Source organism: Tengunoibacter tsumagoiensis, assembly GCF_003967535.1.
GTDB classification, from domain to species: domain Bacteria; phylum Chloroflexota; class Ktedonobacteria; order Ktedonobacterales; family Ktedonobacteraceae; genus Tengunoibacter; species Tengunoibacter tsumagoiensis.
The window spans coordinates 5,226,027-5,283,697 of sequence record NZ_BIFR01000001.1 but is presented as its reverse complement, the minus strand read 5'-3'; the positions used below and the strand labels follow the sequence as shown (position 1 = coordinate 5,283,697).

Annotated in this window: 50 protein-coding genes, 5 tRNA genes, 3 rRNA genes and 1 pseudogene (2 of these 59 cut by a window edge); 41 read left to right on the top strand and 18 right to left on the bottom strand. The window is 49.9% G+C overall.

Annotated elements, in window-relative coordinates:
* The 3 genes and pseudogenes from EL628_RS21020 to ftsZ form a co-directional block, all read left to right on the top strand.
* On the top strand, positions 1-704 hold the 3' portion of the coding sequence (locus tag EL628_RS21020; protein WP_126581811.1) for a cell division protein FtsQ/DivIB. The gene continues 460 nt to the left of window position 1, outside the view; 704 of the gene's 1,164 nt are visible here — the last part of the coding sequence; its start codon lies off the left edge, out of view; the stop codon is at positions 702-704.
* Between the two features lie 114 nt (positions 705-818).
* Positions 819-2,057: a cell division protein FtsA gene (gene ftsA, locus EL628_RS21015; RefSeq protein ID WP_126581810.1), complete on the top strand. Its 1,239-nt coding sequence runs from the start codon at positions 819-821 to the stop codon at positions 2,055-2,057.
* Between the two features lie 294 nt (positions 2,058-2,351).
* Positions 2,352-3,344 (top strand): annotated as a pseudogene (ftsZ, locus tag EL628_RS21010) (cell division protein FtsZ); the annotation flags it as partial.
* Positions 3,345-3,983: 639 nt separating this feature from the next.
* On the opposite strand, the gene EL628_RS21005 reads toward ftsZ, so the two are convergent.
* The 4 genes from EL628_RS21005 to EL628_RS20990 form a co-directional block, all read right to left on the bottom strand.
* Positions 3,984-4,775: a BON domain-containing protein gene (locus EL628_RS21005; protein WP_126581808.1), complete on the bottom strand. Its 792-nt coding sequence runs from the start codon at positions 4,773-4,775 to the stop codon at positions 3,984-3,986.
* Positions 4,776-4,887: 112 nt separating this feature from the next.
* A complete protein-coding gene (locus EL628_RS21000) occupies positions 4,888-5,871 on the bottom strand; it encodes a GAF domain-containing protein (protein ID WP_126581807.1) in 984 nt (327 codons plus the stop codon).
* A 303-nt stretch (positions 5,872-6,174) separates the two neighbouring features.
* Positions 6,175-6,837: an SCO family protein gene (locus tag EL628_RS20995; protein ID WP_126581806.1), complete on the bottom strand. Its 663-nt coding sequence runs from the start codon at positions 6,835-6,837 to the stop codon at positions 6,175-6,177.
* Positions 6,838-6,852: 15 nt separating this feature from the next.
* Positions 6,853-7,767 carry a heme o synthase gene (locus EL628_RS20990; protein WP_126581805.1) on the bottom strand — a complete coding sequence of 305 codons (915 nt, stop codon included), beginning with the start codon at positions 7,765-7,767 and terminating at the stop codon, positions 6,853-6,855.
* Between the two features lie 475 nt (positions 7,768-8,242).
* Between EL628_RS20990 and EL628_RS20985 the strand changes: the two genes are divergently transcribed.
* The 26 genes from EL628_RS20985 (at position 8,243) to EL628_RS20860 (ending at position 32,635) form a co-directional block, all read left to right on the top strand.
* Positions 8,243-9,127, top strand: coding sequence for a cytochrome c oxidase assembly protein (locus EL628_RS20985; protein ID WP_126581804.1), 885 nt, complete (start codon positions 8,243-8,245; stop codon positions 9,125-9,127).
* Between the two features lie 185 nt (positions 9,128-9,312).
* The gene (coxB, locus tag EL628_RS20980; protein ID WP_245994262.1) at positions 9,313-10,461 is read left to right on the top strand and encodes a cytochrome c oxidase subunit II; all 1,149 of its coding nucleotides are present in this window, start codon (positions 9,313-9,315) and stop codon (positions 10,459-10,461) included.
* Between the two features lie 49 nt (positions 10,462-10,510).
* Positions 10,511-12,199: a cytochrome c oxidase subunit I gene (ctaD, locus tag EL628_RS20975; RefSeq protein ID WP_126581802.1), complete on the top strand. Its 1,689-nt coding sequence runs from the start codon at positions 10,511-10,513 to the stop codon at positions 12,197-12,199.
* 80 nt (positions 12,200-12,279) lie between these two features.
* Positions 12,280-12,627, top strand: a complete 348-nt coding sequence (gene ctaF / locus EL628_RS20970) for an aa3-type cytochrome oxidase subunit IV (protein ID WP_161975638.1) — start codon at positions 12,280-12,282, stop codon at positions 12,625-12,627.
* A gap of 70 nt (positions 12,628-12,697) precedes the next feature.
* Complete coding sequence (locus tag EL628_RS20965; RefSeq protein WP_126581800.1) at positions 12,698-13,342, top strand: cytochrome c oxidase subunit 3; 645 nt, start codon at positions 12,698-12,700, stop codon at positions 13,340-13,342.
* Between the two features lie 196 nt (positions 13,343-13,538).
* Positions 13,539-13,982 (top strand): hypothetical protein, encoded by a 444-nt coding sequence (locus EL628_RS20960; RefSeq protein ID WP_126581799.1) that lies wholly within the window; start codon positions 13,539-13,541, stop codon positions 13,980-13,982.
* Positions 13,983-14,283: 301 nt separating this feature from the next.
* Positions 14,284-16,245, top strand: coding sequence for an ATP-binding response regulator (locus EL628_RS20955; RefSeq protein ID WP_126581798.1), 1,962 nt, complete (start codon positions 14,284-14,286; stop codon positions 16,243-16,245).
* 137 nt (positions 16,246-16,382) lie between these two features.
* On the top strand, positions 16,383-17,000 hold the full coding sequence (locus tag EL628_RS20950; protein ID WP_126581797.1) for a response regulator: 618 nt from the start codon (positions 16,383-16,385) through the stop codon (positions 16,998-17,000).
* A gap of 33 nt (positions 17,001-17,033) precedes the next feature.
* Positions 17,034-17,615, top strand: a complete 582-nt coding sequence (locus tag EL628_RS20945) for a GNAT family N-acetyltransferase (protein WP_126581796.1) — start codon at positions 17,034-17,036, stop codon at positions 17,613-17,615.
* A gap of 157 nt (positions 17,616-17,772) precedes the next feature.
* Positions 17,773-18,738, top strand: a complete 966-nt coding sequence (locus tag EL628_RS20940; RefSeq protein ID WP_161975637.1) for a phosphotransferase — start codon at positions 17,773-17,775, stop codon at positions 18,736-18,738.
* Between the two features lie 221 nt (positions 18,739-18,959).
* Complete coding sequence (locus EL628_RS20935; RefSeq protein ID WP_126581794.1) at positions 18,960-19,550, top strand: type 1 glutamine amidotransferase domain-containing protein; 591 nt, start codon at positions 18,960-18,962, stop codon at positions 19,548-19,550.
* Between the two features lie 996 nt (positions 19,551-20,546).
* A complete protein-coding gene (locus EL628_RS30240) occupies positions 20,547-21,029 on the top strand; it encodes a hypothetical protein (protein ID WP_174719965.1) in 483 nt (160 codons plus the stop codon).
* 141 nt (positions 21,030-21,170) lie between these two features.
* A complete protein-coding gene (locus tag EL628_RS20925; protein ID WP_126581793.1) occupies positions 21,171-21,827 on the top strand; it encodes a TlpA family protein disulfide reductase in 657 nt (218 codons plus the stop codon).
* A gap of 10 nt (positions 21,828-21,837) precedes the next feature.
* Positions 21,838-22,296 carry a hypothetical protein gene (locus EL628_RS20920; RefSeq protein ID WP_126581792.1) on the top strand — a complete coding sequence of 153 codons (459 nt, stop codon included), beginning with the start codon at positions 21,838-21,840 and terminating at the stop codon, positions 22,294-22,296.
* Positions 22,297-22,309: 13 nt separating this feature from the next.
* Positions 22,310-22,765 (top strand): cytochrome c maturation protein CcmE, encoded by a 456-nt coding sequence (locus EL628_RS20915; protein WP_161975636.1) that lies wholly within the window; start codon positions 22,310-22,312, stop codon positions 22,763-22,765.
* A 9-nt stretch (positions 22,766-22,774) separates the two neighbouring features.
* Positions 22,775-24,796 (top strand): heme lyase CcmF/NrfE family subunit, encoded by a 2,022-nt coding sequence (locus EL628_RS20910; RefSeq protein ID WP_126581790.1) that lies wholly within the window; start codon positions 22,775-22,777, stop codon positions 24,794-24,796.
* Positions 24,793-25,320 carry a cytochrome c-type biogenesis protein gene (locus EL628_RS20905; RefSeq protein WP_126581789.1) on the top strand — a complete coding sequence of 176 codons (528 nt, stop codon included), beginning with the start codon at positions 24,793-24,795 and terminating at the stop codon, positions 25,318-25,320. Before EL628_RS20910 ends, EL628_RS20905 begins: the two co-directional genes overlap by 4 nt.
* 2 nt (positions 25,321-25,322) lie before the next feature.
* Positions 25,323-25,661, top strand: coding sequence for a hypothetical protein (locus EL628_RS20900; protein WP_126581788.1), 339 nt, complete (start codon positions 25,323-25,325; stop codon positions 25,659-25,661).
* A complete protein-coding gene (locus EL628_RS20895) occupies positions 25,648-26,916 on the top strand; it encodes a carboxypeptidase-like regulatory domain-containing protein (protein ID WP_126581787.1) in 1,269 nt (422 codons plus the stop codon). The genes EL628_RS20900 and EL628_RS20895 overlap by 14 nt, the downstream gene beginning before the upstream one ends.
* Complete coding sequence (ccmA, locus tag EL628_RS20890; RefSeq protein ID WP_126581786.1) at positions 26,913-27,677, top strand: heme ABC exporter ATP-binding protein CcmA; 765 nt, start codon at positions 26,913-26,915, stop codon at positions 27,675-27,677. The genes EL628_RS20895 and ccmA overlap by 4 nt, the downstream gene beginning before the upstream one ends.
* The gene (locus EL628_RS20885; protein WP_126581785.1) at positions 27,674-28,354 is read left to right on the top strand and encodes a heme exporter protein CcmB; all 681 of its coding nucleotides are present in this window, start codon (positions 27,674-27,676) and stop codon (positions 28,352-28,354) included. Before ccmA ends, EL628_RS20885 begins: the two co-directional genes overlap by 4 nt.
* Positions 28,355-28,475: 121 nt before the next feature.
* Positions 28,476-29,225, top strand: a complete 750-nt coding sequence (gene ccsA / locus EL628_RS20880; RefSeq protein WP_126581784.1) for a cytochrome c biogenesis protein CcsA — start codon at positions 28,476-28,478, stop codon at positions 29,223-29,225.
* Positions 29,226-29,302: 77 nt separating this feature from the next.
* On the top strand, positions 29,303-29,461 hold the full coding sequence (locus EL628_RS20875) for a CcmD family protein (RefSeq protein ID WP_126581783.1): 159 nt from the start codon (positions 29,303-29,305) through the stop codon (positions 29,459-29,461).
* 2 nt (positions 29,462-29,463) lie between these two features.
* A complete protein-coding gene (locus EL628_RS20870) occupies positions 29,464-29,925 on the top strand; it encodes a DUF3054 domain-containing protein (RefSeq protein WP_126581782.1) in 462 nt (153 codons plus the stop codon).
* Positions 29,926-30,016: 91 nt separating this feature from the next.
* Positions 30,017-31,321 carry a DUF4097 family beta strand repeat-containing protein gene (locus tag EL628_RS20865; RefSeq protein ID WP_126581781.1) on the top strand — a complete coding sequence of 435 codons (1,305 nt, stop codon included), beginning with the start codon at positions 30,017-30,019 and terminating at the stop codon, positions 31,319-31,321.
* Between the two features lie 186 nt (positions 31,322-31,507).
* A complete protein-coding gene (locus tag EL628_RS20860) occupies positions 31,508-32,635 on the top strand; it encodes a DUF4097 family beta strand repeat-containing protein (RefSeq protein WP_126581780.1) in 1,128 nt (375 codons plus the stop codon).
* 616 nt (positions 32,636-33,251) lie between these two features.
* On the opposite strand, the gene EL628_RS20855 is transcribed toward EL628_RS20860, so the two are convergent.
* Positions 33,252-35,294 (bottom strand): S1 family peptidase, encoded by a 2,043-nt coding sequence (locus EL628_RS20855; RefSeq protein WP_126581779.1) that lies wholly within the window; start codon positions 35,292-35,294, stop codon positions 33,252-33,254.
* A gap of 1,135 nt (positions 35,295-36,429) precedes the next feature.
* Here EL628_RS20855 and EL628_RS20850 point away from each other — a divergent pair.
* From EL628_RS20850 to EL628_RS20825, 6 genes are all read left to right on the top strand, one after another.
* Entirely contained in the window at positions 36,430-37,536 is a 1,107-nt protein-coding gene (locus EL628_RS20850; protein ID WP_126581778.1) for a hypothetical protein, read from the top strand.
* Positions 37,533-38,738, top strand: coding sequence for a DUF2851 family protein (locus EL628_RS20845; RefSeq protein WP_161975635.1), 1,206 nt, complete (start codon positions 37,533-37,535; stop codon positions 38,736-38,738). The genes EL628_RS20850 and EL628_RS20845 overlap by 4 nt, the downstream gene beginning before the upstream one ends.
* Positions 38,731-39,498, top strand: coding sequence for a pseudouridine synthase (locus EL628_RS20840; protein ID WP_126581776.1), 768 nt, complete (start codon positions 38,731-38,733; stop codon positions 39,496-39,498). The genes EL628_RS20845 and EL628_RS20840 overlap by 8 nt, the downstream gene beginning before the upstream one ends.
* Before the next feature lie 186 nt (positions 39,499-39,684).
* Entirely contained in the window at positions 39,685-40,140 is a 456-nt protein-coding gene (locus EL628_RS20835) for an SRPBCC family protein (protein WP_126581775.1), read from the top strand.
* Positions 40,141-40,872: 732 nt separating this feature from the next.
* On the top strand, positions 40,873-41,964 hold the full coding sequence (locus EL628_RS20830) for a ParM/StbA family protein (RefSeq protein ID WP_126581774.1): 1,092 nt from the start codon (positions 40,873-40,875) through the stop codon (positions 41,962-41,964).
* Between the two features lie 32 nt (positions 41,965-41,996).
* A complete protein-coding gene (locus EL628_RS20825) occupies positions 41,997-42,452 on the top strand; it encodes a hypothetical protein (protein WP_126581773.1) in 456 nt (151 codons plus the stop codon).
* Positions 42,453-42,894: 442 nt separating this feature from the next.
* On the opposite strand, the gene EL628_RS20820 is transcribed toward EL628_RS20825, so the two are convergent.
* Positions 42,895-43,575, bottom strand: coding sequence for a hypothetical protein (locus EL628_RS20820; RefSeq protein ID WP_126581772.1), 681 nt, complete (start codon positions 43,573-43,575; stop codon positions 42,895-42,897).
* A 360-nt stretch (positions 43,576-43,935) separates the two neighbouring features.
* Here EL628_RS20820 and cmk point away from each other — a divergent pair, with 360 nt between their 5' ends.
* Together cmk and EL628_RS20810 are read left to right on the top strand one after the other, a co-directional pair.
* Positions 43,936-44,622, top strand: a complete 687-nt coding sequence (gene cmk, locus EL628_RS20815) for a (d)CMP kinase (protein ID WP_126581771.1) — start codon at positions 43,936-43,938, stop codon at positions 44,620-44,622.
* Positions 44,619-45,434 (top strand): lysophospholipid acyltransferase family protein, encoded by an 816-nt coding sequence (locus EL628_RS20810; RefSeq protein WP_126581770.1) that lies wholly within the window; start codon positions 44,619-44,621, stop codon positions 45,432-45,434. The genes cmk and EL628_RS20810 overlap by 4 nt, the downstream gene beginning before the upstream one ends.
* Before the next feature lie 68 nt (positions 45,435-45,502).
* Here EL628_RS20810 and EL628_RS20805 read toward each other — a convergent pair whose 3' ends face one another.
* Positions 45,503-45,745: a DUF2630 family protein gene (locus EL628_RS20805; RefSeq protein ID WP_126581769.1), complete on the bottom strand. Its 243-nt coding sequence runs from the start codon at positions 45,743-45,745 to the stop codon at positions 45,503-45,505.
* A 130-nt stretch (positions 45,746-45,875) separates the two neighbouring features.
* Positions 45,876-49,532 (bottom strand): UvrD-helicase domain-containing protein, encoded by a 3,657-nt coding sequence (locus EL628_RS20800; RefSeq protein WP_126581768.1) that lies wholly within the window; start codon positions 49,530-49,532, stop codon positions 45,876-45,878.
* 297 nt (positions 49,533-49,829) lie between these two features.
* On the opposite strand from EL628_RS20800, the gene EL628_RS20795 reads away from it, so the two are divergent.
* The gene (locus EL628_RS20795) at positions 49,830-50,504 is read left to right on the top strand and encodes a hypothetical protein (protein WP_126581767.1); all 675 of its coding nucleotides are present in this window, start codon (positions 49,830-49,832) and stop codon (positions 50,502-50,504) included.
* Between the two features lie 75 nt (positions 50,505-50,579).
* On the opposite strand, the gene EL628_RS20790 is transcribed toward EL628_RS20795, so the two are convergent.
* The 10 genes from EL628_RS20790 to EL628_RS20745 form a co-directional block, all read right to left on the bottom strand.
* Entirely contained in the window at positions 50,580-51,656 is a 1,077-nt protein-coding gene (locus tag EL628_RS20790) for a glycoside hydrolase family 3 protein (RefSeq protein WP_245994190.1), read from the bottom strand.
* A gap of 443 nt (positions 51,657-52,099) precedes the next feature.
* Positions 52,100-52,173, bottom strand: a tRNA-Ile gene (locus EL628_RS20785).
* A 28-nt stretch (positions 52,174-52,201) separates the two neighbouring features.
* Positions 52,202-52,318, bottom strand: a 5S ribosomal RNA gene (gene rrf / locus EL628_RS20780).
* Positions 52,319-52,358: 40 nt separating this feature from the next.
* A tRNA-Ala gene (locus tag EL628_RS20775) sits at positions 52,359-52,431 on the bottom strand.
* Positions 52,432-52,485: 54 nt separating this feature from the next.
* Positions 52,486-52,559: transfer RNA gene (locus EL628_RS20770), tRNA-Ile, on the bottom strand.
* Between the two features lie 34 nt (positions 52,560-52,593).
* Positions 52,594-52,710: ribosomal RNA gene (gene rrf / locus EL628_RS20765) — 5S ribosomal RNA — on the bottom strand.
* 81 nt (positions 52,711-52,791) lie between these two features.
* Positions 52,792-52,864 (bottom strand) — tRNA-Ala (locus tag EL628_RS20760).
* A gap of 90 nt (positions 52,865-52,954) precedes the next feature.
* Positions 52,955-53,028, bottom strand: a tRNA-Ile gene (locus tag EL628_RS20755).
* A 187-nt stretch (positions 53,029-53,215) separates the two neighbouring features.
* A 16S ribosomal RNA gene (locus EL628_RS20750) occupies positions 53,216-54,694 on the bottom strand.
* A 307-nt stretch (positions 54,695-55,001) separates the two neighbouring features.
* Complete coding sequence (locus EL628_RS20745) at positions 55,002-55,436, bottom strand: DUF6249 domain-containing protein (RefSeq protein WP_126581765.1); 435 nt, start codon at positions 55,434-55,436, stop codon at positions 55,002-55,004.
* Positions 55,437-55,565: 129 nt separating this feature from the next.
* Here EL628_RS20745 and EL628_RS20740 point away from each other — a divergent pair, with 129 nt between their 5' ends.
* The 3 genes from EL628_RS20740 to EL628_RS20730 all read left to right on the top strand — a co-directional run.
* Positions 55,566-56,183: an RNA polymerase sigma factor gene (locus EL628_RS20740; RefSeq protein WP_161975634.1), complete on the top strand. Its 618-nt coding sequence runs from the start codon at positions 55,566-55,568 to the stop codon at positions 56,181-56,183.
* A gap of 3 nt (positions 56,184-56,186) precedes the next feature.
* Positions 56,187-56,753: an anti-sigma factor family protein gene (locus EL628_RS20735; protein WP_126581763.1), complete on the top strand. Its 567-nt coding sequence runs from the start codon at positions 56,187-56,189 to the stop codon at positions 56,751-56,753.
* A 114-nt stretch (positions 56,754-56,867) separates the two neighbouring features.
* Positions 56,868-57,671 carry the 5' portion of a UbiA family prenyltransferase gene (locus EL628_RS20730; RefSeq protein WP_126581762.1) on the top strand. Its footprint extends 66 nt past the window's final position, so 804 of the gene's 870 nt are visible here — the first part of the coding sequence; it begins with the start codon at positions 56,868-56,870; the stop codon falls past the right edge of the window.

Genomic DNA, 57,671 nt, shown 5'->3' with positions numbered 1-57,671 from the left:
TTGGGCCAATTCGCATTGAAGGTACCCAAAATGAAGCGCTCATCCGTACTATACAACAGATAGGTCAGCAAGCCAGTATCCACGGACAAAATATCTTTCTGTATGACGTGGCTCCCATGCGGAAGCAGATCGCATCCTCTCCGCTGATAGCTTCTGTGACTGTCAGCAAGCAGTGGCCGAATCAATTAACGGTCAGTGTAACGGAGCGGAGTCCAGTCTTGCTCTGGCAGACCCCACAGGGGACATACAGTATTGATCGGCAGGGAATGGTGATTGCAGCAGTTCAGAGCGCTGGTACCTCTCTGCCCATTGTTGTGCAGACCCCATTAGAGGGCCAGAAGGTGCAGGTGGGAGTGTATTTAGATCAACGATCGATATCATTTGCAATGGAGATCAGCAAGCGAATGCCGCAGGTAGTAAATATCAATGCATTTACCCTAAAATTCGATGGTACAATGTATGCTAGTACCGATGCTCAGGGTGCTGGGCCGGTTGCTGGGAGGATAGGTAGTAGGGGATCATATATCGTTGAAAGTCCCACAGGTTGGAAAGCCATGCTTGGAGGGGCGTATGATGCAAACTCGTTGGACAATCGCCTGGTAGAATTACGCGAGATCCTTGGTCTGGCTCAAAAGCAACAGCTGGCTCTTTCGACGATTGACCTACGTTATGGCTTCCGTCCAATATTTACTGTACAACAATAAGAGCGTAACTATACACAGGAATGGTCACATCTACGACAGCTCTAGTATCTCTAGTCAGTCCTCTGGTCAGTGGAGTGCACCTGGTAAGTGTAACGCCCGATAGGAGCGTATATCGTGCAAGAGCGGGTGATCGTCGGGATAGACGTTGGAACAACAAAAGTCTGTGTCCTGGTCGGCGAGCTAGATCGAGACGGGAAGCTGAACATTGTTGGTGTGGGCACCTGTCCTTCACAGGGTCTGCGCCGCGGGGTGGTAGTCAATATCGAAGAGACCGTAACTTCGATTGGAGCGGCTCTTGATCGTGCGGAACGGCTTTCCGGTAAAAAAATTGTTTCGGCATGTGTAGGGATTGCCGGTAGCCATATTAGCTCGGAGAATAGTAAGGGTTTTGTCGCCATCTCGCCTAATCACCGCGATATTGTGCAAAATGATATTAGCCGCGCTATGGAGGTTGCGCAGGCAATTGCCCTTCCCGCGAATCGTGAAGTGATCCATGCTATCCCGCGTGGCTATGTGGTGGATGGTCAGGAGGGGATTAAAAACCCTATTGGTATGTCTGGTTTTCGCTTTGAGGTTGAAGCCCATATCATCACTGGTTCAGTCTCGTCGGTCCATAATCTCATCAAGTGTGTGAATAAAGCGAACGTGGAGATTGAAGATCTCGTGGTTGAGCCTCTGGCCTCGGGCGAGGCTGTGCTGGAAGATGGTGAGACTGATCTGGGGGTGGCGCTGGTAGATATTGGTGGTGGGACAACGGATGTTGCAGTCTTTGTGGATGGAGCCATCTGGTATACGACGGTCCTTCCCATTGGAGGGAATCTCATTACCAGCGACATCGCTATTGGTCTGCGCCTCCCGGTAGGCGTGGCTGAAGAGCTTAAAATCACCTATGGGCACTGCGATCCCTCGACCATTGACGATGACGATATGATCGACCTGTCGCAATTTATGCCTGATTGCGATGATCTTGTGCCACGAAAACTCCTGGCGGAGATTATTCAGGCTCGGGTAGAGGAGCTCTTTACGATGGTCCATGAGGAGATTCGTAAATCGGGCTATGATGGACTTCTGCCTGCCGGTGTTGTGGTTACTGGCGGCACAGCCGAGCTTCCAGGTATCCTTGAGCAAGCTGGACTGATTCTGGACCTGCCAGCGCGTATCGGTTCGCCGCTTGGCCTGCATGGCCTTGCCGATTCGATTAGCCGTCCTGCGTATGCTACAGCAGTAGGTCTTTTATTATGGGGGCTCAGTCACCCCTCATTTTTAACTGAGGAAGAGGCATATGAAGAGGAGTCAATGACCTCTTCGCTTGTGACTAAGATGGGGCGCTGGCTGCGTGCCTTTATTCCATAAATGGGATCGGATAGGCAGGATGATACGGACAGTACTTGCGGTAAATCATGTTCTACGGTATGCTTAAGATTACATCAGAACACGTCCAGCGGATACGCAACCTCTCGTCCCCCTATAGTAGGGTTTCCTGATCGTTACAATAATACGTAAAAATATATTGAGTGAAACACTTTATCTATGCAGTGTGCGCGTTAACTCATTTGTAGGAAAACTTTCGCAAGGCGGTGTTGTCTGATTGGGCGTTGTTCGTTCTATAGATGAGAGACTCGAAAGGGGGCCACGGAAATGTTACCTATGGGAAATCATCAACTTGAAGGCTTCGCCCAGATCCGCGTTATCGGTGTCGGGGGCGGGGGCAGTAATGCAGTGAATCGTATGATCCAGGCGAATATGACTGGCATCGAATTCATTGCTATCAATACAGACGCCCAGGCCTTGCTGCTGACAGAAGCGCCACAGCGGATTCGCATCGGGGATAAGCTGACCCGTGGCCTGGGAGCGGGCGGCAATCCAAGCGTTGGCATGAAGGCGGCAGAAGAGAATGCAGAAGAGATCTATGAGACCTTAAAAGGTTCAGATATGGTCTTTATTACTGCTGGTATGGGCGGCGGAACCGGGACTGGAGCAAGTCCCGTGGTAGCTCAGATCGCTCGCGAGGTGGGCGCACTGACTGTTGGTGTGGTTACGCGCCCCTTTAGCTTTGAGGGGAAGAAACGCCAGCTGTCGGCTGAAGAGGGAATTAACAACCTGAAGCAGCATGTTGATACGCTCATTACGGTCCCCAATGACCGCCTGCTTCAAGTAGCTGATAAGCGCACACCTCTTTCGGAGGCCTTCCGTCTGGCTGATGATGTGCTGCGCCAGGGAATTCAAGGTATCAGTGATCTCATTACTGTGCCTGGATTGATTAACCTGGACTTTGCAGATGTGAAAACAATTATGTCTGCTGCTGGCTCTGCATTGATGGCGATTGGTGAAGCCAGTGGTGATACGCGAGCTACTGATGCGGCTCAGATTGCTATTGCCAGTCCTCTGCTTGATATTGATATCAGTGGGGCACGTGGTGTGCTCTTTAATATTACAGGTGGCATGGATATGACCCTGTTTGAGGTGAACGAGGCTGCTGACATTATCAGTCAGGCTGCTCATCCAGATGCCAATATTATCTTCGGGGCTGTACAAGACCCCAATTATGATGGTCGCGTCAAGATTACTGTCATCGCCACCGGATTTGATAATGGAAGTGGACGCCCATCTACTGCCCAGTTCGCGTCAGTTCGGCCCGCTCCTACGCCTGGGGATTATGATCGTAGCCGCCTTCATGCAGTTGGTACACCCTATGGCTCAGGAACGAATGGTCAACGCCCCAATGCTTCTGGCCTGACGCCAGCCGGGAATGTCTCCAATCGCCCTACTGGTCCATTGCCTGCGAGCATGCGCCCTAATCAGCCACCCTCTTCGACCGATGCACCAGGGCGACCGCGCGTGCAGCCGCTCTCTCCCAGTGGAGATACTGGCCGTCAGCGTTCTTTGACGCCACCTCCTCCGGGCCGTGATGCGCTGCCTACTATGGGCCGAGACGAGAGTGATGGTGGAGAGATCGATTTTGAGATCGATGAGCCGACCGAGATGGGCGATGCTCTCGATGATCTGCCCGTACCTATGCCTGAGGACCAGCCTCTTCAGCCACGGGGCAATGGCCAGCAGCGACATGTTCGTCGTCTCGATCGTGGTGCTACCGAGATGGCTCGCAACAGCCGCAACACACCATCCGGTGACGCCATTGATATTCCAGCCTTCTTGCGTAAACGTTAATCATTGGTGTACGTATTCATCACCTTAACAGTTTGCGCACATAGGAAGTAAGCACACAAAAAAAGCGAACCCACCGCCAAGGTTGAGTTCGCTTTTTTCACATCTTGAAAATTAAGCGTTGCGTGTCTTTCCCAGGTTACCAGGAATATTTTTATTGAGCCCGATATGGTTGACCACGACTTTGACGCCGGGGATACCAATCAGTTCACGCTCAAGTGCATACTTCATAGTGCTGTTGGGAACATCGCCATAGATGTGTAAAATATAATTTTCCACCAGAAGCGAGATCCCCTGAGCGCCATCAAGCTTACCCTTGGACTTCATATCGTCAACACGCTTATAGGCCGTCTGCAAAATCTCATCTTCGGCAACAATGAAATTTTTCAATTCGACCACGTTAGGAAGATCAGCCAGAGCCTCGGTGATCGCCTCACGCTGTGCTTGCAACTCAAGTTTCCCGTAGAGGGCCAGTACAACCCCCTCAGGACCTTCATTCTCTAGCTCAACTTTGACAGGATGAGTGCTGTAGGCAGTACTGCCAAAGGTCACAGTGCTCTCAACAATGGCACGCGCTCGATCCAGTACCTGTTGAGCAGATAATGTTGGTTCGTAGCGCCGGCGCGGCTGTGCAGGAGCCTCTTCTGACCCCATAGGATCTTCTAAAGCCCAGCCAAGGGTGCCCACCAGAATAAAAGGGGCTGCGATTAATGAAAGCCAGGGACTATCTGGGATGAACAGCAGACCTGCTACCGTGATCAAGATGGCCGCACTCAATAGAAAGGGCCACAGGCTCGGACGGGGCAGGTGAATATGATGTTCTTCCTCTTCAGTCTCCTGATAAGCCTCGGTTGATGGCTCTAACTCATCTTCAACCAGGCTTGTTCTTTGAAGGGAAGTGTCCATGCTCTCCTCCGCGAATGGTATACAATCAGGGTGGACGCCTATTGATTAATTAATAATTGTCCTTCTCCTAAAGCATAGCAAAAGTTGGCTCTGGATGCAACCTGTCTCTGGTTCACTGCTCACGCAAGTTCAGCCTTAGCAGCTCATTCTCCAATTCGTGGAGGGCAATTGCTTCGGCATCTGGCCGAACGAGCGGCTGCCCTTGCTGGGCTGCCAGTATCATCTGGTGGGTGATACGCTCTTGAAGCGTCTGTAAATAAGGCCATTGCTCTTCAAAACGTGGCATAATTCCCAGTTCAATCGCATTGAGATCATAAAATTCCTGAGGCGTGCATGAGAGTACCAGCAGATCAGTATAGGATCGGATCAGTTCCAGGAGTCCTGGTGTAAAGTAATTGGGTTGGGTACTGGCAATATAGAGGCTCCCTGCGGCATGATCAGACATCAAAATGGGATAGACCGCAATACTCCCTTCTTGCGTAATATGATGATGAGGGAAAAGGCGAAGCTTCTCTTGATGAGATTGCACAATGACCGGGTGCCTGGTAGTAATGGCATGTCCTACCTGTGATTCAGCACCTAAGAAGGCTGTGTGCTGTTCAAGAGCCTCCCATGGTCCATTTGAGCGGCTTATGGTCTGGCGGAGGCTACGGACTTTCTGGCCCTTCTCAGGGGGAACACATTTGGCAATGATGATTGCCAGGCCCAGATGTTGTGGATCAAGATGGCTTAAAATCTGCTGGAGGATAATTCGGCTGACCGAGGAAGAGCGTAATTGATGTGGACTGGTTGTATACACATTGAGAACATGAGCGTAGAAAGCCGAAGATATCTCTGGTAGTTTTTCGTCAGAGCTGATTGGACTATTCAAAAAATGTGGAAATTCCTGGACAATGAGCTCGATCATGCGTTTGCGATTGGTAGGTATTGCATCGAGTAATGGACGAAGATTATCTTGCCGCGGATTAGACCTTCCCGTTGCCCAACGGATGAGCGTGACTGGATTAATGCCTAGTAGATCTGCAATGCGTTGGCGTTCTGATGTGTCGCTAATGATCTTTCCTAATAAATCGCGCCAGGTCGATGCTTCTTCCATGCGTTTTCTTCCAAAGTACTAATAAAATATATAAAAAGTCACAAACTTACTCATTATTTTAGGCTATATGCCTCTGTAATGAGTATAAAAGTTACATATTCTATAGGATAACTCATGGAATAGCTTCAGTCAATTGTAGGACGGGAGAAAGAGGCAGTATTTATGAAACCTTAATACACATGTATGTTGGTTGTGCAGTACAAGCACCCTGAGAACACGTAGAGTATGTTTGGGGTGCTTGTACGATCGACGACCATAGTCGCAGTGGAATGATATGCCTGAGGCCATAGAATAAGCGAGAGGCTATTCTTTGAGCAGAATTTTGATGTTAGCGGCCAGCTGGCTGGGGGTAAAAGTGTCGCCGTTCATAAAGACGCGCTCGTGCCCCTGTTTGTCGATAAGATAGAGCGCTGAGGTGTGATTGACAATCTGCTGCTGCGTCTGAGCGTAGACACTATAGCTGGACCAGATGGGCGAGAGCTGTTCTTGCGTGCCCACCAGATAATGCCAGGAATCCTGCATATTATGCTGGCGAGAGAAGTTAAGGGCAGCCTCGGTCGTATCGCGCTTTGGATCAGTGCTAACAGCCAGAATATTGACGTTGCTGGCATCACTTCCCAATGCCTGAAGAGTGCTGTGAAGATGTTCTGCGGTAAGCGGGCAGATATCAGGGCAGTTTGTATACAGGAAGGTCAGGATAACTGGCTTCCCTTTCATATCTGCCAGACTGACCGACTTCCCGTATTGATCGGTTAGTTGAAAGGTTGGAGCTACTTTGCCGCCGAGATCAACGCCTTGCAGGCCATCGCTGGTGACCGAGGTCGTTGTATTATTCGTCGTATCGCCATTCTGTGTTTTGCTCCCGTTAGTGGCCTGTACGAGAGCAACGATGATAATTACCAGAACTGCGAACGTAATAACAGAGAGCCGTGAGGCGAGTCGCCAGCTCATACGTATGCTAGTCATAAATGTGTACCGTTCCTAGAAGTGCAAAACGCGGTCAATGACCATGACAGCGAAGATTGCGGCCAGATAGCAATTAGAGAACCAGAACAGGGTTTTGGCCCAATCTTTGGTCTTCTCTTGCCAGAGGCGAACTGCCATGTACAGCATAATCCCGCCCAGGATCAGAGCTCCGACCAGATAGATATACCCCATAGCATGCATCGCAAAGAGAACGATACTGACAGTAACCAGAAGCAGGGTGTAGAGGAGGATCTGTTTGCGTGTCTCTTCGTCTCCCATCACAACTGGTAGCATGGGCACACCGGCCTTCTCATAGTCTTTCTTAATCAGAAGCGAGAGGGCCCAGAAGTGTGGTGGAGTCCAGTAGAAAATGATTGCGAAGAGCCAGATAGCAGCCAGGCTCAGATTATTCGTCATAGCGGCCCATCCTACGAGGACAGGGACAGCGCCAGCGGCTCCGCCAATGACAATATTCTGGGTGCTTGTCCGTTTCAGGCCCAGAGTATAGACAAAGACATAGAACAGAATAGCGGAGAAAGCCAGGATGGCACTGAGCAGATTGACGAGCCCGTAGAGAATGACAAAAGAGAGAGCACCGAGCAAGACGCCAAAAATAAGAGCCTGAGTTGGTTGAACTTTCTTTGAAGGGATGGAACGTTTCTGCGTACGCCCCATAATCTGATCGATATCACGATCGATATAACAATTAATGCAGTTGGCACTGCCAGCGGCCATAGCTCCGCCAATCAAGGTACCCAGAACCAAGCGTAGCGTCTCCCATTTCCAGGGCAAGCCACGACCAGCAATTGCCATCGAAGCCACCGTAACGCCCAGCAAAAGGACGGTCACATGAGGTTTCATCAGGTTAACATAGCTGGCGATGGTCTGACGGAGTGACCCCTGTGTGGGGGTAATCTGTGTCTCTATCATATCCAATCTCTGTTCTTTCGAGGTCTACCGACTCACTTTTTGAGACCTTCGCTAATGTATGGTGACGTTAAAAACTGGCCTGATCTTATTTGATTTCTTTTGATCTCATTGATCTCAGATATACGCCGCTGCGCCTGATGGCCAGACTGACCTGATAGTTTTTTTTGACACTCCTCTTTGAGCTATAAAGCTTTATCGCACGAAAGCGAGGAGGAGTAGATCCCTATGAGACAAGGGATTGCGACTTTGCCTATTGTCGTCGCCTCTCCTGATAGAGCCCTTGCAATCCCTGAAGTCCACCTTACAATTACCTGAATGTTTGTCAGTCGGACCATACTCGGAAGTTTTTCTCTCTTGTTGCTCTGCGCTTCCCCTGCTATAGTAGGTAGGAGGTTTTTGAGGAAGGGTTCATATTCGCACAGAATCGTTTGAATATGAAGCAAGGTAGGGGGTTTTTGAGAAAGGGTTCATATTCATGCTCGCAGATGTTGGTCTGGGTCTAAATTTCTGGTTGACTGCGTGGAACTGGCAGCCAACCATTATTGGAGGGACGATAATAGTCATTGCCCTCTACCTCTATGCAGTTGGACCGCTACGCGAGCGTTTGCAGATCGGCGAGCCAGTCACAACGGGACAGATGGTGGCTTTTCTGTTGGGCGTGAATTGTATTTTTCTCTCGCTCTTCTCGCCTCTGGATGCTCTAGGCGATGATTACCTCTTTAGTGCTCATATGGTTCAGCATCTACTCCTGACCATTGTGGGTCCGCCATTGATGATTGTGGGGACGCCAGCCTGGCTGGTACAACTGGCACTTAAGCAGCCTGTGCTGTTGCGTATTGGGCGTGTTCTGACGTATCCAGCGGTAGCCTTTACGCTGTATAATGTGAACTTCTGGCTCTGGCATGCGCCCGCGCTCTATGATCGCACACTCTATGATCCCTATCTCCATTTATTTGAGCATCTAACCTTTATTGTTCTGGCTGTAATTTACTGGTGGCCAGTCTTTAGTCCATTGACAACGGGATTGCCGAGACTGTCAATGGGTGGGCAGATCCTGTACATCTTCCTTGGCGGCATGCCCACAGTCGCGTTAGGGGCTGGTCTGACCTTTATGAGTCCGCTCTATGCTCCTTATATATATGCTCCACGAGTCTGGGGCATCTCACCGGCGACCGACCAGCAGTTGGGGGGTCTGATCATGTGGGTGCCAGCGAATATCGCCTACATTATTGTGGCGAGCGTCCTCTTCCTGCGTTGGATGCTTGCTCAAGAGCGTAAGCAGCAAGAGGAGGAGCTCAGGCTGTATGCATTGGAGGAAGAGCTAGACGAGAGCACTGACATGAGCGGGCAGGCCTTATAAGCCTGTTGGTAGGATGTTTCACTGCACTTTCATGTTCAGGTTCTTGTAAGGTGCACCTCAAAAATTGCAAGTTTTGTGTTAGGCTCCGTCGCTACACTACACCAGTAAAATGGAAAGAATGTCGCCTGAACAATGACATCATAATCCATCGTTAAACAACGTTCTTAGGAGATTTAGACGTGAGGATGCCTGTATTTCGCAGGACAAATCGATGGTTACTTTTATTGAGTAGCCTCTTGTTGTCCTCCATTCTTCTATCCGCTTGTGGAGAGCAGTCTCCCAGCATCATCGATGCCCGTGGTTTTGTGGCACAGCAGGAAGGCTTTGTCTTCTGGGTGATCCTCGTGATTGCTGCTGTTGTGTTTGTGGGCGTCGAAGGTATGCTGGTCTACTCCATCTTCCGGTTCCGTGAGCGCCCAGATTCAGTCAATCCCAGACAGAATCATGGAAGTCTTGCGCTGGAGATTCTCTGGACCGCTATCCCAACCTTTTTCTTGCTTGTGATTCTTGTCTTTACGATCCGTGGTCTCTTCCAGGTGGCCCCCGATGCTCAGCCGGCTGATTCAAAGACGGTCAATGTAACGGCGATTGGTCATCAGTGGTGGTGGGAGTTCCATTATCAGCAGTACAACATTACGACGGCTGATACACTGGTTATTCCTGCTGGAACGGTCGTGCATGTGGATCTCTTCTCAAACAATGTGATCCATAGCTTCTGGGTTCCCCAGTTGACTGGTAAGACCGATCTGGTCCCCGGCCATGATAACAAGAAGTGGTTTAAGGCCGACGATGACACGGTTGGCAAGACCTTTGTGGGTATCTGTGCTGAGTTCTGTGGTGCTCAACACGGTAATATGCGCTTTGAGGTAAAGGTGGAGTCTGCGGATGGCTTCCAGTCCTGGCTCACTGCGCAGAGTCAGCATGCTGCAACACCTGCTTCGGGGAGCCTGGCTGAAGAGGGCCAGAAGATCTTCCAGGGTGCTGGTGCCTGTGCTGGCTGCCATGGTATTGTTGGCGTCAATGCCCAGCAGTTTATCGACACAGCCAAAGTCTGTGATGATAGCAATCCCAAGGATCTGAATAACAACGAATGTCCTCTGGGACCGAATCTGACGCACTTTGGAAGTCGTGGTCTGATCGCTGGCGGCGTATTGGATAACAATAGCAGTCAATGTAACACTGATCAGTCGGCCTCTGATCTCCTGGCCAATTGTAACCTTGCCAAATGGCTGCATGATCCACAAGGTGTGAAGCCTGGTAACGATATGGCTATTGGTCAATTGACAAATGATCAGATTAAAGCGCTGGTCGCCTATCTTGAGAGTCTCAAATAGCCTCAGTCGGCCCCTGTGAACTTAGGGTTAGATATTGGAGGAATTGTTCATGGCAACTCGCACAGTCGACGAGATCACCACAACTGGTGTGCGTCGCAGGAGCTTTAGCGAAAGCTATCTTGGTGAGTGGCTTACAACGACCGATCATAAAAAGATTGGTCTGATGTATCTGATCACTGGCTTCTTCTTCTTCCTGGTGGGCGGCATGGAGGCGATGCTTATTCGCACCCAGTTGGCTCAACCAAATGGCAAGGTGCTCAGTCCGGAAGCGTACAACCAGATCTTTACGATGCATGGCACGACGATGATCTTCTTGTTTGTGATTCCGGCTCTCTCTGGTTTCGGTAACTATGTCGTGCCTCTGATGATTGGTGCCCGTGACATGGCCTATCCGCGCATGAACGCGTTTGGCTATTGGGTGCTGCTCTTCGGTGGTGTCTTCTTGCAGGCCAGCTTCCTGTTTGGTGCAGCACCAAATGGTGGTTGGTTTATGTATGCTCCTCTGAATGAGGGTCTGGCTGGTTGTGGCCATGGTTTCCAGTGTACTCCTGGCATGAATGCCGACTTCTGGATTCTAGGGACGACGCTGCTGGGTATTTCGTCGATCACTGGTTCGCTAAACTTTGTGGTCACGATCTTCCGCCTGCGCGCTCCTGGTATGAGCATCAACCGCATGCCTCTCTTCACCTGGATGATCCTGGTGATGTCGTTCTTGCTGCTGTTTGCTCTGCCTAGCCTGACGGTGGCAAGCATTCTGTTACTGCTGGATCGTCACCTGGGCACGCACTTTTATCAGTATGCTAATCATGGTGATCCTTTGCTCTGGCAGCACTTATTCTGGTCTTTTGGCCATCCTGAAGTGTATATTCTCATTCTGCCAGCCTTTGGTATTGTCTCAGAGATTCTGCCGGTCTTCTCGCGCAAACCGATCTTTGGCTATACCTTTATTGCATGGTCCGGTGTCGCTATCGGCTTTTTGAGCTTTACGGTCTGGGCTCACCACATGTTTGCTGTTGGTCTGCCTCCAATCGCTCAGGCATTTTTTGCCAGTAGCACAACCCTGATTGCTATTCCAACGGCTGTAAAGATCTTTAACTGGTTGGCGACGCTCTATGGTGGTCGTTTACGCTTTACGACGCCAATGATCTTCTGCCTGGGCTTTGTGGCTATGTTCTTGATTGGTGGTCTCAATGGTGCTGCGCTGGCCGTAGTTCCCTTTGACTACCAGGTAACCGATAGCTACTTTGTGGTTGCTCATATTCACTATGTGCTCTTTGGTGGTTCGGCTTTCGGCATCTTTGCGGGTATCTACTACTGGTTCCCTAAGTTCAGCGGTAAGATCCTCAATGAGCGCCTGGGACAGGCCCACTTCTGGTTGGCTTTCCTGGGTATGAACCTGACCTTCTTCCCCATGCATCTGATGGGTATTCTGGGTATGCCTCGCCGCGTCTATACCTTCCCAGGTAACCTGGGTTGGAATGAGTTGAATGTGCTTGCCTCCCTTGGTGCCCTGGTTCTGGGTATCTCGGTGGTGATCTTTATGATCAATATCATTAAGACCCTGAAGGATGGCGAGAAGGTTGGCGATGATCCCTGGGATGCCTTTACGCTGGAGTGGGATACGACCTCTCCTCCAAAGAAGTACAACTTCCTGGAGATTCCAGTGGTTCGTAGCCGTCGCCCCTTCTATGACAAGAAGTATCCAGAAGTGGCCGACTGGAAATCTGTTATTCACTAACTGAGGAAAGGGCCGAGGAGGATCACCTCTCTCGGTCTGTCCTGGCATAGAGTGGAAAGAAAATTAAACGAGGTACTATCGTGGCGCAAAAGCAGCAAGCACAAAGCATTGAAACAGAGGGTGAGCTGACCTCTTCACCAGCTGCGGATGAGGTTACAGCGACAGCAGCTCCTGATACGGAAGCTCCCTCGACTGAAACAACGGTTGAGGATCAAACGGCTCCGGTCGTTGAAAAGAAGCGTGTCAAGAAAAAGGGTCGGCTGGTTAGCGTTGATGAGATTCTTCCTAAGCCCAGCTACTGGCCTGTGTTTCTGGCCTTTGCGGTGGCTGCATTGCTCTTTGGGTGTGTCTCGAATCCGTATATGCTGGGGGTCGGCATTATCCTGGTGATAGTTGCCGTTCTTGGTTGGACATTAGAACGTCGTTAAGCTCCGGAGCGTGTTCGCAACATGGGCACGCACACCTGTGCTGATACCTTAACATAGGGGAGTGACTGTTATGAGTTCTGCTCATGGCGAGCAGGTTCGGGTTTTTGAAGAGCAGGGTCACGAAGAGGGTGGCCGTAGCCTGAACTGGTGGGGGATGATCTTCTTCATCGCCTCCGAGGCACTGATCTTTGCAAACCTGATCGCTGTTTTTCTCTATCTCTACATCCGCGATGGAGCCAACTGGCAGTTGCCTGAAGCGGAGATTCTGGGTTCTCATCTGCCAGCTGCGGCCTTCCCTGCTGGCCTGAATACGATTATCCTGCTCTCCAGTAGCATTTTTATGCATATGGCTGGCTCTGCGATCCGTAAGGGCAATCAGAGGAAGATGATTATTGGTCTGATCGGCACGATTGTGCTGGGTCTGATCTTTCTGGGCGGACAGGTCTACGAATATGTGGACTTCTACGGCCAGAACTTTACGATGACTCTGGGAACCAAGGGATCAGCCTTCTATACGATTACTGGCTTCCATGGTATTCACGTCTCGATCGGTGCGCTATTCCTGATCATCTGTCTGATCCGCGGTATTCGCGGCGATTTTACGGCAAAAAATCATTTTGCGGTTGAAGCAGCCGAGATGTACTGGCACTTTGTTGATGGTGTCTGGATCTTTGTGTTCAGCGTCGTCTATCTGCTGCCATTGCTGCGCGGCTAAAACATGTAGGTGCTCATGAGTTGACCTGGCATTCTGTGAAGGGTGTCAGGTCACTCTGTTTTTTTCATTCTAGAGAGATTGCGCGATGCTGCGTGAATCTGAGTCTGTTTCTACCCGTTTCACTTCCCTTTTGCTTCTTGTGTACGAAGGATAGGCACGTTTGATATGGTACAATTAGGGGATAGATGTTGGTGCTATGGAATTGGTAGAGACCTGGAGACAGAAAGGGAGTGCCATGAAAGAGGCAATGCATAGTGGCGAGCCAATTGTTGCACTTGACGAAAAAAAACAGCGGCGGCGAATTGCCACGCAATGTTCAGTCTGTACAAAACATATCTGGTTCGACGCTGTTTCCATACGCGAAGCAGAGGATGTGCCCGAGCCACGGCTTTCATGGGTACTTTGTAAGACCTGTTACCAGCAGGTAGTAGCGCAGATGAGCCGCTCACCGCTCCGTTCTCCATTCCGTCTCAGGATTGCAATCGGTCTGGTCGCGTCTGAGCGCTGGCCAATGGCCTATCCCACGCGAGTGCGCCAATATATCAGCGACCGTCGGTGGATCGTATTTATTGCCACTTTTTTTCTGGTGGCTATGCTCTTCCACCTTGCTCTGATTGTCGTGGTCGCAGCCCTGCACTAAGCTCATCCGGACAAACAGCAGATAGGCTCAATTCTCTACCTCTGGAGGTATGGAGAGTTGAGCCATTCTGGTTGTTACGGCTGCGAAAAGTGCAGGGTCTTTGCTTGTAGCGAGAAGTGCCTATCAGGATAGCCATTTTGGTTTCCTCTTATGAGGCCTGAGCGATGCGCTTCACAGGCTCTTTTGAGCTCTGTAAGGGCATTGTAAGGTGGCTGAAAGGTAGAGGTACGGTTGACTCTTTTTGCTAAAATAGGATTAGTCTAATAAATGTCCACACATAGGCGGAAAGGGTTGTCTCCGGATGGGCTCCTCTGATGTGAATCATACAACACGAACCAATAGCAATTGGCTCACTGATACACGAACATCCTCGGAATTCTCTGCGGCACAGGCTGTAAGCATTCCGGTCGGGTTCTCGCGTGAATATAGCGTTCTCACTGAACTGGGGGCGAGCATGAGCAGTGGCTTTATGCTCCTCAATCAGAGTGAGAATGTTACCTATACCAATCAGAGTGCTGTTCGCTTGCTTGGAGTCAATCAGCTTGTCCTGGAGGAGTCAGAGACCTTTGACGTCTGTTCACACCTGCTCTCTCTGGCCGCAGATCCCCAGACGGCGCGCGCCGAACTCAAAAAGATCTGGTCCGCGCCCGAACAAGAGGCTTCGACCGAGCTTGCTCTGACCGATGCAGCCGCCTCATGGCTGCGTGTACGCACCTTTCCTTTACACAATGAGTCAGGTCAACTACTGGGTCGCGGCGTGCTGTTTGATGATATTACGCTGGAGCATGCAGCAGTCGAGTCGCGTGCCGAAACGCTGGCTCTTGCCGCTCACGAATTAAAGACGCCGCTGGCCATTATTAAAGGTTGTGCGACGACTCTGCTTGGCGGTTCGGCACGTTGGGACCCCGCTATGCAGCGCGAGATGCTCCAGATGATCGATACTCAGTCTGATCGCCTGCATGATGTTTTGAATACATTATTGGATGTCTGGCGCTTCGATGCTGGAACCCAGGCGCTCCGTCTGACTCAGGTCCAGCTCTCAGAACTCCTCCTGCAACTGGTCAAGCGCTGGCAGAAGCAGGCTACCGAGCATCGTTTTGTGCTCTCTATTCCGCCAGATGTTCCGTCAGTGATCTGCGATGCAGTGAGGATTGAGCAGGTAGTGAACCACTTGTTGGCGAATGCTGTCGCTTATTCACCTGCTGGCCGCGTGGTTCATATTCAGTTAGAGTCTAATGAGATAGAGGTGCGTGTGGGCGTCTCCGATGAAGGAATTGGGATTGGGGCCGAGCATCTTGACCGTATCTTTGATCGCTTCTATCGTGTTCCCACGCAAGATGAGAGCGCGTCTGGTAGTGGTCTTGGTCTCTCGGCGGCCAGAGCGACCATTGAGGCTCATGGTGGGAAGATCTGGGCGGATTCACTGGGGCTCAATCAGGGTGCGACGATCTACTTTACGATCCCTTTTGCTCCTCAAAAAGCGTTGAGTGCAGCGCTTCCGCTTCTGGTAGAGGAGAGTGCTCCTGTTCCACAGCGGAAAACGCGACCAGCCTTTGCCAGACAGGATCGACGTGTGAAAGTTCTGCTGGCCGAAAATGATCCCCGCCTGCTACGGTATATGCGCGCAAACCTGGAAGAACAACAGTATCGTGTGCAGACCGTGAACCATGGTATTCAATTTTTGCGTCAGTTGGATCTAGAAGAGCCTGATATTATCCTGCTCTCCATGAGCCTGGCTGACATGAGCGGCCTGGAGATCCTTCAGCGTCTGCGAGAATTTTCCACGATTCCCGTCATGATGCTCTGTGATGATTGCGATGAGGATGAGCGCGTTCAGATGTTTGATTTAGGTTGCGATGACCTTGTGCTCAAGCCCTTTAGCATGAAAGAACTGCTGGCCCGTGTGAGAGCTCTGCTCAGACGGCAGGCCCCTCCCGCCGAGCATACGCAGAATCAGTCTATCTTCAGTACTGGCGATCTCAGCATTGATTATGCTCAGCATATCGTTACTGTCCAGGGGAAGACAGTGCAACTGAGCCGGACAGAGTACAAGTTGCTCAGCACGCTGGCACAGAATGTTGGTATGGTTGTGACCCATGAGCTCTTATTAGAGAAGGTCTGGGGACCAGAATATAATCGTGATATCGACTTTATCTGGGTCTATATCAGCCGTCTACGCCGTAAAGTCGAGGCCGATTCCCGTCATCCCAAATATATTCTCACCGTACCAGATGTAGGGTACAAGCTTGCCAGATTACCTTAAACTTGTTCAGGCTTCTGTGTTTAGGTTTTTGTAAGGAATGCCCCTGAGGGTGTTTAAGCCATTGTAATGTGCACTGCGTATGCTTTCAAGTAGAATATCTTTGGAATGATTGACTTTGCAGTTTATTGAGGTGCACCATGTCGCAGGGGCCAACCGTTCTGCTGGTTGAGGCTGATCCATCGCTTCGCAGACTTATCTCATTGGGCTTACAGCACCAGGGCTGGCAAGTAATTGAGGCCAACTCCTGTGCCAGTACACCAACGTACCCAGAGACTGTGTTTGATCTTCTGGTTGTTGACATTGATAGTGGCGTCAATCGTAATCTGGCATTTCTTGAACATGTCCAGGCAGATCCATCTCTGGCTGAACTTCCTACCGTTCTCCTCTCCTGGGATCAATCCCCTGTTCAGACTTCTTTACCAGAGCAGGCTGTCTGTTTAAGTAAACCCTTTGATGCTCGTGCGCTCTATACTGCTGCCACCCATCTGTTGCAAGTACGAGCAGAGCGCCTGGCTGCTCAGGTGGCGCAGGCTGAAGAGCGTCTGCTAGCGACGTACCGCCAGCAGACGGCACCAAGCATCTGGCCTATCATCACTGCCGCAGGAATGTTGCTGGTTGTTACAGGGATGTTGATGCAACTGGCCATCGCGATTGTCGGGATTGTAATTGTGGCCATGGCTATTATTATGTGGGGTGTGGGTACGCATTCCAGTCAGAATGAGATAGCACCAACTTTATCGCAAACAAGTGCTTAAAAGTCACCGAGGGCATTTTTAAGGACAACTCACATGACAATTCGATCAGCTCGAGTTACCGATGCACCATCTGCGGCCCGTTTAATGTATGCCGCTCTTCGCAACGTTGCTACACTCTTGACGGGAGCGACTGAAGAACCAGAGATCCTCTCTCTGCTTGAACATTTCTTCAGCCTTCCCTCTAACCGTTTGAGCTATCAACAGGCACTGGTAAAAGAACTGGATCAGCGGATTGTTGGCCTGATTCTGTTATACGGTGGTGATGAGGCTGAGAAGCTTGACCTTCCTTTGCTTGAGCGGCTGCGTGCTCTCCATCAGGATCCGCAGATGACTTTTCCCAAAGAGGCCAATGACGATGAATACTATATCGATACGTTATCGGTCTCGCCAGAATATGGTGGGCGAGGCATTGGGACGGAGCTGATTGCAGCAGCGGAGGAGCGTGCCCGGCAGCATGGATACATAAAGATGTCATTGCTTGTAGACCTTACTAATCCACGTGCCAGCCGCCTGTATGAGCGGCTTGGCTATCATACAGATAAGCAGATCCAGATAGGGCCTGATCTTTATGAACATAAAGTCAAGGTGCTCTCTTCTGATCTTTATAGCCGTTGAATAAGCCAGCACATATCTTGTAAATATTCTTCAGGGAGATATTCTTTTTCAACCTGGATAATCGCATCTTTTGCTGTCCAATATCCTGCTTCAATTGCCTTTGGAGCAGGCTCAATCATCGCTGAGCCAGAGATTACTAAAGGAGATTATGAGATTCATGCTTGCTCTCTCTGATCTGCGTCGTACCTGGAACCTCCCACCTATTCTCTCCACATGGACACCTGCAACCGGAACCATTCATCGCACACTCTTACTCAAGACGACTCATGGAAGTTACGCGCTACGGGCATATCGCTACACCGCTGATGAGTGCTGGCGCATTCGCTGTGAACACACCCTCATTGCTTATGTGCAAGCGTGCGGCCTTCCTGCTCTCCCTCCTTTGCCTTTATCGAATGGAGAGAGAGTTTTTGAGCAGGGAGGACATTTTTATGCGCTATTTCCTTTTGCTCCGGGATACCAGATTGCTCGTGGCGACCTGACATCACATGAGATCATGCTTATGGGACGCTTTCTGGGTGAACTTCACCAGACTCTTTCTGATTACCCCCAGGAGCAGGTTCCCCATCGCTCATTTGCAATTGATCTCCCAACAACGCTGGCAACAATGGATACTATTGAAACAGCGATTCGTTCTCAGCCGCAGATAACTGATGAGGACAGGCAAGTATTATCTCAATTAGCTGAACGTCGCGCCTGGCTCATAACAGCCCCATCGGTCAATATGGAAGATCTTTCCTTGCTTGAGCAGCAGGTTATCCACGGAGATTACCAGGAGACCAATCTCTTTTTTGAAGACGGTCAGGTGAGTGCGGTCATCGACTGGGATCAGTCATACGTAGCTCCTCGTGCCTGGGAAGTAGTGCGAACTCTCCATTATGTCTGTAAGCTTGAGAGAGGAGACTGTCGCATCTTTCTTGATGCATATCGTTGCGTTCTCCCGCTCACATCAGCAGAACTGGAAGTAGCTGCTGTCACCTATGGGTGGATGCGAGCACATGATCTCTGGCAGTACCAGGCCATCTATCTAGACGGAAATCAACGCATACGAGCCTTTTTGGAACCAGGGCCATTTCTTCCTTTTGTGCAGCGATGGGCAGAACTTCAAGATTTCTTGTGCTGAGGATAACGGAAAGAACGGATTGACTTCTCATATCTCCCCTATTGTTCTGAACCTCTCCTCAGGCCTCCTAGAAAAAGGGAAGAAACCGTTTACCACTGAATGTCGGCTCTAAGGCAGCAAGATGAGAGCAGCTTGCTTATAGCTGAGACACGGTTTGGACCTGGAGTGCGTGTACCAAATGTCACTGAATTGTCTGAACAGGCTGAAAGAAGGTACACATAATGCAAAATGTTCATAAACTGACTGGTATGCGTGTCGCTATCCTGGTCACAGATGATTTTGAGCAGGCTGAGATGACCGAGCCTAAAAAGGCTTTAGAGCATGCTGGCGCTCAGACGATGATTATCTCGACGAAACCCGGCCAGGTTACGGGTGTGAATCATGATGTGAAGGCCGATAGTTTCCCCGTTGATAAGACGTTGGATGAAGTGAAGCCAGAAGAGTTTGATGCTGTCCTGCTTCCTGGTGGTGCAATTAATGCCGATACGCTACGAATGGAAGGGAAAGCTCAGAACTTTGTCAAAACAATCAATTCAGCTGGTAGGCCAATTGCAGTTATCTGTCACGCTCCCTGGCTCTTGATCTCCGCTGGTTGTGTTAACGGGCGTAAGATGACGAGTTACTATACCATTCAAGACGATCTCAAGAATGCTGGAGCCCATTGGGTTGATCAGGAAGTGGTGCGAGATGGGAATTGGGTGAGTAGTCGCAGCCCCAAAGACCTGCCAGCCTTTAATTCGGCAATGGTAGCTCTGTTTGCCGAATCTAAAAACCATAAATTGCAGCCATCGCAGGATATCTTTTCGGCGTAGCGCTGCTTTCTCCATTGATTCCTTTCGACAAATGTTTCTAGAAGGTTGCCTGTCTCTTTTCACCTCTATGGGAGCCCTTCCATGGCACTGTTTCCAATTGAGCTATGGAGGGGCTGGCATGGCGGAACGGGAAATTTAGGAAGGAGACAAGCGACCTTCCCTACTGCTTTTATCATTCCACACACTAAAACATATATCCTGCAATGTAAAGTAGGGAAAGTTGCTTGTCTCTTTCCTCTGCTCCCACTCCACTCGGTGAGCCCCTCCATAGCTCGAGTGGACAATGGACAATGGGAACAGAGGCTATGGAGGGGCTGGCATGGCGGAACGGGAAATTTAGGAAGGAGACGAGCGACCTTCCCTACTGGTTTTCTCGTTCCACACACTAAAACATATATCCTGCAATGTAAAGTAGGGAAAGTTGCTTGTCTCTTTCCTCTGCTCCTGCTCCGCTGTGTGAGCCCCTCTATCGACCAATGAGAAACGGAACATGGGAACAGAGGCTATGATGGGGCTGGCATAGCGGAATGGGACATTTCGGCAGGAGACAAGCAACCTGCCCTACTTGTCTTTCTGTCTCATGTGCAAAAAAACATATCCTGCAATGTAAAGTAGGGAAAGTCGCTTGTCTCTTTCCTCTGCTCCCACTCCGCTGTGTGAGCCCCTCCATAGATCAATGAGCAACGGAACATGGGAACAGAAGCGATGGTGGGGCTGGCATGGCGGAACGGGAAATTTAGGAAGGAGACAAGCGACCCTCCCTACTTGTAATATTACCAAAAACATTAAAAAATACATTATACCTGTCATCGTAATGAGCGTGGAGCGTTGCTTTTTTTTTGTGTGTGAGCGTAAAATAGTTGGGGGGCACTGAAACGATGCCTCGTCTTTCATACGTACAACGTGTATAGATTGAGTTGGGCACATGTTTTCTATGCATCACAGAGTATAGGGAGCATATGCAGCGTTTATAGTATCGATGAGGAGTATGTCTGGATGGCCAGTGAATCGTATACAACTACCAATCATACAGCGATCAGGAAATGGTCTGAGGCGCGAGGTGGCAAACCTTCAATGATCAAAAGTGTCGTCAATGGGACCGAACTCGGGCTGCTACGCATCAATTTCCCGGGCTATAGTGGTGCGGGCTCCCTGGAAGAGATCTCGTGGGATGAGTTTTTTTCCAGATTTGATGAGAAACATCTGGCATTCCTCTATCAAGAACAGACCTCGAGTGGCGAGCAGAGCACCTTCTGCAAATTTGTAAGCTACGACAATACACCTCTCAAAAATCATTCTCCTGAAAAGACGCAGAAATCTGGTGGCAAAAATCATCCTTCATCCGCAAGCGATAAGCACAGTAAAAGAAGCGAGCATAAAACGGATGAGAAAGGCCATGGAGAAAAAGGGGACAGATCCGAACACAAAGGTGAGCGTAAAGCGGGCGAAAAAGCGCAGAGTGGGAAGGCTCACAAGTGAGTCTCATCACAAAAACATTCAGGTCATTGTAAGGTCTATTTCTTTGACTGCAAGTTTCCTATCAGGCTCAAGCACCATAATCAGTCTGGCTTTATATACAGTTACAAAAATGTCAGACATTTGATATCTGGGGTTTGAGGCATGGAATTACAAAGTATAACAGACGAGCAGGTTCAGCCTTTAGAAGCTGTGGGCAGTATAGAGCCTGCCAGGATAAAAAAATCATCCCCAAAGCGCCGAATAATAATCTTTACAGTTGTGAGCATTATTAATGTGGCACTGCTGGTGTTTTTGGGTTCGCTCCTGTTAACTCCTAAAGAGGGGTCCAATACGTCGTCGGGTCTGGGTGATATGTCGAGCCCCTTATTAGGGAAGGCCGCTCCAGACTTCACATTACCACTGCTCAGTGACGGTAAAACGCCGCTCAGCCTCTCGAGCTTCAAAGGCAAGCCAGTGATCCTTAATTTCTGGTCATCGACCTGTCCACCTTGCGCAGCAGAGGCCGCAGACCTGCAATCGTTCTGGAGTGGAAAGCTTCAGGCGCAGGGAGTTACCTTTATTGGTATTGATGGTGCCGAGAAGTCCATGAGTGATGGGCAGGCCTTTGTGCAGCGCTATCATGTCACCTACCCCAATGTCAAAGATACCTTTGATGGTTCGACTGGAATTAACTATGGCATCGCAGGCAATCCCGAGACCTATTTTATCGATGCGCAGGGCCATGTGGTAGCGCGCTGGTTGGGTCCATTGACCGCAGAGGGCTTACAGACCGAGTTAGCTAAGATGCAGGTAAAGTAAGCGAGGTTGCATGCTAGAGATTTCCTGGTTGCTTCGCCTGCTACATATTCTGGCGGCCACAGCCTGGGTGGGGGGGAGCCTGATGTATCAGTTTGTGATTATGCCGGCCTTACGAAAGGCTGGTCCCCTGCCCGCCGTCTCAGCGCAGATCGCGATCAATTTCAAACGTTTAACGAACCTCTGTATTACTGTGTTATTGCTTACTGGAGCCTATCTTACGTTTGACCGTCTGACGCAGACGACATTAGGCCTGAGCTATATAGTGGTTCTGCTCTGTAAGATTCTCATAGCGCTGATAGCGTTTATCCTGGCATTTTATGTTGGTCAGAGCCCGATTCGACGTTTAGCCAGACGTGCCACCACTTTTTCGCGTCTGTCTCCGCAGATAGTACTGGCTCTGGGGGTTCTCGTATTTATTTTAGGCGCACTCCTCAACGCATTATTTGAGGCTTCGTTAGCGTCCCATTGATGGAGGTCGTATTGTGCAGACTGCTTTGACAGCGCCCGGCGAGAGTAAGCTGACCACTGAGCGGCCAAAGCGCCGTTTTCCACTAAGCTTTCTGGTCCTGGGGATTATTATTCTTGGTGCGGTCATCTATCTTATCTTTGCGAACACCCAGGCCAATGAGGTGTATTATATGACCGTTCCTGAGCTTCATCAGTGCACGACCTGCAATGGTCAGTCTGTGCGTGTGGCGGGTGTGGTTCAGGCGGGTTCGATTGTACGCAATGATCAGCAACAGAGCGTCTCGTTTGTCCTTGAAGATGGCAAACAGACCATGGCGGTTGCCTATAAGGGAGTAGTGCCAGATATCTTCCACGATGGTATCCAGGTAGTGGTCGAAGGACCTTACTCCAGCCAGGGTGCTTTCCAGGCTCATACGTTGCTCGCTAAGTGTCCATCCAAGTTCCAGTCGGCGACACCGACCGCAAGATAAGGATCAGCCGTGTATTTCTCAGATCTAGGACTTATCGCTCTTATATTAGGACTGGGCTTTGCGCTCTATACGGTCGTTGTGGCTGTCCTTGGGGCGCAACGCAAGCTTCCCCAGCTGATCTCTAGTGCACGCCGTAGTCTGCTGGTGGTGACTTTCTTTGTCTTGCTGGCTTCACTTGCGCTGATCGCATCTTTTTTGACGCATGATTTTGGGGTCATTTATGTAGCCCAGCATTCCAGTCTGGCGATGCCGCTTTATTTCACTGCGGCAGCTTTTTACGGTGGGCAGGAGGGCTCGCTGCTCTATTGGGCATTGATGCTTTCACTCTTTTCAGCCCTGTTTGTCATGACCTCGCGTCGCGCGCCAGCCGCGCTGGTGCCCTATGTTATGGCCACGTTGATGGTTATCGAGGCCTTTTTCCTGCTGGTATTGGCAACGGTCTCAAATCCTTTTGTCCGTTCAGCGGTGACGCCAGCCGATGGTGCAGGTCTCAATCCTTTGTTGATGGACCCTGGTATGCTGGTGCATCCGCCGATGCTCTTGATGGGGTATATGAGCTTCTCAATTCCCTTTGCCTTTGCGGTTGCAGCGTTGGCGACGGGGCGTTTGAACAGTGAATGGTTGAGGTCGATTCGGCGCTGGATGCTGGCGGCCTGGACGATTCAATCGATCGGTCTGATTCTTGGGGCCTGGTGGGCCTATCATGTGTTGGGTTGGGGAGGCTATTGGGGTTGGGACCCTGTTGAGAATGCGGCGCTCTTGCCCTGGTTGACCGCGACGGCTTTTCTGCATTCCACGATGGTGCAGGAGCGCCGCGGTATGCTTAAAGTCTGGAATCTGGTGCTGGTGATGCTCTCCTTTGCGCTCTCTATCTTTGGAACGTTTGAGGTGCGCAGTGGGATCATCAGTTCAGTTCACTCATTTGCTTATTCGGATATCGGCTCGTATTTTCTGGTCTTCCTTGCCATTATCATTGCATTTTCTAGTATCTTGCTCTTTGTGCGCCTGCCTCAACTCCGTCCAGATCAAGACTTTGATTCGATCGTCTCGCGTGAAGGCGTGTTTCTGCTGAACAACTTTTTGTTACTTGGTATGACGTTTGCAACCTTATGGGGAACACTGTTTCCACTCATCTCGGCCTTTCTCTTTCATCAGACGATGACGGTTGGTGCGCCATTTTATAATCAGGTGATGGCTCCGCTGATTATCGTTTTGATGCTCGCTATGGGAGTGGGACCATTGCTGGCCTGGAGACGTACATCATCGAATGCTCTCTGGCGCAATATGAGCGTGCCAGTGATTGGGACTGCGCTCTGTGCGGTCATCTTGCCATTCTTTGGTGTGCTGGATATTGCCGCAAATATTGGTTTCTCGATCTGCTCGTTTACCATTGTGGCGATCCTGTATGAGCTCTGGCGAGGGGCTCGCGTGCGACATAGCCATGGCGAGGCGTATCCTGTGGCACTGTTTATGCTCTTTAAGCGCTATCGTCAGCGCTATGGTGGTTATATCGTTCATCTTGGACTGGCCCTGCTGGTCATTGGTATTATTGGCTCGCACTACTTCCAGGTTCAGCAAGATGCGCTTCTTAAGGCTGGCCAGGAGATGAACGCCGCTGGTTACCGCTTTGTCTTTCTGGGCAATATCGATCGGAAAGATGTGGATAGTGAGACCATAACCTCGCAGATTCAGATCTGGCACAATGGGCAATCGTTGGGGTATATCTATCCAGGTCGACTGGTGTATAAGAACTTTCCCAGTCAGCCTGTAAGCTTGATCCCTATTCAGACCTTTGGTGCAACTGATTTTTATGTGTTGCAGGGGAGCCCTCCCACGACCGCTGGTGAGGCGCTGATTCGTATCTTTGTCAACCCGCTCGTGCCCTTTGTCTGGTGGGGTGGTGTTATGATGGTTCTAGGAGGCATTATCTGCTGGTGGCCGGATCGGCGCAAACAGGTGAAGCAACGTGTGCAGACGACCAACGAAAGCGCTCTGGTTGCCCCAGTTGAAGAGAAGGAGGCAGTGAGATGAGGCAGCGTCGTTCTCTGTTTCTGGTCCTGGCTCTCGTCCTGTTGCTGATTGCCTTCTGGTCAACGTTGTCTCTGGTAACACCGAAACAGCAATCGCTTGAGCAGCGAACCCACAATGTTGCGGCACAGTTGAAGTGTCCGGTCTGTCAGAATGAGTCGGTAGCGGACTCTTCGGCAGACCTGGCGCAGCAGATGCGGGCCAATATTCGCCTGCAATTACAAGCGGGCAAGTCTGAGCAAGAGGTGCTGGCCTTTTATCGTAGCCGTTATGGCAGTGATATTGTGCTCTCGCCAGCCTGGCAGGGCCTGAGCCTTCTGGCCTGGTTGGTGCCAATCCTATTGTTTGTGCTGGGTGGGAGCCTGATCTTTTTTGTGCTGCGCGATTGGCAGCGAGTGGCTCCTGTTGTCAAAAATCCAGAATTGAAAGCAGAAGAAGAGCCAGGGCTGGCGGGCTACCGAGCTCAACTTGAGCAGGAACTGGCGGCTGAAGATATCTTATTTCGTCGGTCCGGAAAGCAGGTGTAGTGATGGCAATTATGGTAGCAATAATCCTGGGACTATGGGGATTGGCCGTCGTGCTTTATCCTCTCTATCACCGCTCCGTAGCTTTTTCCTCAACCCGGAGTCAGAGCCAGCAGATGGCCCCACTGGCAGAACAAGAGCAGGGGGCACGTTTAGCGTTGCAGGAAGTCGAATTAGATTATCAACTAGGAAATCTAGCGGAGCCCGAGTATCGTGCTCTACGTGAGCGCTATGTTGCGCGGGCGATCCAGGCTATGCAGGCTCGCGATCAATCTGAGCAGGAGCTAGACGAATCCATTGAGAGCCAGTTGCGACAACTGAAGGAGCATCATGAGCAAGCATAATCTATCTGGTCGCGTCTTTTTATCTGTCCTACTGGCAGGATTTCTCTTTAGCCTTCTCGGGCTGACAACAGTGGGGAGCTCTCTCAGTCATGCAGCGTCTGGCAATGGACATATCTATGGTCGATTGCTTGATGGGAGCAACAAGAATGCTCCGCTTGCCAATCAGGTTGTGACCCTTCAGACGCAGCAGGGAAGTAACTCACAGGATTTTGCCACTGCCACAACGGATGCGCAGGGACAATATTCCTTTGCGAATCTGCCAAACGACAAGACGACCAATTATGCGCTCTATATCCGCTATCAGGGGGCGCAGTACGTCAGCGACCTCCTCACGCTTGATAGCAAGCCAGAGCAGCAGGTTGATCTTACCGTCTATGAAGCAACTGCAGATGCCTCTAATATCGCTGTTGTAAGCTCCAATGTATTGATTCATGCTCCCGATCAGCGCACTGGTACAGTAACGATCTCAGAGGTTATCGATTTTCAAAATCTGAGCTCACATGCCTATGTTGGTTCATTGGATGGGAGTAAAGGCAAGCCAAATGCTCTCCTATTCACGCTGCCACCGAATGTTGTGAATAAGAGCATTACGCTGGACAAAGGCTTCTCTGGTTACCAGGTGATTCAGGTCGATCGCGGCTTTGCTACCGACGCCGCTCTGATGCCAGGCCCAAATGAGTTTACCTTCTCTTATGAGGTGCCTTATTCTGGCTCGGAGTATAGCTTTACCTATGATCCGCAGTACCCAACCGTTGTGCTCTCACTGCTTGTTCCTCCAAGTTTACAGGCGACCAGTAGCACCTTACAGCCATCTGGCCTCTTGAACGCGGATCAGCAGCCCTATCGTCTCTTCAAAGCCGAGAAGTTGCAGGCCCATCAAACCATTCAACTGAGCCTGGCTGGCCTCCCAACGGTTCAGAAAGAGGAAGCACCTGCGCCCTTAAACACACCAGTGGTCTGGCTGATTGTGTCTCTGCTCGTGATGAGTGCAATTCTTGTACTCACCTGGTTCCTCTATCGCTCGCGCCGTCGTCGCGTAGGAGGGATAGCAACGAAAGGCGCTCAGAGCAGACAGAAGGTTCAGACTGAATCTGAGCTAGACGACGCCCGACAGAGGTTGCTTCAGGAGTTATTGAAGCTGGATCAGAAGTTTGAAGCAGGAAACATTGAGAAGGCTCATTATGAGGAGCAACGAAAGAAGTTGAAGGCCAGATTGCGCACACTTATGCGTGAGCAGGAGATTGTGCAGCGATGAACGAGCAAGGAGAGCGTTCTTCATTTCTGCACCAATCAGAGCTCACATTTCCTGCTCGACCAGCGGCACTGGAGATTCGGCATCTGAAGAAGAGCTATGGTCTCAAGCCGATTCTTCGCCGTGTGGATCTAACGCTTCAACAGGGTCAGCGCATGGCTCTGTTGGGAGCTAATGGAGCTGGCAAGACAACACTGTTGCGCATCCTGGCTGGCCTGACCCGGCCCAGTTCCGGGCATGTTCTGCTGATGGGATTGGATTGTGTGGCTCAGGCACAACAGGTACGGCGACTTGTGGGGGTCATAGCGCATCAGCCCTATCTGTACGAGGAGTTGACGGCCCTGGAGAATCTCCACTTCTTTGGTCGGATGTACGCGATTGAAAATGTTCAGGAGCGGAGTGAGTTCCTGTTGCAGCGCGTTGGCCTGCACAAGCGAGCGCATGAGCGCGTTGGAGCTTTTTCGCGCGGGCAGTTGCAACGTCTGGCCTGGGCTCGTGCTTTGCTGCATGCTCCCCATCTCCTGTTACTGGATGAGCCGGATACTGGTCTGGATCAGGATGGCCAGGAGCTGATGCAATCGCTCCTGGCCGAGCACATTGCGGATGGAGGAAGCATCCTTTTCACCACGCACCTGTTGGAAGATGCTCTCCTGATGAGCGATAGTATCGCCATTCTGGCCGCTGGCCGGATCTCAGCTCAGCTAACAAGTGCTGATGTTGAATTAGACGAGCTGCGGCGGCGCTATCAGGAGGTTGTGCGATGAGTGAGCTGAGCATTTTCTGTCTGCACGTCTGGACCATTTTGTGGAAAGATATTCGTTATGAGCTAAGGAGCAAGCAGACCTGGCTTGGAATGGGGCTTTTTGCCCTGATAGTGCTTGTCATTTTCAACTTCACCTTTGATGTGCATGCGGATAATCTGGCGGCGATTGCCCCTGGAGTTTTGTGGGTTGCCTTTCTCTTTGCCTCATTATTGGGTCTGGGTAGAACCATGGCCGCTGAGAGAGAGCATGGTTCCATGGATCGCTTATTGCTCTGTCCTGTAGATCGGCGTGCCATCTATCTGGCCAAGCTTTTAGGCAATGTTCTGGTGCTCAGCGTTGTGGAAATGATTGCCTTGCCAGCTTTTGTTATGCTATTTAATATAACAGTGTCATCGGTAGGCTCCTTGCTCCTGATTGTGTTATTGGGCACGTTAGGGATCTCAGCGGTGGGAACGCTCTTCTCAGCCATGGCGGCGGCTACGCAATCGCGCGAGCTCTTGCTGCCTGTTCTGATTTTTCCCATGCTAGTGCCAGTTATCATCAGTGTTGTGCGAGCGACCCAACTTTTGCTGGCTCCTGCCCTTAATCAGCCGCCCTGGTTGGGCCTGGTAGTTGCGTTTGACCTTATTTTTCTGAGTGCTGCCACGTTGACATTTCAATACGTCATCGAGGATTAGCCAGACAATTATCTAGATTACATAGTAATAGTCGTAGTCCCTTAACGCATTGTAGTTAGCCATCTCAGTAACTTAGCGCATTGCAGTTATCCTACGTGTGCTGGAGGAGAAAACATCGTTTATGGCCTTTGTACATCAAGAACAATCCGTTTCATCCAAAAAGGAGATCCAGGAGAAGCAGCAGCCTCATGTGCAGCGCTTTCCATGGCTCTCACTGATCCTGGGTGGACTTTCTGGAGCAGGCATGTTGTACTCGCTCTGGCTCATCTTTGTTTATGCACCCCTGGATGCTGTGCAGGGGCTGCCACAGAAGATCTTCTATTTTCATGTGCCAGCTGCCTGGATTGGTATGTTGGCCTTTGTCGTCATGGCTATAGCTGGGGTTATTTACCTGATCAAGCCAGACGATCGTTGGGACTGGCTGGCGCGCGCCTCGGCTGAGATTGGCGCGGTCTTTCTCACATTAGCGCTTATCACAGGGTCAATCTGGGCCAAAACGACCTGGGGCACGTGGTGGACCTGGGACCCACAACTGACGGCGGCTCTTATCCTCTGGTTTATGTTTATTGCATACCTGATGCTTTTGAGCTCAATGGGTCGTACTGTGACGGCTGCACGCGCTGCTGCTGTTCTGGCGATTGTTGGAGCGCTGGACGTTCCAATTATCTATGAAGCAACAAATTGGTGGCGCACCCTTCATCCCAGCCATGAGGTTGGTACATCGGGAGCTCTACCGCCAGAAGTTGTTCTGACCATCCTGGTCTCGTTGCTCTCATTTACGCTTTTGTATAGCTTTCTCCTGATCCAGATCTACCATTTTCAGCGCTTACAGACTCTGGCCCAACGTTTGCGAGCCTCTGTAGCAGAGTAAGCGAACCGGAACTGGCCAATACTGATACATTTCTAAGTCGTATTCATTATCAACGAGTAACATAAGGGAGTCTTGCAATGCAGGGATCGACCTATCTTATAGCAGCTTACGCCATTTTCTGGGTAGGATTATTTGCCTACCTGATCTTTGTGACCCTTCGTATTCGAAGTGTACAGACCGAACTGGCGGCTGTCGAAGCGTTGGTGCTTGAGCATCAACCCAAAGAGGAGCTCTAACTATGGCCTCAAATAATCCTTCATCGTCTTCTTCGACGCCAGAGGGCTCAGCCACACGGAGCGGACAGCGCCTGCCCGAATGGGCCCGGATTGCCAACCTTGCTGTGGGGGATGTGCTGTCCTTTCTTATCTTTACAGTTATAGGCATCAACAGTCATCATGAAGAAGGCGTCACCTTTCAGCATGTCGTCGTTACGGTCCTTCCCTTTCTGATTGGTTGGTTTGTCGTCTCACCATTTCTGGGCCTGTTCCGCCGGGAGGTAACTGAGAAGAGATCAACGATGGCCATACGCACCCTTTCAGGATGGGTTCTTGCCTGGCCGATCTGTCTGGCACTTCGTATCTTCTTCTTTACCCCTGAGCGGCTCCAATGGACATTTGCGTTGATTGCGCTGCTGACCAACCTCATCTTTCTGTTGCTCTGGCGCGTTCCTTATGCCTGGTCAAAAGAAAGAAAGCGTTAGTGTATTGAAAAGCATAGGCTGATTTGTGACCTGACCCAGCTATACGTCGTATAGAGTACGGAACAAATAATCACATCCAGGGAGGCGAAAGATGGGTCAGCAAGAATCAGTCTATTCTTACAATCAAGAACCTGAGCAATCGTCAGGTGAGTATAAAGCGCAGGAACGAGTGCGTCCAATTAACGATGATCCGCGTGAGAGGCCGGTCTCGGAGGCGACGCGTTTGCGCAATGACGATCCGCGTGAGCGGCCTTATGCGGATTATGGTGCTGGCTATACAGAGCGGTCTGAGTCAGAAAACGAGTCTGAGTTCTGGCATTTACCGGGTGAAAAGCTGAAGCCGCGACGCAACAATTTCCAGCGTCCAGGATTTTTAATTGGGATTGGAGCCCTTCTATTCATCTTCATCATGATGATCATTGGTGGTCTGGTAGAGACTGAGGGGCCAGTCGGCATCCTGGGTGGATTGATCTTCCTATTCATACTGGGTTTTCTTCTGATTAGTTTCCTCATGACGCGTAATAAAGTGGTCAGCGATATCGAAACGTTTGAGTTTGCGGTATCGGAGCTTCCCCGGTTTTTGATGGACCATAGTCGAGGGAATGTGCGTATTCATACAGGCGAAGGCAATGCTGTAGTTGTGCAGGCAACGCGCTATGCTCGTGGTCTGGGTGCGACCCTGGATGGGATTACGATACAACCTGAGCAATATGGTAACACAATTCAGACCAGGGTTCATTATGTCTTCCGTCTCTTTCTTGGCTGGCGTGGTGTAGATTTTGATGTGACCGTTCCAAAGAGAACTGACCTGAACCTGCGGACTGGCTGGGGGCGCATCGACCTTGATGGAGTGATAGGGCGCATAGAGGCCAATACAGGGAATGGTACATTGATCGCCAGAAATTGTACTGGCTACCTGACCATGCGTACAGGAAATGGTCAGATGGAGCTTGACAATGTTGAGGGGACACTGAGGATGAACACAGGAAATGGATCTGCTCAGCTCAATAACGTTGAAGGTGATCTTATCATAGCGACCGGGAATGGTTCGATCACGGGCTATACCATCTCAGGCCAGGCCAGGCTCACGACCGGAAATGGTCGTATTGATATCCAGGGATGTAGCCTGAATGGGGATGCCTCGCTACGAACGGGGAATGGATCAATTACCTATGCTGGTACGATTGATCCAAAGGGAAGCTACCGCTATCAGACAGGGAATGGGTCTATCGAGCTAACCTTACCAGCCAACGCAGCCTTTCAATTACGTACCATCACCGGGAATGGGCGAGTCAATAACGAATTTGGAAGTACCAGCGTTGGAGCGGTTCCTCAGGCTGAGCTTACAACACGTACTGGAAATGGCTCTATCTCAATCTATCGCCGAAACATCTAACTGGTTTAATTCTCTCTGGTACCCATTTCTTTATCCCTTTAGTCCTCACCAAAAGGGCCGATAGTATAGGATGAGGAATCTCCTCTCAGTCGCAGCAGAGCGAGAGCGCAGCCATAGCCGCTTTTCGCTCTGTTCTGGTTGATTGATCGTACTCCTGATTGAGTCAATGCTTTAAAGAGGCAGATTATGAATCAGCAGGAACCTGTACACCCAGAAGCTTCCACCTCATCTTCTGAGGAGCTTCGAACCGGCTCCCCGCAGATTGCTGAGCCAACAGAGCCAACAAGTTCTCATCCAGATGAAGGTCATCCTCTCAATGCAGAGCAGACGAAGGCAGAAGAAGAGCAGCCGCCAGCAGCATCTCAGGCACAGGCAGCCATCGTAGATAGACCACCAGTTGTGCAAAGGATCTTACCCCTGGCGCTGGCGCGCCAGCGTTTTGAGCAGCGGAGAATGCAATATACGCTCGGACGGCTTCTCATTATCTTATTTCCTATTGCGCTCGTACTGGCTGGCATTGTAATGGTAGCCTTCAGCAATTCCGATGCGATCGAGGTCATGAATACTCGTGTTCAGACCTTTCATGTGACCAGACATCCAAAGTTAATTATTAATGATGATACTGGAGCGATTCATGTCTCGACAAGTGCTTTGGATGGGACCATTGCAATTAAAGCCACTGAGTATGTCTCTGGCTCAGGTATCCGTTTTGGTGCCATGGATTTAAGTACGAGTCAGCGACAAAATACGATTACAATCAATGCAGGCCGAACAAATATCGCCTTTTTTGCGAGCAGGCGTGTTGATTTAGAGGTGGTATTGCCAGCGTCATCGGACCTCATCGTGATCGATCGTACGGGCTCGCTTGAGGTGGGAGGGGTCCACGGCCAGATCCAGCTTCAGACAAGTTCAGGCTCGATTCTTGTCAATAATAGCATGGGCAACCTCCAGATGCAGACAGAGACAGGTTCGTTGGCAGTCAAAGGTTTTCGTGGAACGTCTACAATTGTGTCGCAACATGGAGAGATGTATCTCAATCAGACGAGTCTCTATGCCCCCTCTTCATTAGAGGCAAATGATGGCTCTGTAACCTTTAATGGTCAACTGGACCCACATGGTACCTACCACTTTACGGCCAATAATGGATCAGTTGATCTGACATTACCTAAATCGACCCTTTTTCATGTGGCGGTCAATGGAGGATCAGGACCCATAAGCAACGAATTTGAAGCGCCAGACAAGAAGGACAATGTGCCAATCTCTCTTATCGTAGGAAGCCAGAATGGCGCAATTAACATTCGTAAGGCCCCTTAAATGCCTGGCGTCTGATTAGACCATGGGCGGTACATAAAGAGAGAAAGCCAGGCCAGGAACTCAGATGCTCAGACGTCCGATGGTTGGTTAGAAGGGAGCAATAGGGTAGAGTGGTGCCACCGGATGGCCATGATTGTGGAATAGGGAGGAGTGGTGCCACCGGATGGCCATGATTGTGGAATAGGGAGGAGTGGTGCCACCGGATGGCCATGATTGTGGAATAGGGAGGAGTGGTGCCACCGGATGGCCATGATTGTGGAATAGGGAGGAGTGGTGCCACCGGATAGTCATGAGGGTGGAACCGGACGGAATGGGGTACCGGATGGTTATGAGGGTGGAACCGGACGGAATGGGTCACCACGGCCATCATAAATGATGGGCCCTACCCCTCAGGCAATGAATTGCCCTTTTTAATGCGATTTATCGCATAAATATGGTAGGGCCCATCATTTATGATGGCCGTAGAATGTGGCAATTATCCTTCATTCCCTCCTACGAAGGAGAGAGCCAACATGACCATCGTGGTGACCCACTCCTTGTTGTTGGACCCTCCCTTATAACCACCATGAAAGATGTTCCGCGGTCCTGGTCCCGGCTTGCTTCGTTTACGTTATTCTTATTCGCCTTCTACATTGTCTGAATGGGGATAGGTAGGTTCCTCGGCACTTTGAGGCTCCGTTGAGGAGAGACCTCTAAGGGCTTCGGCGGCTCTGGCCCGAGCAATATCTCGGTTGAGCAATGTCGCTTCGGCAGACAACGATTGTGGTTCATCTATCTGCGCTGGGCGCTCTGGTTGAGGAGATACAGATCTCTCCGTAGGTTGTTGCTCAGATGTGCTGATGGGCGCTCCAACCGTTGCAGAACTCTTATGATACTCTTGATAAGGCTGTTGAGCTTGAGCAGGAACAGGTGGCCAGGGCTGGGGTTGTGTCGGAACCACAGGAATCTGACCTGATGATTGTAATGGGAGATTGGCATTAGGATAAGGCTGAACAGGCTGTTGTTGCAGCGGCTGGTAAGGCCGGGGTACAGCGGGCTGTTGTTGCAGCGGCGGCTGGTACGGTCGAGGCACAGCAGGCTGTTGAGGAGCAGGTGTGGCATACTCTCCTTGAGGAGGCCCTTGTAAGGGACGAGCGTATGCTCCAACAGGCTGCTGTGAACCAACCTGAGCATAACTTGCAGCACCGACAGGAGTAGGAGCCGTTTGTTGGTAAGGCTGTTGCGGCGCAGGCGTAGCATAGGGCTGATAGGAGGGAGCCTGTCCCTGTGATGGTTGATAGATCCCCTGTGCCGATGAAGCAATCGCCGTATTGGGCCCTTTACGACGAAGAATAAAGAAGAGCGCTACAGCTATCACGGCTAGCACAAGCAATGCAATCAAGATAAATGATATGGCTGTCAAGATAAAAGGTGTGGCTGGAGCCGAGGGTTTTTGTGGAAGCTTCTCAGTACTTGCCTGAGCTCTGGCATAATCAATATAGGGACTGACCGCATGGAAATCTGGATAGGTATCCAGAATCTTCTGGAAGCTATCGGAAGACTTATGCCAGTGGCCAGTAGCAGTTGAGGTATAATCATTAAACGCTTTGATCCAGGCCTTCTCGAGCTCACCGGGTTTGGTATCTAAATTGAGAGAATCAATCAACTCTTTGGCACTATTGCTGGCCTGTAAGAAGCTTGTTCCATCGGGCATATCGGTGCCGCCAAAGCTGACCACACCCACGATCTGCCCCTGGCTATTGAGGGCAGGACCACCACTATCGCCATGCTCAACGTTGCCCCCAACCTGAATGACAGGAGCAGCCTCATCGGTCTTTTTAATTGCACTTACATAAATTCTATTCACCGAAGAGGTCAGAAACGTGGTTGGAAGATCCTTCATGCTGACATCGCCATTGCCAGGAAAACCAATAATCGTCAATTCATCCTGTTGAGCTACCAAACTGGAATCGCTAAGCTGGATGTTAGGTGTATTCTCGATATTGACATGAATGATCGCAACATCCTTCTGCTCAAAAGAGCTCTCTTTTTCAATCTTATCTACCTCAGCAGAAACACCAGTAGGAACGCTCTTCATCGAAACAGCGTTAATGGGTCCTGTGTAATCTGTGCTGAGATAGACCTTACTAGAGGGAGTATTATATTTTGCGGTTGAGAGGAGGTACCCCGAAGAGAGAGCGCCAGCCGCATCCTCTTTGCTCCAATCGACAGAAGGATTGAGCTGTTGATTGATATAATCGGCCACATCCTGAGCGGCCAACTGCTGCAAATATTGATCGAGCGACTGATCTTTGGGAGGGTTGATAACATGATCAGCCGTTAGAATATCGCCATGAGCAGTAATAAAAGTGCCACTACCAGAAAGTTCTAGCGCATACTGCCCACCACCTTGAGGAAAAGTCACCGTTTTATTATCGGCAGTAGGAAAGTGAACGGTTAAAGTGGCCTGCTCAGTCGTAATAATGCGTACAACAGAAGGTTTAGCAAGATCAACAGCCTTTACAATAGGGTTTGCCACATTGCCACCTGGAACAGGGTCAGCGGAGGCGGATTGCGTAAAGGTAAGCTGAACAAGCGCGACTAAAACGGCAAGTATGCCAGATATCAGGATAGATGGATGTGATAATGAAAAAAAAGAAGAGCGATATTTTCTATTCATGTTTCCCTCTTGCAATCCCCTCCAGGTAATAGAGGAAAGGATAGCTGGTTATCATACAATCGCATAGAAGAAAAGTCATCAGGAACGTAATGAAATGCGTTGATATATGGATACAGATCTCATCCGAATGGGCTCTTATAAACATCGGCATGGTTGCTAAAAAATGATTGCATGGGTTTTATCATAGCGCATTTTACGAGCTTTGTCCACCTTTAGGGCTATATATTCCTTGTTTGTTTGATAGCATTTTTTGCGATTGAAGCTATACATTACTAGTGATTAGTGATCTCAATCGAGGTGAACTCGCTTCCAATAAGAAGCCTGGACGATATCTTTCTGTTGTTGGCACCTTTACTAAGCAGTCACCGTTAAATAGGATTTTTTCACTAGTTCCTTTTACTATAAGCTAGTATTTGATAGAATAGACGAACGTGATGCAAAATGTTTCAGCTTGCATGTTTTCTTCCTGAGCTCCCTTCCTATCTCGTTTCACATTGAGCCATGGAGGGGCGAGCATTGTGGAGTGGGAAGAGAGGAAAGAGACAAGCGGCTTTCCCTACTTGAAATATCTTAATGGGCTTGAACATCTATTTTCGATAAAAATAGACAGAACAAGTAGGGAAGGTAGCTTGTCTCCTTCCAAATCGTGAAGCTTCCACCATGCCAGCCCCACCATAGCCCATGTTCTCGTTAAGCCATGGAGGGGCGAGCATTGTGGAGTGGGAAGAGAGGAAAGAGACAAGCGGCTTTCCCTACTTGAAATATCTTAATGGGCTTGAACATCTATTTTCGATAAAAATAGACAGAACAAGTAGGGAAGGTAGCTTGTCTCCTTCCTGATCGTGAAGCTTCTGCAACGCCAGCCTCACCATAGCCCATGTTCTCGTTAAGCCATGGAGGGGCGAGCATTGTGGAACTGGGGGAAGAGGAAAGAGACTCTTACGGGTCATCATATGTTGGTAGATGAGTGGATGTTTGGATCGATATCATCGTAAGATAGATCAAGATATCAAGGACTCGCCCTCGCAGTTGAGTTTGGAAAAGTAGGAATGTCATAGACATCAAACTATCGAGACAGCTTGATCAAGCGATGATAGGGCCTGTCAGCCCTGTCATCCTGGAGGATCATAAACCAATGACGAAACAAGAGGTCACACTTCTCTCGGAGCAGAAGAAATTGGCTAAGAAGAAAGTTTGTCTGCTTGAGCGTTTACAAGAGGCTCGTGAAGAGCAAGAGTGGGCGGCGAGGCGTTTGCAAAAAAAGACTGCTCGCGTCCAGAAGCTTGAAGCGAAGCTGCAAGAGGTTTTGCTGTTGCTAGACGATCCAGAGGCAGAGGCTGTTAAGCAGACTGTCGAGCCTGCTACTGCGTCAGTAGAGAGAGACAATGTCCAGTATCAAGAGCCTCCCCATTTACAACAAGCTCGTCAATTGTTGGAAGATGCTCATGCGATTGCGATTGTAGCTGAAAGGGCCGCTTATGTTGCCTCTGAGCGTGTGCTTGAGGCCAGCGAGCGAATTGAGAAAATGTTTGCAGGTCGTCACATTCTGGATGAGCTGGCAGAAACGCAACATGAGGCGGAAGCAGCGCAATTTTTTGCGCAAGAGGCCCTACGTTCAGCATCTATAGTGGAGCAATTGCTCTCAGTACTTGAACCCGAAGCGATCGCAGATGAAGAGCCAGCGGACCTCCAGGGAGCGTTCCCACCATCCGACGAAGAGGAGCCTGACGAAGACCAGTTGCTTGCTCATGTCAGCGAGATGATTAGAGCGTTGAAAAGAGAGCCATTGTCATTTCCTCCCCCACAATATAGCCAGTGGAACGGACAGATTGATGCTGACGAACAGAAACGTATCCTGAAGCTGCGCTTATTATTGCGTCAGACAGAACTGATGATCGATCTTGTGCGTGGTGTGGTGGAAGATGGAACGTTATGTGGAGAGAACGCAACCTGGGCAATGAAGACGACTGAGTTAGAACTTGAGCATCTGCACCTGCTTTTGCAGGGTCACCTCTCACAAGCGTCTCTTGTGTGTGCTCCAGAAGTTGTAGCCCCAAGCGAGCAGACTGACGCTGAAAGTGAAACATACTCACATGCCATGTTAGGTCTCACTGAGCTAGATCTAAGCTCGCCAGAGGTGAATGAGCCATTAGAAGTGCAGGCACCAGAGAGCCGTCTGGCAGAAGAATCTCAGCGAGAAAGCGAAGAGTCTCTTTTGTCCGAAGCAAGCGAGGCGACTTGATCGAAGCGAGCTATCATTTCATCTGTTCTCCTAAGCAACCATATGAGCAAGAGGTTGCTGACCGCTGGTGGCACCTGGCATCTGGTTGTCTTCTTCCGTTAAGCAATGGTGAGAGGTATCAATTGCTCTTTGCAGGCTATCCTGGTGGGTCGGAGGGGCCAGATGTGCGTGATGCTGTCCTCGTCACCTGTACGCCACCCTATGCCTCATCGCAGCGTTTAACTGGAGATATCGAATTTCATGTGCGAGCGAGCGATTGGGAAGCTCATCATCATCAGTATGATCCACGTTACAATCGAGTCATGCTTCATGTAGTCCTGATTTGTGATACCAGGAGGCCAACGAGGAGGCAGGACGGAATGATTGTGCCGCTTTGTTCGCTTCAGGATCTTCCACAGACAAGTTTAGAGACTGTGTCCAAACAAAGCGTCTGGCCCAATACAAGTGTAGAGATGAGATCCAGACAAAGCGTCTGGCCCTGTCACCAGCCTGGGAATGCAGATCTGTTGCGCTTACTTCTGCGAGCGGGTCAGTTGAGATTGGAACAAAAAGCTCATGCCTATGTAGAGCAGCTCCACTCCCTGGAGCGGCCAGAAGCGCCAGGACATCGCTACGATCTATGTCTCTGGTCAGCGATTGCTGAAGGATTGGGATATGGGCGAGATCGGGCTCTGTTTCAAGCGTTTGGCCGCTACCTGCTGGGGCAAGAAAAGATCCTGCCCGCCCCTCAAGGTGAACCAGAGCCCCTCGACATACACCGTTTGCAGGTCTTACAGACCCTGTTAAAGCAATGGCGGGAGCGGGGTTGCTGGCCTGAGATCGCCCGAATACTCCTCACTTCACCCTCTGCACCATCCCTGGAGGGGCTGCATGCGCTCCGGCGCTTTTTTAGTAGCGCCGGACTTAGCCTTGCGCGAACTGATATACTGATTTGCAATGTGCTACTACCCTTTGCCTTGGGGGTTGGTCTGATTGAGGGCCAGCCCATTCTGATTGAGCGAGCTCAGGCGTATTACAGTCTCCATCCAGGGCTCTCCTCAAATCGTATTACACGGTTAATGGCTCGACAGCTTCAGCTTTATCGTGAACCACCGTTGAGTATCCGGCAACAGGGCCTGCATTATATCTATCAGCAAACGTGCCAGGAGAAGCGTTGTGAGCTGTGCATCTTACATACACGGGGAAATTTAATCTATGAGTGAACAGAACAATGGAGTCAGCGAAGAGCGTTTAGCGCGTTTTCTTGCTCATGCAGGAGTAGCTTCACGCAGGCATGCCGAAGAGCTTATCAGTGCTGGACGCGTTGAAGTAAATGGCGTAACGGTGACACAGCAGGGATCGCGCATTAATCCTGAGAGCGATCAAGTGCGTGTGGATGGCAAGCTTATCACATCCGGTACAAAACAGGTTTATCTCCTTCTCCATAAGCCAGCTGGCTATGTTAGTACAGCCTCTGATCCCGAGGGGCGGCCTACAGTACTGGATCTGTTACCTGCTGAACTGAGGCAACTGCGTGTTTATCCGGTAGGTCGTCTGGATCGTGACACCAGTGGTTTATTGTTATTGACCAATGATGGGCAATTTGCGCTTCGACTCTCGCACCCTCGTTACTCAATGGAAAAGCATTATGAAGCGCGTGTACAGGGCTGTCCGGATGGTCGTGCTCTGGCCGCCCTTGAGCAGGGAGTTGATATTGTAGAGGATGATGGTGGAAGGCACCACACCTCACCAGCTCGTGTACGCATCCTGAAACGGAATGAGCAGGATAGCTGGCTGGCGCTCACTATTCATGAAGGTCGAAAGCGCCAGGTACGCCGTATGCTACAAGCTGTGGGTTATCCTGTCCTCCAACTCTCACGCGTCGGAGTTGGCCCCTTAACCCTTAATAATGTCCCTACTGGCAAATGGCGCTATCTGACAGATGCTGAAGTTCAACACCTGCTTCAGGCTGGCGAAGCTTGAATTGGGCAGTAGCTCTGGTATTCAATATGATCTATTCGTGTGACATGCTTTCTCTTCTGTTGCGAGGTGCTATGTCAGGGTTGTGTTTGCAAAGTTTGAGCCTCTGTGTCTTTCTATAGGCAGAAACGGTGAGCATAGTTGAGTGTCAGCCACATCTGTCAGTAGGAAAGAAGAGGTCCAAACATTATGGGTGAATACGAAAAAACAATTACAATTCAAGCCCCGCGTAAAAAGATAGAGGAATTCGTATTAAACCTTCGTAACCTGCCACAGTATGTACCTACCACGAAAAAGGCCATGCCGCAGCAGGGAGAACATGTTCGAGTGCAGGGCACTGCTCATGGACACTCTTACGATGCAGACGGCTATTTTCGCACAGATCCCGCCCGACATCGCATGGAGTGGGGATCAGATGGAGAAGAGAAATACAGTGGCTGGCTCGAGTGTCAGGGGGCAGATGATCATGGACCTTCTCAAGTAACGGTCCATCTCACCTTTGATCCATTGCCAGGCATGAGTAAAGAACTGGCTCAGCAGACAGGTAGTCAGGACTCAACCATCGTCGAGGGACTGGAGAAATCATTGCTGTCAATCAAGAATATTGTAGAAGGCCATGGTGGCAAAGTAGAATACACGAGGTAACCATATATCGCTGCCTCCGGCATGGCATGGGCATAACATAAAGAAGAGACAAAGTGAGATCGTTGCCGTAGTGCATCCTTTGTGGTGGTTATGAGAGTGGAACAGGGTGGAATGGGTCACGGCGGCCATCATGAATGATGGCGTATGTGCAGAAAGAGAGGGGTCAGGCGAGACCGTTGCCGTGGAGCACCCTTTGTAGTGGTTATGAAAGTGGAACAGGGTGGAATGGGTCACGGCGGCCATCATGAATGATGGGCCCTACACGCTTATGCGATAAATAGATCTTGATGTGTATTTATTGCATGAAATGAGTGAAGGTCCATCATTCATGTTTTTTTTGCTATCTCAGGGGGGTGAGAGCCAAAAAATTGCCTTGTTAATGAAACACATGCCATAACGTGGGCAGATTTATAGAGTACCAGAGTAGAAATAGCAGTTTATCGATAAAAGATGTGGAATAATTTTTTTTATTTTAAACGTTTATCTCTATCAAAAAATATGAAAAATTTGCCAACATGATTGAACGGTATTCCAATAGTCACTAGTACTTTTTAACTAGATAATACGAGAATTGGGATGACATGACACTTTTTGGTAAAATAGAGAAGCCCATTTCCCCTTTTCTTCTATACCCCACAATGGGGAGAGGCGATACGATAAAACTTCTAGTTCGTTTACCAATGTAGCGCTTGTATTTATTTTTATCCAGCGACACTGAAAGGAACTTATTTTATGAAATGGTATCCTTATGGCCATGATTTTGGAAATGCGGAAATGGGTGGTGTAACGGTCATTAATGGACAAAATCATACACTTAGTATTCCAACAGCCTTTGCCAAAGCTGACACTAATGCTATGCGGAATCTTGGCATCAAAGTTGATCAATCTAATGCGCATGTAATTCAATTTCGTGATGAGGCCATGGCCTATTCGGTAGGAGAACTGGCCCTTCAGCAATCCGTAGATGTCTATCATGGTCGTGGAGATATTCAGCGTTACGCGAGCAAATATAGCCTTCGTGGAATGTTAACCATTGCAGCCTCTTTAATTCCCGATGCTGAATTTGGCCTTTACGTCGTCACGGGCCTGCCGGCTGAGACGTATATAAAGAACATGAGCCTGCGTAGCAACATCAAAACAGCGCTTGATGGCACGCATGTCTTTACATTGGATGATGGCAAGACTTGGAGAAGAGTCACCGTCGAAGTTGCGACCGTCGTCATGGAAGGTGCGGGTGCACTGATCGCCTACGGTGATGCTCTTTCAAGCAAGACGACCGAGAGCGCGGTCATTGACATTGGTGGGCGCACCACGGACCTCTATGTCTCGCGTGGTCAGGTGCCTGTCACCGAATATTGTAAGGGTAAGCCGATTGGTGTAGAATCAGCGGCCCAGATGCTCATGACCACATTTGAGAGCAAATATGATCGTTCCCTCTCATTGCTGGAAGCTCGTGAGATCATGTATGCCTTTGCCTCAAACGGTGAGACAAAATATCCTGATATCGCCGTTTATGGTAAGATGATCAGCTCATATGAACTGGATGCACTGGTCAAAGAGGCGGTAGAGCAGGTTGGAAGCGAGATCGTCTCCTTCGTAGCCTCGGCCTGGCGGCAAAGCGATCGTGATGCGGTAGCAGCCAGCTTCCGTCCGATCCTGAATATTGGTGGCGGCGTCTTCTACTTCCACAAAGTATTGAAGCAGCGTATCCCCCATCTCTCATTGCCCAATGATCCAGTTCATGCTAATCCAATTGGATATTGTTTGTTGGCTGGCCGTTTGCTGATGCGAAAACGTCAACAGACGACGGGCGCCAATGCATAGTATTGCATGCATAGTTATAGAGAGAAGGCGGTATGTCGCAAGAACCAGAAAAGTTCCTGTACTTTAGAGTTGGCTTGCTGAAGGACTCTGCAGCCTTAGATGCACTCTGGCAAGATGCATTAAAGCACCATATGGTAGACCAACCAGACAAATTAATTGCCCTTCGTCTGACGGAATACTACGAGCTGGTAGCAGAGGGAGTTCTGCATCCGGTCGCGCAGGTATCTAAGGGCGCTCCAGCTGTACAGAATCCAGGTGATGCGCGCGAGCAAGCTCCTATGACCAATGCGCCTTCAGCCAGTGGAACCAACCATTCGCCGGTCCAACGCCAACCCAGTCAGACTATGCCAGTACAGAAGGCCCCGGCTGCTAGCCAGCCAGCCAGACCTGTGCACGACTATCGTTCAGCCGAAGATGAGATCGTCTCAGTAATTGAAGGAGCAGAGCAGAACGCTGATGCTGCCGCAGATTATTGGAGTCTGCTCTAAGGAAAATAGTATAGGCTTTGCATTTCTGTATATATAAATAATGCAGCCACAGAGGAAACCATCGCGGGCATCATTTATGATGGGCCGTAGAGACCATTTACCCTAAAGGAGAGAGGGCCAAAGCGTGTCTTGGTAATGAAGTTATAAGGGTGGAACAAGGTGGAGTGGGTCACATCGGCCATCATAAATGATGGGCCCTACCTCTTTACGCGATAAATCGCTCGTTATTTGCGATTTATCGCATAAATCATGCAAAGGCCCATCATTCATGATGGCCGTGATGATCCTCTCTACATTTTATTGCCCCCCTCACAACCCCTATGGGTATTGCCCCTTCACAACCACTATATGGGTTCTCAATGAGCTTCGGTCCTGGTTCGTTTCTTTATTTACGCGATGGTTGTAGAAGAGATAACACCCTTGTTTAGATCGTTCGTGTCAATTACCCATTCTGGAGGATAAGGGAGAGGCTATCGGCGTAGCCATCATTATAGGCTCCATCTGTGCGATTCATCGTCAGTGTTACGACCAGTTTGACTGTTCCTACAGGTATTTTGCCAGTTGCTGTACGCTGTAATAATTCTGTTGCATTCTGGCGGTCAGCCGCTTTTATTGGACCGATCTGCGTCTGAGCTAGTACCTTATTTGAAGTATCCTGAAACTGGACAGCCAGTATCGCATTATCATCCTGGCCGGAAAATCCCCCAAGATAGCCGGAGAGGGTATAGGTGACACTACCTTTCGCTATATCTGAACTATCGGAAGAGATATCGATAGTCTGTGAGGCACTGATGATTGGGCTGTCAGGACCTCCGGTGAACAGGTTCTTGCCACGATCAGAAGGGCCGGGGTCGCTGGCAGCCGTGACACCATCTACGCCATAGGGTACGACATCAAGATCGCCATGTAAGGTCCAGCCAGGAATCTTGCTGACTGGTTTATCCGCCTTTGCATCACTGGGGCCATTCTCCGCGCCAGGGTTGACGATCAGATTCGTTCCATAGTTTCCACTACCCGTCGTAGTTGGAGATGGCGATGGAGTGGGTCCACAAGCTGTTACTAACAGGAGTAGCGTCCCTATAAATGGTGCGATAACTAATAATTTAATCGCGGGATGGTTCATGTAAAGTAGCCTTCTTTCTCTCTGATTCTGTTTTGATCGATACTATCTTATAACTTATAATAAGTATGGATCTATATTTTCTCTGCCTGATTGGCAGTGTTATAGGATAAACGTTCAGAGAACCTGATTTGGAAGATTAGTTTAAAAGGCCAGGATGACTCACCTGAGATGACCTCCTGGGCCGTTCTGGCTGTGTGTAGTGGACGGTTTTTGAGGCTTCTTTTGATGAACTATTGTGGAACAAATCTTGTATAATTGAGCTCACAACTGGCTTACATGCTTGATCTCATGCACGCAAAAAGGGGCCAGTATGATATAATCCTCTTCAGTTATTAGTAGCATCGATAAAGCGGAGGATTCATGCAAGGGCCACATTGTATTGCGATAGACGGGCCGGCTGGCTCTGGAAAAAGTACTGTGGGTGAACGGCTCGCCCAGCTCTGGGGGTATCTCTATGTCGATACTGGAGCTATGTATCGGGCGGTGGCCTGGCTTGCATTACATGAGGATATTGATATTTCTGATGGGCGTGCACTGGGTGAGCTGGCTCAGCGAGCTAATGTCAAGATTAGCAAGCCAGAGATTGCAGATGGCCGTCAATATACGGTGACGGTCCACGGACGAGATATTACCTGGGAGATTCGGAGCCCCGCCGTTACTCAAGCCGTCTCGCCTGTCTCCTCGCATCCTGAAGTACGCTCGCTCTTAATTGCACAACAGCGGAAAATGGCGGAACAAGGAAGCGTAGTAATGGTGGGGCGCGATATTGGAGCCGTGGTCTTGCCAGATGCGGAGATGAAGATCTATTTAACGGCCAGTCTGGAGGAGCGAGCTCGCAGGCGTCATGCCGAATTATTAGAACGCCTGGGTGAGCATAATCCAGCTCTACCGACTCTTGAGGCTGTGATTAAAGACATCCAGCGCCGTGATGATATTGATCGGGACAATATGTTGATGGCGAAGGATGCCATCGTTGTTGAGACCGATCATCGTAGTATTTCGCAAGTTGTCGAGGTGATTACTCATCTCGTGGAGAATCGCAGATGAAACAGGATATTCAGCCCTCTCAATCAGAAAAGTCAGCAGCCACTCCAAATAAGCCAGAAAAAAATCTCTATGAGCCCTATTCCACTCCACCAGTGCTCTATCACGCTATCCGCTGGTTAGCCCGCTTTCTATTCCTATTATTGGCGCGTGTACAACTACGCAGTCGCTATAATGTGCCAAAAGAAGGTCCCTATATCATCGCCTCCAATCATCTCTCATGGCTGGACGTGCCGATGGTTCCAGCCTATCTTTCACGAAAAGTAGTTTATATGGCCAAGGAAGAGGCTTTTTATAGTAAAGTTGGCTGGCTGGTCCGTTTCCTGGGCGCGTTCCCAGTCAAACGTGGCGAGGGGGATCGGCAGGCTATCCGCGCAGCTAGCGAGCAGTTGAAGCAGAAGAAAGTGTTGGTGATCTTTCCTGAAGGGACGCGAAGCAAGACGCATGCGATGAATAAAGCCAACGCGGGCCTGGGGATGATTGCTTTACGTGCTGGTGTGCCAGTGGTCCCTGTGGCGATCTGGGGGAGCGAGAATGTGTTGCGCAAGTTCTCTCCACGTGTGACGATTGCTTATGGTGAGCCTGTGGTGCTGAAGCCCAAAGGAGCTAAGGTGACGCGCGAGGATATGGAAGAGGCGACCGATGAGATTATGCGTCGAATTGCGGCTATGCTACCCGCTCGTTATCGTGGTGTATATGGCGAGGAGAGCGTGGTGACACCAGTGAAGGCTATTATCGCTCCCGAGATTTCGGAGAGTGCGGCCACTCCAGAGATAGCACAAAAAGCTGATGCTGTCGAGGTACAGGACGCATAGCATAGTCCGCTACTGGCGGATGAAGATTGGACAGCTAGCTTAGATATAGCTGTCCAATCCTGACGTTCTTATTGTTGGTAGTGTTCGACGATCTTTTCATCGCGAACTGTGGCCTTATCAGGGTCCTCACCAGCATTGCGGCGTGCTCGACGCTGGCGTAAGAGATCCCAGCACTGATCGAGGCTGATTTCTAGCTCTCGCACACGTTCATGTTGGTCGGGGACGAGCTTACCTTCTTCACGAAGCCCCAGTAAATGGTGTTCTTCATTAACCAGGGTCTGAATACGCTGTAAAATTTCTTGATCGTTCATAATTTCCTCTATCTTTGTGGTCAACTAGACTTTTCTTGCACCTGGACACAGAGATCCTCTCTATTATACACGCGATAAATGATGCAAAGATATACTTGAGCTCTCTCCTCGTGACAGGCTTCTCTATTATTCAGGCTGGACAGATAAAGAAAAAGGGACAGGTTGGGCAGCGAAAAGGATCGGGCTGGGCCGGAAATTGTTGCTGTTCCAGACCCTCAATGGCCTGCTTAACGCTCTCATAGAGGCTGAGCTCTTTTTTGGAGCTGATGGTGATGGGAGTTGTCTCGCCGGTGCTCATATTGTGGCTATAGAGTTCAACGTTCTGACCTGGATACTGCTGGCGATAGCCCAGGGTATAAAAGAGCTCTCGTGTGCCCGCAGTTGGCTTCTCTTTGCGTTTACCGAAGCTCGTGCGAATGTACTTCGTTGCCTCGCCACTCTGTTCTGCCTCCTCAATGCGATCGATAGTGACATGAATCTTCTGACCTCCGACATCCACCTTCACAGACTGATGGAGCTTCCATATCAGATTGTGCTGTACCGTTAATCGCTGGCGAACCTGTTCGACGACCTCATGGCCGTGTTCTTCATATAAGGGTGCAAAGAGGGCCTCAGGTCCACCCAGGGCATTCCAATGCTGCGAATAGAGCTCCTGAATCTCTTCCTGCGTGGGAATGCGCTGATGACTCTCTTCGGACGCTTTTTCCAATTGCTGCTGAAGCTCTTCGACTGTGTTTCTTGTAGCCTGCCAGAAGAGACGGTAGGTATTCTCATCGCTGGTGAAGTGATAGATGGAGTTATAGGCGTACTCTCTTGGGCAGCGTTGATAGGCCTCGATGGCATTGATGCTCAGAGTTGGTGAGCGCATGGCCTTTACAAATTCGTCTGAAGGTTGAGAAGAGAATGGGAGGGCTTTCTCTTCGCTAATGACCGTCTCTTTTGTCGTCTTCTCGTCCCAATGAATCTTGCTAAATCGTTCAGCATTGATGCCAGCCTCAAGCGCATCCAGGTATGGCGAACGTTTATATTTTCGTTTTCCATAGCTCTCACTATAACTTAAGATCAATTGATCGCGAGCACGAGTAACCCCCACATAGAAGAGGCAGGCCTCCCCATTCTCATGTGCGGCACTCCCCTCACTCTCCACTGGAAGCATACCAGAAGGATTTGCGACTGGTTTTGTGCGAGCCTGAAGAGGAAATTTCTGTTGCACGAGATAGGGAAGATAGACAACTGGAAACTCCAGCCCTTTGCTGGCATGAACCGTCATAACGCGGATAATATCCGACTGTTCATTCTCATCTTCTTCACTACTCTGGCGGCTTCCGCCCTCTTGCTTTAAGAGCACGAGAAGGCTGAGATATTCGAGAAAGCCGCGGAGCTGCTCAACCAGGGCCGGTTTCTCGGGCATATCGCTGGGAGCGCTCTCAGGAGACTTTCGTGGGTGGAGAGGCTGCTGCTGATCGTAATGGCGAGCAAGTTGCAACAACCGGGCATAATCGGTCAGTATCAGTTGTTTTGCTTTGTCGACTGTTTCCAGGAGATTACGGATAAGGGGCGTCTCAATCAATAGATACTGGGCTAAGAATGACCAGACATCACTGCTTCGCTCTGCGCTATGTAGAATCTGAGCGATGCGTATCAGCGCATGGCGACCTTCAGCACTCATGGTCAGGGGAGCTTCACCATCGAGCAGTAGTTGACGCAGATTGGTTTGAGGTTCCCGAGCAGCCAGGAGAAGGGCCTCAATATCGTGTTGAGAGAGGGGATGCTCGGGCTGCCTTCCTGCTCGAAGCAGCCCCATCCCACTATTATTGGTCAGGAGCATCAAGATTGAAAGCACATCCCGAATATGTTCTTGCTCCAGCATCCCGCCCTGTTCAACGATGGGGAGACCCTGGGCCGCGAGCGTGCGCGAGATCTTTTGAGCTTGAGCGCGTGTGCGGCACAGAACGATCATATCGCGATAGGCATAGCCCTGGCTATGTTTAAACTGGATATCCTGAGCAATTCCTGCCAGCTCATATATCTCATGGCTGGCTCGTGCCAGCGTGACATATGCATCGTTCTGTGGCAGGCGGACCGGCTGATTCTTGCCTGGTTCCTGACCCAATTCAAGTTGGACGCAACGAAAGGCTTCAGCTAGAGCTACCAGATCGGGACGAGAACGATAATTCCGGCTAAGGGGAAGCACACGAGCGCCTGGAAAATCTTGTTCAAACTGACTGATATTGGCGGAAGAGGCTCCACGAAAGCCATAAATAGCCTGATTGGAGTCGCCAACGACCCAGACATTTTGTGTACTGCCAGCCAGCGTGCGTAAGAGAACGCCGCTGGCGCGATTGACATCCTGAAATTCATCGACCAGTATCTGTTGATACTTCCATTGGATCTCGGTTAACAGAGCAGGCTGCTGACGTAACAGTTCGATGGCAAGCATGAGCAAGCCACCAAAGTCTGTATCACCGCGCTGTTGGAGCGCCTGTTGGTAGAGAGCATAGACATGGGCTACCTCCAGAGCTTTTTCGGCCTGTTCGAGCGCTTCTGGATCGCTGGCCTGTGCCTGCATGCGTTGCCCTAGCTCTGCATAGTCCTCAGGTGTAATGAGCTCATCTTTGGCACGAGAGATAGCTTTTAAAATATCTGGAAAATAAAAGGCAGGAGCCTGAAGCTTCTGATAGTGGCGCAGGCGAAGATCATTGGCCTGCTGGCGGAGCATAAAATAGCCTTCCGCCTCATCAATGAGCGCAAAATCTTTGCGCAATCCGATGAGATGACCATGCTGGCGCAGCAGATCGGCACAGAACGCATGAAAAGTGCTCACTTTGGGCAGCGTTGGGTAATCAGCACTGAGCACATGCTGGAGGCGCTCCTCCATCTCCGATGCCGCCTTGCGCGAAAAGGTTAGAGCCAGGATCTGCTGTGGTAAAAGATTTCTTTCGCGGATCAGATAGATCGCGCGTCCAATCAACGTGCTGGTCTTGCCGCTACCGGGACCAGCCACGATAAGCGCAGGCGTCTCGGCCTCAATCGCTGCTTGCTGAAATTCATCATAGCGTTTGGCTGTGGTATTGGCTGCTGCCGCTGGTTGTGGTGAGGCCAGAGGCTCCGTTTCGGATCGTGCTACTGGCTGTTGTAATAGCTCGGCCAGACGATTAAGCAGGGCAGCGTTCGAGATACCAAAGCGAGCAGCAATAGTTGGTGCCGGAACTTGTTCTACGAGATAGAGGGTACGCAAGCGATCAAAAGGGATCAATAGCTCGGCTGCAAAGAAATTGGCGGCCAATTCGCGCTGACTGCGTGGATCGTAGGTATGGCCAATCCCTAATTTCTCTTCAAACTGTTCCTCATCTAACAATAGAGATAAATTTTCCTGCACATCGGCTTCATGACAGGGATCGATACGCGAGAGTAGTGGGACATCCAGGAAGGCAGACGGTGTTGTTTCAAGTGGTGATGTAAAGCGCTGAGAGAGCTCTAGAAAGCGTTTTCCGCCCTGACAGTGTAGAATGGCATGCCCCAGTTCATGGGCCAGCGTAAAGCGCCGTAATGTCTCCTGCATTGTCCGCCGGAGCCAGATCAGATTTTCATCCTCATCGGCATCCATAAAGCCGTAGGTTCCCTCTGGATAATCTGAAGGATGGAAGGTCTCTACATCTAGCTTTAACCACTCGGCTAGCGCATCAACCGGAGTTCTATCATCGACCCATTCAGGATGGGCAGATCGATAGGCTCGCAGTAAAAGCTGGGCCGCAGTCTCGGCCATTGTACGCATTGCGTTATCCACGAAGCTCTCCCTATCAAATAGTTCAACTGCAAAATCTCAGCACTCCCTTCTATTATAACCCAAAAATGGGAGTTCCCTGGTATCTATTCTGCAAAAAGTCCAGGATATTCCAATTCCAGGTTGGTCCTCGCTTATAGAGCCCTGGGTGAGTCATCTGGCAAACTATCGTTTAGTTTGCAATTTTGATATAATGATCTGGATCAATGAGCGAGAAGCCTTACAGCAGCTGTGCTTAGCGTCTAGAGAGTTTCAACTATACTATTATTGACCGGTATCTTTTGTAAGGAGCATTATTTCATGAATGCTGAAGAGATTCTTGCGCAGGCGAAACGAGAGCCGCTTGAGAATTGGGTTATCTTTCCGCTCTTACAGAGCAAAGTAATCTGGGGAACGATAGGCTGGGCCTTAGGATTTCTGCTAGGTGCAGGCTTATTTGTGCTGGCTGTACCAATTGTTATTCCATCGAACTATCAGAATGGACTTATCTCAGGAATCTTTACCACCCTCATTTTGCTTATTTTTGCATTTGTCGGAGCTGGTAGCCTGTATCTTATGATTAGCGATCTTCGGCGTTTATGGCAGGCAAACACGCATCTTATCGTCATTACCGAGCAAGATTTTGTGAAGCAAGAGGGAATGAAGATTATTCATGTGCCACTGGCTGATGTGCGCTATGTTACAGCTCGTGGTCGAGCGCCGATTGATCGTAGCGTAGGCGTTGAGGATGATGCAACCAAACAATTACCGAATATAGCTGAAAGCATGTTAGGTTTTTTTGTTGGACGCGGCTTCTCAAAATCTGGGATAGAATGGCGTAAGAAACGGATGCGCACACCTACGTCTCTGGCGTTTATGGATACGCGTACAGATAAAGAAGTCACCGTAGTCACCGATGGATCTTTTGGCGATCCCTTCCTGATTGCAGCCGTTCTGAAGAAGTATACCCTTCCACCAGATCATCCCGACTACTAGACCAGGAAGAACCAGCAGGAAGAACAAAAAGAGCACCATGAACGGTGCTCTTTTTTGTTTAACTATGTAGATGAATTATTTGATGATACCGTAATCCATCTTCAACGTCAGAATACGCATGACTGATTGATTGATGCGATCTTCAGTCAACTTGCCCGTTGAGATAGCTTTTTCTAGAGCATTGATGATGCCCTGTACTTGATCTACGGTATAGGGGCCTTCCAGAAGATCGTTGCCAGCCATCACGGCTTTAACTGCGATCTGGCTGAGCTCTGCGACCGAAGGTGAGTGGGGTCCATAGCCATTATCATAGAGCCCCTCCATATACAGGCCATCAGTAATAATCACACCTGAGTAGCCAAGTTCTTTGCGCAATAGACCATCAACCACTTTGGGTGAGAGTTCAGCCGGTACACCTGCGTCGAGAGCAGGCATATTCACATCAGTAGTCATAATCATCGCCGGATTTGTCTGCTGAAGGAGAGCCTTGTAGGGAGCAAGATCAATTTTCTCAAGATCATCTTTTGTGCGATCTACTTTGGGTAGAACCTTATGGGGATTACCGACAGCCGCACCCAGGCCAGGAAAATGTTTCAGGCAGCCAATGATGCCATTTTGTTGTAAGCCATCAATGAATGGGCCAGCGAACTTAATGACCGTGTCAGGATCGGTTCCAAACATACGTGTAGCCAGCCAGTCGGGAGGAGGATTAATCGTCTGCACATCGACCACTGGAGCAAGATCAGTGTTGATGCCCAGTTGCTTCATCCAATCCGCTGATTGTGAGCCAGCTTTCGCAGCGACCTGTGGGTCACCAGTTAATCCCATATCCGTCGCATTCTGGGTTGCGCCAAAGATCGTTTCCAGTTTATTGACACCACCCTTATTCGCAAGATCACCGCCGCCTTCCTGATCAATGGAAATAATCAAAGGAATTTTGGCATCTTTTTGAGCCTTTTGTGAGAGCATACTAATGGCGCTTGCTGTATTATTCGGTTCATCAAAATTATGATTAACTGGTTGATAGAGCAGTCCACCGACATATTGTTGCGAAATCATATCTGGTAAGGCGGTATTATCGTAGAGCGTTCCTGTATATTCAACAATGAGTAGCTGCCCCAATTTTTCATCGAGAGACATTGTCTTTAGCATCTGAGTAGCCTTCTCAATATGCAAGCGGTGCCCGGCCTCACTGACGCCGTCGGGAGCTTTTTGCGAGGCAAGTTGAGTGTCTGAGGAGGAGTCATGTGAAAAACTCAGTGAAGATGTGCTGCACCCTGTTAAAAGTAGTGCAAGCAGGCAGGTAAAGAGAACCTTTTGTGAAGTATAGAGTGAATAAGGATGTGTTTTGGAGTGTTTTTGCATAAAGCATGTGCCTCATATCGTAGCTAAAGAACAGTACCGTCTTTAGTATAAAAGCCTAGAGAAGGCGAGAAAGCAGTACAACTTAAATCTCTTCGTAGATAGTATCGTGTATAGAAATGGATGTGTCTAATAGGATGGGATAGGAGTAGGACCTATTTCCTGTTTTTGTTTGACAAGAATGAGTAAGAGTGGGAGAGAAATGTTGGAAGAGAGTTAAAAAAGGGAGGAGATGGGCCTTCCTGGACTCGAACCAGGGACCTCAGTCTTATCAGGACTGCGCTCTAACCACCTGAGCTAAAAGCCCGTATAAAAACTGCTTGTGCAAGCGGGTGGGATGGCGACGTCCTATTTTCCCATGCAGTTGCCCACAGAGTATCATCGGAGCTGGAAGGCTTAACTTCCGTGTTCGGGATGGGAACGGGTGTACCCCTTCCGCTACAGTCACCATACCACCTGCGTGTACAAGCAGTAACACACCGGAGTGTGAAATGGAGATAAGGAGATTCGAACTCCTGACCTCCTCCATGCCATGGAGGCGCTCTACCAGCTAAGCTATATCCCCAGAAAAAACCTCATTTGAGAGGAAAAGATCACTCTATCAATCAGACGAGTGAAGTGGGCCTTCCTGGACTCGAACCAGGGACCTCAGTCTTATCAGGACTGCGCTCTAACCACCTGAGCTAAAAGCCCATTGAAGAAACCTGCCGCCTCTACCAGGCGGGTGGGATGGCGACGTCCTATTTTCCCATGCAGTTGCCCACAGAGTATCATCGGAGCTGGAAGGCTTAACTTCCGTGTTCGGGATGGGAACGGGTGTACCCCTTCCGCTACAGTCACCATACCACCCGCATGGAGAAACGGGTAAGTATCCTGTGATATCTTTTTGAGATATCGATTACAACCTTCGAGAAGATCGTAAGAGTGGAGACGAGGGGATTCGAACCCCTGACCTCCGCCGTGCAAAGGCGGCGCTCTACCAACTAAGCTACGTCCCCAGATATTAATACTGCTTCACCAATTTTTTTATTGGCCTCGCGTATCTCTCTTGCAGAGTATACCACGTCTGTCAAGTAGTATCAATAAAGTGGGCCTTCCTGGACTCGAACCAGGGACCTCAGTCTTATCAGGACTGCGCTCTAACCACCTGAGCTAAAAGCCCGTCTGGAAAGAAAGAGTCATAAACCAATGGGTGCTCTCGAACAACTAAAGAGTGGTAAGGCTCACAAGTTCGAACGCCAGTTGAACTGAAAGCTTGCGAATACCTTCACTTAGAAAGTGAAGTTTCGACCTAGGAGTGGATGGAGGTGCTTGCTCATTGCTGAGAAAGGTCCATCGAAGCTCCCTAGAAAGGAGGTGATCCAGCCGCACCTTCCGGTACGGCTACCTTGTTACGACTTCACCCCAATCACCGACCCCACCCTCGACGCTTGCCCCCCCGAAGGGTTAGCCCAGCGGCTTCAGGTGTTGCCGACTTTCGTGGTGTGACGGGCGGTGTGTACAAGACCCGGGAACGTATTCACCGTAGTGTGCTGACCTACGGTTACTAGCAACTCCCACTTCATGGAGGCGGGTTGCAGCCTCCAATCTGAACTGAGGCCGAGTTTGACGAGATTGGCTCCCCCTCGCGGGTTCGCAACTCTTTGTCTCGACCATTGTAGCGTGTGTGTCGCCCAGGACGTAAGGGCCGTGCTGACTTGACGTCATCCCCGCCTTCCTCCACGTTAATCGCGGCAGTTTCGTTAGACCATTCAACTAACGACAGGGGTTGCGCTCGTTGCGGGACTTAACCCAACATCTCACGACACGAGCTGACGACAGCCATGCAGCACCTGTGGAACCGCCCCGAAGGGACAGCGCGTTACCGCTGGTGCAATTCCATGTCAAGTCCTGGTAAGGTTCTTCGCGTTGCATCGAATTAAACCACACGCTCCGCTGCTTGTGCGGGTCCCCGTCAATTCCTTTGAGTTTTAATCTTGCGACCGTACTCCCCAGGCGGACCACTTCAAACGTTAGCTCCGGCACTGAAGGGGTCGAACCCCCCAACGCCTAGTGGTCATCGTTTACGGCCAGGACTACCGGGGTATCTAATCCCGTTCGCTCCCCTGGCTTTCGCACCTGAGCGTCAGGTGCTTCCCAGGACACTGCCTTCGCCATTGGTGTTCCTCCGGATATCTACGCATTTCACCACTCCACCCGGAATTCCGTGTCCCTCTGAAGCCCTCAAGTCGGGCAGTCTTCATACACCCTCTCCAGTTGAGCCGGAGATTGTCAGTACAAACTTACCTGACCGCCTGCGTGCGCTTTACGCCCAATAAATCCGGACAACGCTTGCCCCCTACGTATTACCGCGGCTGCTGGCACGTAGTTAGCCGGGGCTTCTTCCTTGGGTACCGTCCGTTCTCGTCCCCAAGAAAAGCAGTTTACGATCCGAAAACCGTCATCCTGCACGCGGCGTTGCTCGTTCAGGGTTGCCCCCATTGACGAAAATTCCTCACTGCTGCCCCCCGTAGGAGTCTGGGCCGTTCTCAATCCCAGTGTGGCTGATCGTCCTCTCAGACCAGCTACTGATCGTCGCCTTGGTAAGCCTTGACCTCACCAACTAGCTAATCAGACGCAGACCCATCCCAAAGCGCCCTTGCGAGCTTTCCTCTTGCGAGCATATGCGGTATTGTCGGCGATTTCTCGCCGGTATTCCTCACTTTGGGGCAGATAATCCACGCGTTACTCACCCGTCCGCCACTCACTCATTGCTGAGTGCGTTCGACTTGCATGTGTTAGGCACGCCGCCAGCGTTTATCCTGAGCCAGGATCAAACTCGCCATCCAATAATGTATATGTAAATCTCTTTACAAGAGAATTACGATGTTTGATTGGTGCAAGCTTCTCAAAGTTATGACTGGCTTAAAGTTCTTGTTGTTTTCCTTACCACTCTTCAGTTGTTCAAGTGCAGTATAAGCGCTTTTCAAAGGCTTACGCATCTCTCGCGCCTTTCGTTTATTCTGTCTGGCGCAAGAGAGATAATATCATTGCTCCGTTCTCCTGTCAAGAGGTTTTCTGATGAATTTGCAAATCTGCTCAAAAACAGGGGGAGAGCCATGAAAATCGGGCCTTCCTCGCCCTTTGGGGGCTTGTTTATCTTTCTTGACGTCGTTCGTGATCGGTATACTCCTCGATGGGGATAACTTTCTCTTTATCTTCTCCTGTGGGAACGTGAGTACTCTGTTCCAGATAATAGCTGATAACCATAGCTGCTCCTACTCCAAAAGGGATAAAGCCTGGCAGGAGCCAGGGGCCGAGGTGGAGGGGAGTCTTGATGGTTTCTGGTAAAAAGAAGCCGATCGGATAGAGTCCGATGGTCAGGGTGAGACCAACCATCATAGTGATTAATCCTGCTCGTAACATTCCTCGACTGCGCCGTCGTTTCTGTACAATATCAGGATGTAATCCTTGCTGAATCATAGCCATCCGTTCGCGATGATTAATATAACGTAAGAGAACAATGAAGCCGAAAAAGAAAGCCAGCGCAATGAGCCAGCCAATGACAATAGTAAAGATGGTATAGGACATGCTCAACTCCCCTTGTTGATAGTGAACTCTATGGTAAGATACGATACGTGTAGAAAGATGTTTCGTCAATATTGCTGAAACATTTTGCTGCCATCTAATCTCTAACTATATATGATGAGTGAGTATCTCTTGCAACAACCACATAGTATTGGAATGCCGATCTCGCAGTCTGCGGGCTCCGCATCTGAATTAGATGATGCCGCACTCGTTGTTTCCAGTCAAGCGGGCGACCAGGATGCATTTGCGCTTCTGGTACAACGACACCAACGGCGTGTTTTTAATCTCGTTTTTCGCATGCTGCAACAGTATGAAGAGGCGAACGAAGTGACCCAGGAAGCTTTCCTTGCTGCCTGGCAAGGCCTTGGCTCTTTTCGTGGTGATGCTCGCTTCTCGACCTGGTTGTATCGCATCGCTTATAATTGTGCCTTGCGACAGTTAGAGCAACGGAAACGAGATGGTGCTTTGCAGACAGCGATGCAGGCTGAACAGCTTCATCATGAAGAGAGCGTGAGTGCGACGATCAGAGAGCATGAGCGTGCAGCTGCTGTACGGGAACATCTCTCAACGCTCCCTGCAAAATACCGCATTGTTTTAGTATTGCGTCATTTACAGGAGATGACCTACGAGGAGATGGCTGAGATTCTCACTATGCCAGTGGGAACAATTAAGACACATTTATTTCGAGCGCGTAATTTATTAAAAGAGCGTATAGAGTCTTTTGAGCAAGAGTGGAGAACGAGAGGTTAGTGTATGCAATGTTCGCGGGCAACTCAGCAGTTACAACTGTATCTCGATAAGCAGTTAACGCTGGAGCAGCTACGGAGCCTTGAGTTTCACCTCTCAGATTGTTCAGCTTGTCGGAACGAGTTGTATCTGTTTGAAGAGGTTGATGCGGCTTTACGGGATCTGATGCCAATCGTTGAACCTGACAATCTGACTGCCAATGTCATGCAACGCGTTGCACTTGACGTTCAGCAGCAGGCCCAGTTGGTGCAAAAACGTTCGTATGATCTGTTTCGCCCATCTTTACAGGAGCTCTTCACTGTTGTGTTGTTGGCAACGGTGGTGATGGCGGTGATAGTGGTGAATGAGCCAGATCTGCGTGCTGCTATACCGTTGTTTTATGGAAATGCTCTTCTTTCTCAGCTATGGTTGAATGTATGGAATCTGGTGTTGAGCGCCAATAGTAATACGCTTATGACGATATTCTGGTTCTTTGGCACTGCTTTTGGGGTCTGGATTACTCTGGTTTTAGCTGGTGCGGAGATGCGGATGATCTGGTATAAGTCTGTTATGGATCGTATTACTGTCTGGTAGCTTGTTTTTATAGTTTGTCGTGTTTCTCTCTCAGCGATAAGAGGCTGATCCTCACGTTTCACAGGCGTACTATACTAAAAGAAATGATGGGAATTTTGTGGTGTGGAGTTAAGAATGGTGAAAAAACGTACGCCTGTGGAAGTTCTCTACGGTTTTTTTCTACTTTGTCATCCTCTCCCTGTCTTTTTTCATGCTGTGGCTGTGTCTCTTTTTGCTTTCATGGCTGGTTGGCCTGTGTTCAGATGGGGAACTCTCGCCCTGGTTATCTCTGCACATGTGGCGATGCAAATAGCTATTGCGATATTTAATGATTATTGCGATCGTCACCTTGATGCTCAGAGCCGATCAGATAAACCGATTGTGCGTGGCTGGATTCGGCCCTCAGAAGCTTTTCTGGGGGGACTTTTTTTCTGTGGTTTGATGATTCTGCTCTTGCTTCCTCTGAACCGGCTGGCTCTGCTGATCTCTCTTTGCTATTTGACGTTGGGGCTGAGTTATAATATTGGGCTGAAGGCAACTTTATGGAGCGGTATTGTCTTTGCTGTGGCCATTCCGTTGATTCCGCTCTACGCCTTTGTTGGGATGGATGTCTGGCACCCCTTTGTCTTCTGGCTCGTTCCCGTGGCCGCTCTGGTGGGCATTGCACTGAATTTAAGTAACTCTCTGCCTGATATAGAGGATGATGCCTCCCATCATACACGGACTCTGGCCGTCGTTCTAGGTCCTGATAGAACGTTGCTGCTGACTCCTACCTGCCTCCTCTGCGCCACTGCTATTATTGCGATCCTCACCATGTGGCAAGTTGTTGCAACAAGAGGGCTGATTACTCAATTGACTCTACTGGAGATTGGATTGTTGGGAGTTGGACTGCTCGTCTCCTGGCGCTACTGGCTCGATGAGAAACGACGCAAGCTCTAT

Excerpts from the sequence above, each read along its gene's own strand:
- EL628_RS21005 (WP_126581808.1), bottom strand. The coding sequence starts at position 4,775 with ATGGACACTTCCCTTCAAAGAACAAGCCTGGTTGAAGATGAGTTAGAG.
- EL628_RS21000 (WP_126581807.1), bottom strand. The coding sequence starts at position 5,871 with ATGGAAGAAGCATCGACCTGGCGCGATTTATTAGGAAAGATCATTAGC.
- EL628_RS20995 (WP_126581806.1), bottom strand. The coding sequence starts at position 6,837 with ATGACTAGCATACGTATGAGCTGGCGACTCGCCTCACGGCTCTCTGTT.
- EL628_RS20990 (WP_126581805.1), bottom strand. The coding sequence starts at position 7,767 with ATGATAGAGACACAGATTACCCCCACACAGGGGTCACTCCGTCAGACC.
- EL628_RS20985 (WP_126581804.1), top strand. The coding sequence starts at position 8,243 with ATGCTCGCAGATGTTGGTCTGGGTCTAAATTTCTGGTTGACTGCGTGG.
- coxB (WP_245994262.1), top strand. The coding sequence starts at position 9,313 with ATGCCTGTATTTCGCAGGACAAATCGATGGTTACTTTTATTGAGTAGC.
- ctaD (WP_126581802.1), top strand. The coding sequence starts at position 10,511 with ATGGCAACTCGCACAGTCGACGAGATCACCACAACTGGTGTGCGTCGC.
- EL628_RS20965 (WP_126581800.1), top strand. The coding sequence starts at position 12,698 with ATGAGTTCTGCTCATGGCGAGCAGGTTCGGGTTTTTGAAGAGCAGGGT.
- EL628_RS20960 (WP_126581799.1), top strand. The coding sequence starts at position 13,539 with ATGGAATTGGTAGAGACCTGGAGACAGAAAGGGAGTGCCATGAAAGAG.
- EL628_RS20955 (WP_126581798.1), top strand. The coding sequence starts at position 14,284 with ATGGGCTCCTCTGATGTGAATCATACAACACGAACCAATAGCAATTGG.
- EL628_RS20950 (WP_126581797.1), top strand. The coding sequence starts at position 16,383 with ATGTCGCAGGGGCCAACCGTTCTGCTGGTTGAGGCTGATCCATCGCTT.
- EL628_RS20945 (WP_126581796.1), top strand. The coding sequence starts at position 17,034 with ATGACAATTCGATCAGCTCGAGTTACCGATGCACCATCTGCGGCCCGT.
- EL628_RS20940 (WP_161975637.1), top strand. The coding sequence starts at position 17,773 with ATGCTTGCTCTCTCTGATCTGCGTCGTACCTGGAACCTCCCACCTATT.
- EL628_RS20935 (WP_126581794.1), top strand. The coding sequence starts at position 18,960 with ATGCAAAATGTTCATAAACTGACTGGTATGCGTGTCGCTATCCTGGTC.
- EL628_RS30240 (WP_174719965.1), top strand. The coding sequence starts at position 20,547 with ATGGCCAGTGAATCGTATACAACTACCAATCATACAGCGATCAGGAAA.
- EL628_RS20925 (WP_126581793.1), top strand. The coding sequence starts at position 21,171 with ATGGAATTACAAAGTATAACAGACGAGCAGGTTCAGCCTTTAGAAGCT.
- EL628_RS20920 (WP_126581792.1), top strand. The coding sequence starts at position 21,838 with ATGCTAGAGATTTCCTGGTTGCTTCGCCTGCTACATATTCTGGCGGCC.
- EL628_RS20905 (WP_126581789.1), top strand. The coding sequence starts at position 24,793 with ATGAGGCAGCGTCGTTCTCTGTTTCTGGTCCTGGCTCTCGTCCTGTTG.
- EL628_RS20900 (WP_126581788.1), top strand. The coding sequence starts at position 25,323 with ATGGCAATTATGGTAGCAATAATCCTGGGACTATGGGGATTGGCCGTC.
- EL628_RS20895 (WP_126581787.1), top strand. The coding sequence starts at position 25,648 with ATGAGCAAGCATAATCTATCTGGTCGCGTCTTTTTATCTGTCCTACTG.
- ccmA (WP_126581786.1), top strand. The coding sequence starts at position 26,913 with ATGAACGAGCAAGGAGAGCGTTCTTCATTTCTGCACCAATCAGAGCTC.
- EL628_RS20885 (WP_126581785.1), top strand. The coding sequence starts at position 27,674 with ATGAGTGAGCTGAGCATTTTCTGTCTGCACGTCTGGACCATTTTGTGG.
- ccsA (WP_126581784.1), top strand. The coding sequence starts at position 28,476 with ATGGCCTTTGTACATCAAGAACAATCCGTTTCATCCAAAAAGGAGATC.
- EL628_RS20875 (WP_126581783.1), top strand. The coding sequence starts at position 29,303 with ATGCAGGGATCGACCTATCTTATAGCAGCTTACGCCATTTTCTGGGTA.
- EL628_RS20870 (WP_126581782.1), top strand. The coding sequence starts at position 29,464 with ATGGCCTCAAATAATCCTTCATCGTCTTCTTCGACGCCAGAGGGCTCA.
- EL628_RS20865 (WP_126581781.1), top strand. The coding sequence starts at position 30,017 with ATGGGTCAGCAAGAATCAGTCTATTCTTACAATCAAGAACCTGAGCAA.
- EL628_RS20860 (WP_126581780.1), top strand. The coding sequence starts at position 31,508 with ATGAATCAGCAGGAACCTGTACACCCAGAAGCTTCCACCTCATCTTCT.
- EL628_RS20855 (WP_126581779.1), bottom strand. The coding sequence starts at position 35,294 with ATGAATAGAAAATATCGCTCTTCTTTTTTTTCATTATCACATCCATCT.
- EL628_RS20850 (WP_126581778.1), top strand. The coding sequence starts at position 36,430 with ATGACGAAACAAGAGGTCACACTTCTCTCGGAGCAGAAGAAATTGGCT.
- EL628_RS20840 (WP_126581776.1), top strand. The coding sequence starts at position 38,731 with ATGAGTGAACAGAACAATGGAGTCAGCGAAGAGCGTTTAGCGCGTTTT.
- EL628_RS20835 (WP_126581775.1), top strand. The coding sequence starts at position 39,685 with ATGGGTGAATACGAAAAAACAATTACAATTCAAGCCCCGCGTAAAAAG.
- EL628_RS20830 (WP_126581774.1), top strand. The coding sequence starts at position 40,873 with ATGAAATGGTATCCTTATGGCCATGATTTTGGAAATGCGGAAATGGGT.
- EL628_RS20825 (WP_126581773.1), top strand. The coding sequence starts at position 41,997 with ATGTCGCAAGAACCAGAAAAGTTCCTGTACTTTAGAGTTGGCTTGCTG.
- EL628_RS20820 (WP_126581772.1), bottom strand. The coding sequence starts at position 43,575 with ATGAACCATCCCGCGATTAAATTATTAGTTATCGCACCATTTATAGGG.
- cmk (WP_126581771.1), top strand. The coding sequence starts at position 43,936 with ATGCAAGGGCCACATTGTATTGCGATAGACGGGCCGGCTGGCTCTGGA.
- EL628_RS20810 (WP_126581770.1), top strand. The coding sequence starts at position 44,619 with ATGAAACAGGATATTCAGCCCTCTCAATCAGAAAAGTCAGCAGCCACT.
- EL628_RS20805 (WP_126581769.1), bottom strand. The coding sequence starts at position 45,745 with ATGAACGATCAAGAAATTTTACAGCGTATTCAGACCCTGGTTAATGAA.
- EL628_RS20795 (WP_126581767.1), top strand. The coding sequence starts at position 49,830 with ATGAATGCTGAAGAGATTCTTGCGCAGGCGAAACGAGAGCCGCTTGAG.
- EL628_RS20790 (WP_245994190.1), bottom strand. The coding sequence starts at position 51,656 with ATGCTAAAGACAATGTCTCTCGATGAAAAATTGGGGCAGCTACTCATT.
- EL628_RS20745 (WP_126581765.1), bottom strand. The coding sequence starts at position 55,436 with ATGTCCTATACCATCTTTACTATTGTCATTGGCTGGCTCATTGCGCTG.
- EL628_RS20735 (WP_126581763.1), top strand. The coding sequence starts at position 56,187 with ATGCAATGTTCGCGGGCAACTCAGCAGTTACAACTGTATCTCGATAAG.